Raw genomic sequence first — 56,037 nt, forward strand, 5'->3', positions numbered from 1 at the left:
CCCGCCGGAACAGCACCCACAACTCGTCCGGCACCAACCGCTCAACCAGATCCGCCATGCGCAGCTCAACGAGCGATCACGCCATCAGAAACGGCGTCTTAGCGTCGCTGTGGCGGCTGGATGTGCCCAGGCGTCGTGCCGCCGCCCTCGACGAAAGGAGCCGGGTCGTGGTGGAGCACGTCCTCGAACCGGAGGCGCAGGAACTCGCGGATGCGAGCGCCACGCCGCCCTTCCTCTACGAGCTCGGTCCGGAAGGCGCCCGCAAGGTACTCGATGACATCCAGGCCGCTCCCGTCGAGAAGGTCGAAATCGGCGAGGACCGGTGGATCACGGTTCCGGCCCGGGTGGGAGACGTGCGCGTCCGGCTCGTCAAGCCGGTGGGCACCAGCGGGCCCCTGCCGGTGATCCTGTACATCCACGGTGGTGGATGGATCCTCGGCAACGCCGGCACACATGACAGGCTCATCCGAGAGCTGGCCGACGGCGCCCGGGCGGCCGTCGCGTTCGTCGAGTACGACCGCTCGCCGGAGGCGCAGTACCCCGTGGCCATCGAGCAGGCCTATGCGACCGCGCAGTGGATCACCAAGAACGCGACGAGCGAGGGTCTCGACGCCAAGCGGATGGCCGTTGCGGGCGACTCGGTCGGCGGCAACATGAGCGCGGCGGTCACGCTCATGGCCAAGCAGCGCGGGGACGTGCGCTTTGTGCACCAATCGCTTTACTACCCGGTGACCGATGCCGGTCAGGACACCGACAGCTACCGGGAGTTCGCTGACGGACCGTTCCTCACGGCCCGGGCGATGGCCTGGTTCTGGGACGCGTACATCCCGCCGACCTCCCCGGCGAAACGAGCCGAGATCACGGCATCGCCGCTACGCGCCACCCTTGACGACCTCGCAGGGCTGCCTCCAGCCTTCGTGATCGTCGATGAGAACGACGTATTGCGCGACGAGGGCGAGGCCTACGCCGCCAAGCTCACTCAGGCAGGCGTCCCGACCACAAGTGTGCGCTACAACGGCATCCTCCACGATTTCATGATGCTCAATGCCGTCCGCTCCACCAGGGCATCAACCGCCGCCATCGAACAGGCCGTTCACGTCCTGCGGAAGGCACTCGGCACCCTCTGAATCAGGGGTTGACGTGGGGGACAGTGCATCACTCCATGCAATCTGCCAGAGAATCTCTGAACAGGGTAACCAGTGTCCTGAGTCGTTAATTCGTTGGCAGTATGCGGTGAGGATCTCTCACGCGAGCGTTGACTGTTTCGGGTCGTGCTGCATTCGGCGCTACCTCCTGCGCAGCCACTATCATTCTGTCGTTCCGCGGAAGCCTCAGCCGTGCGCTTCTCCGACTGTCACACGTGGCTGACACTAGGGCCGGTCCGCCCGTTCAGGCACCGGGTGGACGGCCGCTCGCAGTCCGCTGACGGCGAGGACGATGAGGAGAACAAAGGCTGCGATGGCGGTGAGGGTGCGTATGTCGTTGAACAGTTCCCAGCGCCGCAGGATCTCCGCGTGATCGGCCGGGGCCGCGGTGAGCGCCCACTGCTTGATCCGTCCGTTGATGGGCACGTTGCCGAACCGGGTTGTCAGGAAGGACGCGAGGGCCAGTAGACCTGCCGCCCCCGCGAGCAGCCGGGCGCGGCCCGCTGTCAGGACGGCGAGGGTCAGGCAACTCAGGATCGACGCACCCATCGCCGCCTGCATGGTGATGCCGTTCATCTTCATCAGTTCGGCGTGGAATGACAGCCGCATCTCCAGCGGTACGGCGTTGAAGGTGGGCACGAGATTGGCTGCGCCATACCCGAACGCGCCGGCGAGGAGGCCGGTGCACAGCAGGGCGATTCCGTGGACGAGTTTGAGGCGCATGTTCGTTGGCTCCGGTGCATGGGATGGGGGCGGATGAGCTGCCCGTGGGGTCGGCTCTGATAGGCGATGAGCCGGGAGCCGAGGCTGGTTCCAAGGGTGGCCGGGTCTCCGCCAGAAGTCCAAAATCCTTCACTTCTGGCATCCAGAACCATCGCTTCTGAACCATCGCTTCTGAACCATCGGCAGCTGCGGTAATTCCCCACTGTGGACCAGCTCTTCCCCGTCGGTCCGCCGTGCCGTGCCGGTGCACTGCCGCTGACCTGCCGCTGAACACCTGCGGACTTGGTGCCCTTCTTGAAGGAAGCGCCACCGCGCCGACAGTGCGGGTTCCTGTGGGCTGCGCCGTCCGTGGCCCGAGCGCCGTAATCCCTTTGAGGACGTACTGACTTCGCTTGAGAATTCCCTCATGCAGAATGTTCTGACATCTGACCAGGTAGAGCGCTTTGTCACCGATGGCTTTGTCCATCTTGAAGGTGCTTTTCCGCGGTCGCTGGCCGACGAGTGCCGCGCTTTCCTGTGGCGCGAGACCGGATGCAACCCGGACGATCCCGCCACCTGGACCCGGCCCGTGGTCAGGCTGTCGGGTTACGGGGACGAGCCGTTCCGCCGGGCCGCCACCACACCGCGTCTGCACGGTGCCTTCGACCAACTGGTCGGCCCGGGGCGATGGCTGCCACGCACCGGGCTCGGCACCTTCCCCATCCGGTTCCCGCACCCGGACGACTCGGGCGACACCGGGTGGCACATGGACGCCAGCTACGTGCCTGTGGGGGAGAGCGGCTACTGGCTCAACCTCCGCTCCCGCGAGCGGGCGTTGCTGATGCTCTTCCTGTTCTCCGACGTCGACGCCGATCACGGGCCGACCCGGATCAAGGTCGGTTCGCACCTGGACGTCCCGCACTTCCTCGCCCCGGCGGGTGAGCGCGGCCTCGGCTTCATGGAACTCTGCAGGACCATGAACGCAGCGGGCAGGCTCGACGCCCCCGACCGCCCAATGGCGCTCGCCACCGGGCAGGCCGGTGACGTCTATCTGTGTCACCCGTTCCTGATCCATGCCGCCCAGCCCAACTGCGGCACCCGGCCCAGGTTCATGGCGCAGCCTCCCCTGGTGGCGGCCGCTCCGCTCGACCTCGACCGCGCCGACGGCGCCTACTCGCCGCTGGAGCGCGCGGTGCGGCTCGGCCTGGGCCGGTCCGGCTGAGGGCACCCGGGGCCAGTCCGGTCGGGCGCCCGCGCCGGGCGTTGACGTACGGCGTCAGGCCGGACGCTTCCTCGCGGCGATCCGCTGCCGGGAAGCCTCGTACAGCACGGCGGTTGCGGCGTTCGCGGCGTTCAGTGAGCTCGCCGAGCCGGTCATCGGAATGCTGACCGTGTGGTCGCACAGATCCCGCCAGGCGCTGCTCAGTCCGGACGTCTCGTTGCCGATCAGAAGCAACGCCGGCTGGGTGAAGTCGAAGTCGAAGACATCACAGTCCCCCTTCTCGTCGGTGCCGACCAGGACGATCGACTGCCCTCCGGCCCGCTGCGCCTCGACCCACGCCATCACATCGTTGGGCCTTGGGACGCGTACCGCAGGCAAGGCGAACAGGGAACCGGTGCTCGCCCGCACCGACTTGGGGTCGTACACGTCGGCCGCGTGTCCCGACACGATGAGCCCGTGCGCCCCGAAGGCGTCCGCTGACCGGATGATGCTGCCGATGTTCCCAGGGCTGGTCGGCCGGTCGAACAGGACACCGAGGAAGTTGTCGCCGGCGCTGAACCGGCCGAAGTCGTCGGCCGGCATCTCGATGACGGCGACGAGCTCCGGGGCGTGCTCGTTCTTCTCCCCGAGGTCCGCCAGCATGTCCGGCGCCATGGCGATCCGCTCGGCGTCGACTGTCCGCAGCAGGTCCTCCGCCCACTGCGACAGCGCCCGGTTGCCGTCGTATAGCAGCGCCTTGACGGGCCAGCCGTACCGGACTGCCATCGAGATGGGACGAACACCCTGCACCAGGAACTCGCGTACTCGCGTTCGCTTGTTGCGGTTGTTCAGCAGCGACTCCCACTGCTGAAAGCGGGCGTTGCGTGAGGTGATGCGCTGAACCGGCGGCACATGTTCTCCAAGCTGAGCCAGTAATGATGCTGTGTTCAGGCCAGCCTAAGAGGGTTTACGGAGGTGTCGGACATAGCCGCGGCTCTTGGCGCGGATCGTGCGGGGTCTGGGAGGGGATGAGGTGTGGCGCCGGACCGCGCCTCCCCCGGGCGGTCGCCCGATGACGGACTGCTTGCGGTGAGGCGGGATTGCCCGGTTGGACAGGGGACGTTGTGCCGCACCAGCAGCGGCTACGCAAGGATCACCCTGGTCAAGTTGCAGGCGCCCACCGGGAGATGAGCAACAGACCGCCCCTGCTATCGTGCGCCGATGTCATCGATCAAGCAGTTCCAAGTCACCTTCGACTGCGCAGAACCTGAGCGTGTCGCTCGCTTTTGGTGCGAGGTGTTGGGGTACGTCGTATCGCCGCCTCCGAAGGGGTTCGCCACTTGGGACGATTTCGACCGCTCGCGGCCGCCTGAGGATCGGGGTTCATGGTTCGCCTGCAGTGACCCCTCGGGTGTGGGGCCGCGACTGTTCTTTCAGCGCGTTCCCGAAGGCAAGGTCGTCAAGAATCGGGTACATCTTTGCGTGCGGGTCGGCACCGGACTCGTGGGTGAAGAGCGCCTGGCCGCGCTCGAAGCCGAATGCGAGCGACTGGTCCCGCTCGGCGCGGTACGCGTGCGACTCCTGTATGACGGCAACGATTCGTGCATCGTGATGCAGGACATCGAGGGCAACGAGTTCTGCCTCGACTGAGCATCTCTGAGACGGCGAGGTGGGGAGCCGAGCCGTCTCCATGGGGCCTCATGAAGGCCGCCGGAGGAACAGGGAGCCGCCCTCGGTTGCCGGCACCGTGAGAGCCAGAAGGTTACGGTCGTGGTAGCGGGGTGCTCGCCCCAACCGGCCGACAGACCCAGGCGCTTGCGCTTCAACTCTTTTAAGGGAAAACGAGGTGGCGAGATGTGGTCAGGCCGACACGACGATTACTTCGAACAGACCGCACGGATGATTGCCGAGCAGTTACAGCGGAATCACTCCAGAGAGCGCGCCCGGGCCGTCAAATTCAGCAGAGCGCAAGTGGAACAGAGCCGCAAGATCGCGCACGACGTCCACGCCGTGGAACTGGAGCGTCTTGCGACCCTCGGGCAGATCCCGCAGGCCGAATACAAGGCCCGCATCGCCGCTTTGGAAGACGACGCCGACGAAGGCACCCGACATGGCAATCAGTACCAGGGGTGGCCGGGGCGGTGGACCGGCCCGAGTGGCAACGAGCCGGTGACGTGACGCGTTTGCGTGGTGAACCCAGCCAGAGGGTCCGTGCGCTCGCGTTGCGGGTCGGTAGCCGACTGGGCCGTCAGACATCGGGCGGGGACCACTCCACCGGCTCCACCGGCTCCACCGGCTCGACCGGTGCCACCGGTATGGTCCCCGCCGCCGGTCCTCAGTCGGGGCACTTCTCCTTGATCTTGTATGTCATGGCCTTGGGGTAGTCATGGCGGGCGAGCCTGATCTGGGCCAGGGTCGGTCCGGTGTTGAGGGTGTCCTCCGGGTTGGTGATGCGGTCCAACAGGGTTGCCAGCTGGCCGTGGTTGTGGATCTGCTCGCCGGTCATCGGGGTCTTCTCGGATCCGAACACCTCGGCCAGGCGGTCGTAGTTCCAGGGGTGGAGGACGTTGTAGAAGTCGGCGCCGTCGGACGTCCGGCCCTTGTAATAGCAGGGGTTGACCAGCATCTGCTCGATGCCGTAGAAGCCTTCGTTGTCCAGCACGAAGATCACGGGATTGAGCAACTGGCGGACGTGGGTGGAGAGTTCCTGGCAGGTCTCCTGGAACGATCCGTCGCCGACGAACACCAGTGGGCGCTTGTTCCGCCGCTTCCTGGCGAGGGCGATGCCGGTGGTGGCACCGACCGAGTAGCCGATGGACAGCCAGCTGTTCTGTGCGATGTACGAGGCACGTTCGGGCATGCGCAGGTTCATCGAGCCGATCAGGGCGAACGCGGCGTCCGAGATCACGGTGTACGGGGTGGTGGCGCCGGTGCCCGAGCCCGTGGTCTGCTCCTGGAGGAACGCGCTGATGTGCTCGAAGAAGCTGTCGTAGGTCACCGGCAGGTCCGCCGGCTGGTCCGAGGAGCTGAGGCCGGACAGGTAGGCGTCCGTGCTCGCGGGTACGGCCAGGCCCTGGTCATGGGCGAGCGCGAAGGCGTCGGCGGCCAGACCGCGGTGGCCGAAGCGTTCCCTCAGGGCCTTCTCCAGCTCCTCGATGAAGTGCGGGAGCTGGACGCTGGGGAAGTACCTGGCGCCGACGCTGACGCCGTCGCGTACGGCAACCGCCCAGTCGTCGCCGAGCGCCTGCTCGCCGCCGAGGTTCTTCGACGTCGACCAGGTGCCCAGGCCGATTCGGCAGCCGTGTGCCTTGAAGGTCTCGCGCACCTTGGGATCGCTGGCCTTGCCGTTGTAGACGCCGGAGAAGCCCGGGGTGTTCTCGGAGACGACGGACTTGGCGCCGATGGTGGTGCAGAACGGGATCCCGGTGTTCTCCACCAGGGAGGTGAATTTTCCTTCCAGCCGCTGCCGTTCGATCTCCTCACCGGCCCACAGGATGGGGTTGCGGTGGCGGTCGATCAGTTCCACGGTGGCCTTGACCGCGGCCCGGCACATCTCGTCGTTGCGGGTGGTGGACGGCCGCACCCGGGGTTCGATCGTGCCCGTTGGTTCGGGACAGGGCGCTTTCCAGACATCGTCCATGATCTCCAGGTAGACCGGCCGGCGCTCGGACAGGCACGCGGTGAGCGCGGTGTCGATCTGGACGGGAGCCAGCGCGGCGTTGGAGATCACCTGGGCGTCGACGGTGACCTGGCGGTAGACGTCCAGGTTGCTCTCGCGGCGCTGGCTCATGTGGGAGGTGAGCAGGCCGATCGCCTGGTAGTTGAGCCACTGCTCGTAGGACGGGGCCGCGTTGATGGCGACCAGCGGTACCTCTTCGACGTAGGCGCCGCCGATGGGGTTGAGGAGGTTGAAGGAGCCCACGCTGTAGGTGACGGCGACCGCGCCGATGGCCACCTCGCCCTTGTCCGGGTCCGCGTCGGCGGCTTTGGCCCGGGCGTAGGCGTCGGCGGCGAAGCCGGCTCCCACCTCGGTGGGGGTGCCGACCCACCGCACGTCGGTGGTTTCCTGCATGATCGACAGGAAGGGCCCCAGATGGTCGCCGGGCACCCCGAACAGGTGGGTGACGCCGAGCTGTTGGAGGCGGGTGGCGAGGTAGCGGCCCACGTTCCATGCGCCGGTGTGGGTGGTCGTCATGACGTCAGAGCCTCCTGCGGACGGGCGGCTGTTGCGGGTTCCATGGCGGCGAGGTCGGCCGGCCGCGGCGTCTCGTGGACCGCGATGGCGGCGGCCACGGCGGTCTCCACCGCGCCCTCGATCCAGGCGTGCTTGAGGGAGATGTGCTCGCCGGCGAAGTGGATCGGGCCCTCCGGCAGCATGGCGTCCAGATGGAAGCTGGTCATCTGGTGCGGGGTGTAGACGGCCGCCTCGCCGAAGGCGTATGGATCGCGCAGCCAGCTCTGGGTCCGGCCGTGGAAGGTGTAGAACGCCTCGATGCGACGGCCGTGGAGGGTCTGGAGGTTGCGCAGGGCGTAGATGTAGCGCTCGTCGTCGTCCATGGAGTCCCAGCGCGCCGCGTCGTCCGACCAGCTGTAACTGGCCAGGACCACGCCGCCGTCGCTGCCCGGGACGGGATGGGAGGGGTAGTACATGAAGCGGTTGGGGTTGTCGGTGGTGGAGCCGCCACCGAAGACATGGCTGGCTTCCCGGACCGGTGCCTGCTGGAGCGACCAGTTGCGGTAGTGCTTCAGCTGTGCCTCACTGACCTCGGTGTCCGCCACCCCGCTGAGGAGGCCGAGCGGCCCGTGCGGGGCGTTGCGCAGGTGCTCCGGCATGGCCCGTGCGGCCTCGGCCTCGTCCTCGCCCATCTGCTGGTACCACCGGTACAGGTCTTCGCCGAGCTCCCGTTTCCAGTCCTCCTCGGTGAACTCCCACCAGCGGCGGGAGAATTCGAGCAGCACCTTGGTGGCCTGGTCGTAGTGGGTCTCGATGATGGCGCGGCGCTTCTTGTACGAGAACGGCGGGTTCACGCGGGTGAACCGGAGGCTGGAGAAGGGCACGGTGACGATGGCCAGGTCGCCTTCCCAGATCCTCGGCGGGGCCTGGGGGTCCTGCTCGCTCACCGTTTCGATCTCCACCCGGTGCCCGGCCGACCGGGTGACCCGGCTGGTGGCGCCGTCGCTCCAGGGGTCCAGGTATTCCAGGCGGGTCATCCGCTGGCCCATCTGGATGTTGTCCTTGAGGCCGTCCGCGAGCCGGTAGGGGAGTTTCCAGCTGCCGCCGTCGATCTCCCAGTAGGTGGCGTTGGGGTTGATGTCGCTGCGTCCCAGGAAGGTGTGGAAGAAGGCCAGGTGGAGGCGGGAGGTCATGTTCTCGATGGTGCCGATGGCCTCGATCGCCTCGTCGCTGAAGCCCGCGTACTCCCGGAGGAAGCGGCCCATCGAGTAGCCGTCGAAGTCCCGGATGACCCTGGCCCAGCCGTCCAGCCACTCCTCGAACGGTTTGTTCTCGCGCTCGCCGTTGGACTTGAGCACGGAGTAGTAGTCCCGGACCGGGTCCAGGGCCTGGTTGACCAGTTGGGACACCTGCGTGCACGCCTCGCTGCCGGAGAGGTTGAAGCCCTCGTTGACGGGACGCGGATTGAGGGCGTAGTCCCTCCTGCGTGCCTGGACGCGGTTGGTGCGGATCCAGGTGCGGTTGGCCTTGGTCGGGGCCTTGAATTCGGGGCTCTCGCTCCCGTACTGCCACTTCTCGTTGTTCTTGAAGGAGCGGTAGACAACCGGGGGGACGGGTACGTGCTCGTTGCCGGTGCCCGGTTCGATGTCGACGTTGTAGAACAGCCTTCGGGTCAGGCCGAGTTTGTCGATAAGGGCCAGGGTGAGCGGGTGGAAGTCCGGAATCCGCATCGCCCCGGCCTCGGCGTACTGCTTCTCGTCCCAGAACGCGGGATTCTTCGGGTCCTCGGTACGGAAGGTCTTCAGCCTGCCACCCACCCGGTTGGCGTTGGCTTCCAGGATGGTCACCTCGTGGCCGGCGTTCTTCAGCAGGTGACCGGCGACCAGACCGGCGATGCCGGCGCCGACGATCAGGACGCGCTTGCGCTCGGCGGCGGTGGTCGGGGGCAGACCGTTGTCGATCAGCGTCTTGAGGTAGCGCAGTTTGAGGTCTTCGTCGTTCGGGCCGATCAGCAGCAGGGCACGGGCGAGCTGCCGGTGGAGTTCCGAGGGAGGTTCGGGTTCGGGACCGTGGCCGTTGCTGGATGGGGGGACGGTGGGGAGGGTGAGGGGGCTGTTGTCCATGCGTCGCTTCCTATGTCAGAGGTGGGGGAATGCCGGACGAACCGCAGGGAGGGGCCCGTCAGTGCCTGGGCAGGGATCGCCCGTGGCGAGGAGGCGGGGCGTGAGGGCGAAGGGGTGAAGGCGTAGGCCATGCCCTGGGTGGTGACGAACCGCGGCGTGTTCGTGAGGCCGTCCTTCGGGCCGCGGTCGACGTCGCTCCGGCTCCCGCCCTCCGGGCCGGTGCCCTTGACGGTGCGGTCGGGTGCGGTCGGGTCGCCGGGAACGCATCCCTTGGCGTGGGACCAGCCGGCCTGGACGAACTCGAACTGTCCGTCCATGGCGGGCGCCGACTCAGGGCGCACCCTGGGGGTGGTCATGCTGGAACTCCTCGTGGACGGGACACCGGGTGGATCACGGCGGAGGGCGTGGCGCTACAGAACGTAGCCAGGGGAAGGCGGGTATACCCAGGCGTGCATACCCGTTTCGAATATTCCGGTCATACCGGAAACTCACAAACGGCCGTGCGCCAGTCGAGGGGTCGCGGCGCTCGCTCGGGCCGCCCGCTCCGACCCGGCGGCCGAAGAAAGCCGCCGTCAGTCCCAGTGTGACCGCGCCTCCGGTCAGTTGGGCGGCGCGGAACGGCGCGACGGACCCGGGGGCGATTCCGGCGAAGGTGTCCGTGAAGGCCCGCAGCGGTTCCTCGTGGGCCCGGTGTGTCAGCCGGTCAGGGCGGCGAGGGTGGCCTCAAGGTCGGTGGTCCTGGGCCGGTTGTGGGGGAGTTTGGCGAGGATCTTGGCCAGGCCGCAGGTGTTGGTGAGGGCAGAGAAGACCAGGCCGCCGGCTACGCCCGCGGACAGCAGTCGGGCCCGGGGCCGGCGCCGTGCGGCGAGCAGCCCGGTCAGTACGAGGGTGCCGGCGGCGAGGCGGACCTGGCGGTCCATGGCCCAGGGGGTGCGGGTGCCGGCGGGGCGGTGGGTGTCGTGGCCGAGCTGTGTCCAGGCGGTGGTGCCGCCGGTGAGTGTGGCGGCGCTGATGTCGTGTTCGGACAGGCGCATGCAGGCGGTGGCGGAGCGGGTGCCGGAGGCGCAGACGACGAGAAGGGCGCCGCGGTCGGCGGCCGTCTTCAAGGCGGGCAGGGCCTGGTCGAGGTGGTCGAGGGGGAGGTTGTGGGCGCCGGGCAGGTGGCCGGAGGCGTACTCGCCGGGGGTGCGCACGTCGATGACGGTCAGCTCGTGCAGGCGAGCCCTGGCCTGGTCGGCGGTGAGGGCGGTGGGGCGTGCCACGGGGATTTTCCTTCGCTGGGTTCGGCGTTGCCCCTTGGCTAGGATACCCAAGGGGGTATCCGCGAAGGAGTGTGGGTTGTGGAACTGGCGATGGCGGCTGAGGAACTGAAGACGGTGGTCAACCGGCTGCGCAGGGCGCAGGGGCAGATCGCCGGTGTGATCAGGATGATCGAGGAGGGGCGGGACTGCGAGGAGGTGGTCACGCAGCTCGCGGCGGCCTCCCGGGCTCTGGACAAAGCGGGTTTCGCGATCATCGCCACCGGTCTGCAGCACTGCCTGACCGATGCGGACATGGCCGCCTCGGGGGACCGGGAGCAGATGCGTGCCCGGCTGGAGAAGCTGTTCCTTTCACTGGCTTGAGCACACGCCACTGGCTTGAGCACACGGCGGCTTGTACACGCGCCGGGCGCTGCGGCGCGCGACGGTCAGGTGAGGGCGTCGACGAGCATGAGGGCGGCCACGGCCAGCAGCACGACGGCGAAGGTCCGCTGCAGCAGGGTGCCGGTGACTTTGGTGGCCAGGCGTTTGCCGTCCCAGGCGCCCAGGATCGCGGCGCCGGCGAAGGGGCCGATCACCGACCAGTTGACGCCGGCGGTGGTGGCGCCGCGGGTGGCCAGGGAGGCGAGTGAGTTCGCCGAGATGACCAGCAGGCTGGTGCCGACGGCGGCTTGCATCTCGAAGGCGAGCACGGTGACCAGAGCTGGGACGGCGAGGAAGCCCCCGCCGACCCCGAGCAGTCCGGTCAGCGCCCCCAGCCCTGCACCGGTCCCGGCAGCCTTGGCCGGCCGCACCGCCGGCGGCTCTCCGGAGCTCATCTGTCCGGAGCTCGCCTGGCCGGTGCTCGCCTGGCCGGTGCTCGCCTGGCCGGTGCGCAGCATTTTGACGGCGGCGAGTGCGGCGATGGCGGCGAACGTGGCGGTCAGGACCGGCTGGGGCAGTCGGGAGGCGGCCGCCCCGGCCGCGGCGGCGGGCAGGAGTCCGGCCGTGGCGAAGAGGGTGCCGGCCTTCCAGCGCACGTTGCCGGTGCGGGCGTGGGCATACAGGGCGGTGAGCGAGGTGGCGGTGACGATGATCAGGCTGGCGGTGGTGGCGGCCGCCGGGGTGAAGCCGAGCAGGTAGATCAGCGCGGGCACCGCCAGTCCACTGCCGCCCCCGCCGAGCGCGCCGAGCGCGAGCCCGACCACGCCTCCGGCGGCCAGGGCCAGGATCAGCGCGCTCACGCTATGACACCGCTGCCGCCGCTCCGGTCGGTGACCGGCAGGCCCGCTCGGGCCCAGGCGGTCATGCCGCCGACGACATCCGCCGCCGGAACGCCGCGGCCGGCCAGCAGCTCGGCGGCCTGCCGGAAGCGGTGCCCGGTGCGGCAGACGGCCACCACCGGTGTGCCCCGCGCGGCGGCCGGGAGAGCAGCGCCGGCCATCAGGCGGGAAAGCGGCAGGTGCAGTGCGCCCGGCGCGTGACCGGCGTTCCACTCCGGCGTTTCCCGGACGTCGACGAGGACGGCCTGGCCGTCGGTGGCCTGCTGGTGGGCCTGCGCGGGGGAGAGGCGGCCGGGGCCACGGCGAAGAAGCGAGAACATGAGGCGATCTTTCGGTGTTCGTGGTGCGGTACAGCGATCACTCGGTGCTGTCGGGACGGGTGAGGGTGAGACCAGCGTCGGCGGCGGCCTCGAAGGCGTCGTCGACGGCGACCACCTCGCGCCCGGCGGCGTGCAGCAGGGATGCGGCGATCGCCGCGCGCATCCCGCCGGCGCAGTGCACCCAGACCACACCGTTCGGCACCTCGCCGAGGCGGCCGGGCAGCTCGTGGATCGGGAGGTGCACCGAGCCGTCGATGAACCCGTCCGCACGCTCGGCATCCCGGCGCACGTCCAGCACCACCACCTGCTCGCCGCGCTCGCGTACCGTCGCCAGGTCGGCGAAGCGGGCGCGGGGGAACGAGGCCGGCTGCTCGCCCTCACGGACCCATGCGTGCGGGTCGCCGGTGGCGGCGGCGGCAGGGCGGTCGATGCCCACCCGGGCCAGCTCACGCTGTGCGGCGGCGATCTGTTCGGGCGTCTCGGCCAGCAGGGTGACCGGCTTGCCCCACGGGATCAGCCAGGCCAGGTAGGTGGCGAGCTTGCCCGCGCCCTCGAAGTTGAACGATCCGGCCACGTGCCCCTCGGCGAAGGCGACGCGGTTGCGCAGGTCCACCACCCACTCCCCGGCCGCCAGCCGCTCGGCGATCTCCTCGGCGTTCGCCGGCCGCGGCGGGGTCAGGTCGATGGGAACGGGACCGGCGGCGTTGGCCGGGCCCATGTGCGCGTAGTAGGCGGGCACATCGTCCAGTCCGGCGAGCAGCTCGGCGACGAAGGTGTCCACGTCCTTGGTCAGCGCGTTGTTGGTCTTGCGCTCCTTGCCGATCGTGCTCGTGTCGCCCTCCGCCTGGGAGGAGGAGCAGAAGCTGCCGAACCCGTGGGTGGGCAGCACCGGAACGCCGTCGTCCAGCTCGTCGGCCAGGCGATGGGCGGAGGCGTGCTGAGCACGGGCCAACTGCTCGGTGAGCCGCGGCTCCACCAGGTCCGGCCGCCCGACGGTGCCGATCAGCAGCGATCCGCCGGTGAACGCCGCCACCGCCTCGCCTTCCTCTTCCGCGACGTAGGAGGTGTGGTGCGGGGTGTGACCGGGCGTGGCCACGGCACGCAGCACCAAGCCCTCGTCCACCGTCAACGTGTCACCATCGGCGACCGGAGTACGGCTGAAGGCGACCGACGCCCCGGCCGGCACCAGATAGCGGGCACCGGTGACGCGGGCCAGCTCCAGACCGCCGCTTATGTAGTCGTTGTGCACGTGGGTCTCGACCACACAGGCGATGCGAACCCCGCGGCGGGCCGCCGCGGCGATGACCTGCTCGATGTCCCGGGGCGGGTCCACCGCCACCGCGGCACCACGCCCGCCGGCCAGGTAGCTGCGGTTGCCCAGGCCCTCGAATTCCAAGGTGTCGACGAAGAACACGACTGCGACTCCTCACTGAAGCGGTGTACCCCCGGGGTATCTGCATGCACTCTAACAGGGGTACCCCCGGGGGTATTCCTGAAGATGCAATACCTGCTCTCCGAGCGTCGCCTCCGGGTACCCGGAGGGATAGTGCGGAATCAGTTGTTCCGCCCCGTCCCGGAGTTTTCGTGCCCTACGAACACCACGCCGCCCTCGTCATTCGCTGATCCGGCACGAAGACCAACCTGGGGCCCCACCACGCCTTCCGTGTCCCAGCAGTTGCTGTGCCGGAGGCTGGTGGAAATGAAGCAGCCTGCCCGACTCCCGACAGATGAACGTGCGGCCGCCGCATCGTGCCGGGAGAAGATCTGACGGTGAACTCATCTGTGGCGGAGGCTGTCTCCGTCTTCCTGCTCCTGGCGGTGCTGGCGTGCGCGGTCATCCGACCGTTCGGGTGGCCGGAGGCGGTCGTGGCCGTCCCGGCCGCGGGCGTGGTGATCGCGACCGGGGCGATCTCGTGGGGGCACGCCCGCGAGGAGGCGGAGCGGCTGGGGCCGGTGATCGGATTCCTCGCGGCGGTCCTGGTCCTTGCCCAATTGTGCGATGACGAGGGGCTGTTCCATGCGTGCGGGGTCTGGATGGCCCGGAGTGCGGCGGGTCGCCCGCACCTGCTGCTGGTGCAGGTGTTCGCGGCCGCATCGGTGATCACTGCGGTGCTCAGTCTGGACGCCACCATCGTGCTCCTCACGCCGGTGGTGTTCGCCACCGCAGCCCGGCTCGGCGCCCGGCCCAAACCGCATGTCTACGCCTGCACTCACCTGTCCAACACCGCGTCGCTGCTGTTGCCGGTCTCCAACCTGACGAACCTTCTGGCGTTCGCCGCCAGCGGGCTGAGCTTCACCCGGTTCGCCGCGCTGATGGCCTTGCCGTGGCTGGTGGCGATCGCCTGCGAGTACGTGGTCTTCCGCCGGTTCTTCGCCACCGACCTCGATGCCGGGGCTCAGGCCCCGCCGGCCGCCGAGCCGCGCGAGGTGCCGGTGTTCGCCCTGGTCACGGTGGTGTGCACGCTGGCCGGTTTCGTGCTGACCTCCGCGGTGGGGATCGATCCGGCCTGGGCGGCCTTCGCGGGTGCCGTCGTGCTCGCCGGGCGGGCCCTGGTGCAGCGCCGCACCACGCCCACGGCCGTCGTGCGCGCCGCCGCGGTACCGTTCCTCGCCTTCGTACTGGCCTTGGGCGTGGTGGTCCGTGCGGTCGTCGACAACGGGCTGGCCACCGGGCTGGGGCACCTGGTCCCCGGTGGCACGGGCCTCGCGGCTCTGCTCGGCACCGCGGCTCTGGCCGCGGTGCTGGCCAATGCCATCAACAACCTGCCCGCCGTGCTGGTGCTGCTGCCGCTGACCGCCCCGTCCGGGCCCGGCGCGGTCCTGGCGGTGCTGCTGGGCGTGAACATCGGCCCGAACCTCACCTATGCCGGATCCCTGGCCACGCTGCTGTGGCGGCGCATCGTGCACGAACACGACAGTGACGTCGCACTCGGCGAGTTCACCCGGCTCGGTGTGCTCACCGTGCCTGCCGCGCTGGTGCTGTCGGTGCTGGCACTGTGGACCTCGCTGACCCTCATCGGAGGCTGACCGCCATGAAAGTCATCGCCTGGATCACCGAAGGCACCTGGCCCGCCGGCATCGACGCCACGCGTACCCACGCCCCCGACGGTGCCGCGATCGTGCTGCTCCACGTCACTCCGGCCGACGTCCCGGGTGCGGCGCACGGCGCGTTCGCCGGTCTGCTCGGCCGCGGCCACCCCGAACGAGACCCCGGCACCAGACTGGAGCACCTGGCCGCCGCCTCCGCCGACCAACTCCTCGCTCAGGCCGAGCAGCGCCTGGGCCGCCCGTGCACCCGGGTCGAGCGCACCGGCCGCGTCGAGCGGGAGGTCGTCGCCGCGGCGGAGGGCGCGGACCTGCTCGTTCTCGCCCGCGACGGCGACCGTACGCACCTCGGGCCGCGGAGCCTGGGGCCGGCCAGCCGCTTCATCGTCGACCATGCCCCCTGCCCCGTCCTGCTGGTGTGGCCCGAGCCCGCACCGGGCATCGCCACCATGCCGCCCCCGTGAAGGCCCGGCGGGGCATCGCGAGCCGCTACGTCAAGACGCTCGAGAGCCACCTCGCCGGCCGCCACCTCCGCGCCTACCGAAAGCCGAGGTGCGGATCGGCGCCGACCAGCTCACTGCTGACGGCCCACAGGTGAGCGGCGACGGCCGGGTCGGCCATATGCGAGGGGGTGGGCTCACGCCGCGGTTTGCCCCGCAGGCCGAAGACCCTCGGCCCCCACAGCTGCCCTCCCCGCACCTCCGGGTCGAGGACGGCACGGACGACGGGCCATGCTCCGGCGTCCTTGCCCTGCACCAAGAGCGCGGAGGGCAAGGCGCGCAGCCGCTCGCCGGCGGTGGTGGTGACGCCTACCGGCGGGCGGGACGGGGTGAGCGAGTCCAGAGCGCCGCCGGGGTGGGCCACCACACTGAGCACCGTGCTGCCGACGGCACGCAGGCGGCGATCGAGTTCGAAGCCGAAGCACATCTGGGCCAGCTTCGACCGGCCGTAGGTGCGCTTGGGCCGGTAGTCCTGGGTCGACTGGAGATCGCCGAGGTCCAGTCGCTCGGACCGCGCCGCGAAGCTTCCCACCGTCACGATGCGGCCCCCCGGCGCCGCGGACAGCAGGGGGGCCAGCCACTGGGTCAGCGCGAAGTGGCCGAGGTGGTTGGTGCCGAACATCAGCTCGTGGCCGTCCTCGGTCTCTCGACGCGGCGGGTCGTCGAGCGCGACCCCGGCGTTGTGGACCACCGCGTCGAGATGATCGAGGTCCAGCCTGTCTGCGGCGGTCTTCAGGGACGACAGGTCGGCAAGGTCCATGTGAAGGTGCCGCACCTGCGCGCCGGGGACGCGCGAGCGGATCGAGGCCATGGCGGCGTCGGCCTTCGCGCGGTCCCGGCTGCCGAGTATGACGACGGCGCCGGTGGCGGCGAGCTGCTCCGCGGCAAAGTAGCCGATCCCCGCGTTACCCCCGGTGACCAGGAAGATCCTGCCCTCGGCAGACGGCAGCCGGTGAACGTCCCACGGTCGGCTCTGGGATGCGGACGACACGATGACAGGCTCCTTGCGCTCTGGGCAGCGTGCTCATGGGGAGCACCAATCCGCCCACGGTCGCAACCTCCACCGACATACCGCCGACAGATCACGCTCACCCCCCGACGGATTTCCGATGCCCTCCAGAAAACTGCACGGAGCAAGAAGGCCACTACGCCATGACCGGCGCAGAACTGAGCGGTGGCCCGGAGGCCGTGCGTCGTGGCTTCGCGATGGCTTTCAGAGGGCGTTGAGTGTCGCTCCGGATGAGCGTGGCGGGTGGGTGGTCACTGTGCTGTGGTCGCCGCGGGGATGTCGACCCGGGCGGCTCTGCGGGCCGGCCAGAGCGAGGCGAGCAGTGCGCCGGCCAGGGCGATGAGTACGCCGAGGGCGAGGCGGCCCCAGGGGAGGACCAACTCGTAGCCCACCACGCTCTCTTGGAGGGTGCGACCGAGGGCCCAGCCCAGGAAGACGCCCATGACCGTGCCGAGGGTCGCGCCAAGTGCGCCGAGGAGCAGGGCCTCCAGGCGGATCATGCGGGTCACTCCCGCGCGGTCCAGACCGAGGGCGCGCAACGTGCCGATCTCCTTGCGGCGTTCGAGGACGGACATCGCGAGGGTGTTGGCGATGCCCAGTGCGGCGATCGCCAGGGCCATGCTCAACAGGGCGTAGAAGACGTTGAGTTGCTCGCCGATGCCGCTGCTGTCCTGGGCCCGGATGCCGTCCTGGTCGAGGACGGCCAGCGCGGGGTTGTCGCCGAGGGCGTGGGTGACGGCCGCGAGCGCGGTCCGGGTGGATCCGCCGTGGGTGGCGACGAGGACCGCGTGGGTGCTCGGGGCGGAGTCGTAACGGGCGACGAGGGAGTCGGGTGCGGTGATGCTGGGCATCAGATCGCTCTGCTCGTCCGCCCGGTAGACGGCGCCGATGGTGACGCTGCCGCGCTTGTCGTTCTGCCGCTGGAGGGGGAGGGTCTGACCGACGTGCCAGCCTGCCTGCTCGGCCTTGAAGTCGGCCACGGCGATCTGGCCCTTGGCGAGGTTGTCGAGGGAACCCTCGATGACGTCGTACCGCAGCAGTTGGCCGATGCTGGTGGGGTCGACGCCGGTCAGGACGGAGGAGACACCGCCCAGGCGGTATTCGGTGGACTGGTTGAGCGGGCTGTAGGTGGCGCCGGGCAGCTTCTTCAGGGGCTCGGTGGTGACGGCGGTCATCTGCTGGCCACCCGCGGGCTTGACCACGTAGTCGGCGCTGAGGTCGTGGGTGGTCGCGCGCTCGAGGTACTGGGAGGCGGAGGCCCCCAGGACGGACAGGCCCGAGGCGAGGGTGAGGGCGATGGCGAGCGCGGTGGCCGTGGCGCCGGTGCGACGCGGGTCGCGCACGGTGTTGCGGGCGGCGAGGTCACCGTGGACCGGGGCCAGGCGGGTCAGCAGCGGCTTGAACAGGGTGACGACCGGCCGGGAGAGCAACGGGATGAGGCCGATCACCCCCGTCAGCGTGAGGGCCGCGCCGATGCCGATGACGGTCCGGGCGTCCTTGGCCGTGGTGAGGGCGCCGTACACCACGGTGGCGGTGCCGGTGACCGCGAGTGCGGCGCTCAGGCCGGTGCGCAGCGAGCCGGCGCGCGCGGGCGCTGTCTGCTCGGCCGTGCTGAGTGCGGCGACGGGCGGGATGGCCATCGCCCGGCGGATCGGCAGCCACGCGGCGACCATGGGCAGGAGGGTGCCGACAAGGAGGGCGGTGATCACGGTGCCCGGCGTGAGAACCAGCGGGGCAGCCGGGGTGTCGGCCGGGGCGAAGAGCGCCTGGAGCAGCCCGGCGCCCCCGGTGCCGACGGCGAGACCGGCCACCGAGGCGATCGCGCCGACGAGCAGGGACTCGGCGAGGAGGATGCGGCGCACCTGCTTGCGTGTGGCGCCGACGGCCCGCATCAGGGCCAGCTCCCGGGTGCGCCGGGCGACCAGCATGGTGAAGGTGTTGGAGATGAGGAAGGTGGCGACGAACAGGGCGACCGCGGCGAAGCCCACCAGGATCTGGCTCATGGTGTCGCTGTCGTGGGTGGCGAGGTTCGCCTTGATCTGAGCGAGCCCGGCGCCGGTCACCGCGCTGGTGCCCTTGGGCAGCACGGATTCGACGCGGCCGAGGAGCCGGGTGACGTCGGTGCCGGGTGTGGCCGTGAGCTCGACGTGCTGGAAGTGGCCTGCCTGGAGGAAGAGTTCCTGTGCGGTCGCCCTGGTGAAGAGCGTCAGGCTTCCTCCGGAGGGAAGCTTGGTCCCGTCGGTGCGGAAGATGCCGTTGAGGGTGTAGGAGGCGGCACCCTTGTTCGTGCCGACGCGCACGGTGTCACCGACGTGGTATCCGCCCTTCGCGGCGGTGGTCCCGTCGAGGGCGATCGTGTCCTTGCCGGTCGGGCCGGAACCCTCGGTGAAGCGGTAGGCGGGGTCCTTGCCGTCCGCTGCCGGGGCGAAGTTGCCGCCCTGGGAGGACGTGCCGTCACCGATCAGCTTGCCGTCACGGTCGGCGACGGCGGCGAAGCCGTCGAACCGGCCCGCGGCGGCGGCGACGCCGGGAAGCTTGGCAAGGGTGCGCACGGTGCGGGCATCGATACCGGCCGGCCCGCCGTCTCGGGGGCCGTCGGGGGCGACATCGACGGCGATGCGCTCATAGCCGGAGGTCGCCTCGGCGGTGGCGGCCCGGTGGAGACTGTCGCCGTAGACGAGGCTGCCGGTGATGAAGGTGACGCCGAGCATGACCGCGAACGCGGTCATCAGTAGGCGGGCCTTGTACGCGAACACGTTGCGCAGGGCGGTACGGAACATGGGATGCGGATCCTGTGAGGCGGGCTCGGCGGATGCGAGCGGGGGGTGAGTGGGTCGGTGAGTGGGCGCCGGGGGCGGGTGGTTCAGCTGGTGTGCGAGAGAGTGCCCAGGCTCTTCATCAGGTCCAGGACCCGGTCCGGGGTGGGATGTGCCATTTCGTCGACCAGGCAGCCGTCGGAGAGGAAGACCACACGGTCGGCGTAGCCGGCGGCGACCGGGTCGTGGGTGACCATGACCACGGTCTGGCCGAGTTCGCGTACCGAGTCACGCAGGAAGCCGAGGACTTCGGTCCCGGCGCGGGAGTCGAGGTTGCCGGTGGGCTCGTCGCCGAAGATGATCGCGGGCCGCGAGGCCAGGGCGCGGGCGATCGCGACGCGTTGCTGCTGCCCGCCGGACAGCTGCGCGGGCCGGTGGCCGAGGCGCTGGGAGAGGCCGACCATGGCGATCACGCGGTCCAGCCACTGCTGGTCGGGGCGGCGTCCGGCGATGGTCAGCGGGAGCGTGATGTTCTCCAGCGCGGTCAGCGTCGGCAGCAGGTTGAACGCCTGGAAGATGAACCCGATCCGGTCGCGGCGCAGTTGGGTGAGCTGCCGGTCGTTGAGCGTGCTCAGTTCGGTGGTGCCGACGCGCACGGAGCCGGAGCTGGGGGAGTCGAGCCCGGCGGCGCAGTGCATCAGGGTGGATTTGCCGCATCCGGAGGGACCCATGATCGCGGTGAGCTCGCCTTCCCGGAAGTCGATGCTGACCCGGTCCAGGGCGACGACCCGGGTGTCGCCGCTGCCGTAGACCTTCGACAGGTCGGTGGCGGCGGCCGCGATCCCGGGCGCCGCGTGCAGCGCGTGCGAGGCAAAGGGGGTGACGGGCACGGGGACTCCTCTTCGGGTGCGAATGGTGCACTTCGAAGGGTGTCGGGGGAACGTATCGGGACCTGGGCCGCGGTGTATCGGCGGCAGCGCCGCTTCGTAACAGTCCTGTAGGGGCCTGTGGTCAGGCCGGCAGGTGCAGGGTGGCGACGGCGCCGCCGTCCGGGGCGTTGTCCAGGCGCAGTTCGGCCCCGAGCAGCCGGGCTTGGCCCAGGGCGATGGTCAGGCCCAGGCCGTGTCCCGTGCCGCGCTCCTTCGCGCCCGTCTGAAACCGTCGCGGACCGTGGAGCAGTAGCTCCTTCGGGAAGCCGGTGCCGTGGTCGCGCACGACGACCGTACGGCCCTCGACGGTGACCTTCACCGGGGCCCCTCCGTGCCGATGGGCGTTGACGACGAGGTTGCTGACGATCCGCTCCAGGCGGCGCGGGTCGGTCTCCACGGTCTGAGCGGCTTCCGCCTCAGCAACGGTGATCCCGGTGTCGAGGCCGGTGCGTGCCACGGCCTCGGTGACGACGGCGCCGAGCGGCACCCGGGCGCGGACCGGCTGCTCGGCCCCGGCGTCCAGCCGGGAGATCTCCAGCAGGTCCTCGACCAGGCCGCGCAGATCGCGCACCCGGGCACGGAGCAGATCCTCCGTCTCACCGGCCGGCAGCAGATCGGCGGCGGCCAGCAGACCGCCGATGGGGGTGCGCAGCTCGTGGGCCACGTCCGCGGTGAACCGGCGCTCGGTGTGGAGCAGGTGGCCGAGGCTGTCGGCCATGCGGTCGACGGTGGTGGCGATGTCGGCCACCTCGTCGCGGCCCTTGGTGGGCCCGGTCCGGGCATCGAGGTCCCCGGCGGAGATGCGACCCACGGTCTCGGCGACCTGCCGCAGCCGGCGGGCGAGCAGCCCGGCCCCGTAGACCGTCAGCGGCACGGCCGCCGCGAGCGCGACCAGCGAGGCCACCGCCATGGTCACGTCGAGCCGGCGCAGGTCGTAGAGCTCCGAGCTCATGTTGATCTGGACGGCAAGGACCGGGCTGTCCGGGCCGCCGGTCCGCTGGGCGGCCCAGATGCTCGGCCCAAGATTCCCGTCGACGCGCCCGTCGTAGGCCGTGTGCCGGTCGCCGTCGGCGGGGTGGCGCAGGGCGGCTGGCAGCTCGGCCGGATCCAGATCGGCGTTGTCCACCAGCGTTCCGGTACGCCGGTAGACGTCCATGGCCGAGTACACGGCGTTGAATGCCTGTTCTTCGGCCCGGTAGCGGATGTCCCGCGCGGTCCACATGTGCACCAGCACACCCACCGCCGCCACGACCAGGCACGCCGTGGCCGCGGCCAGCGCGGCGATCTTCCAGCGCAGGGACGAGAGGTCCGGCCGCAGCCGGTGGAACGGACGCACCGGCCTCAGCGCCTGAGCTTGTAGCCGAAGCCGCGGACCGTTTCGATCCGTTCCCGGCCCAGCTTCCTGCGCAGCCGCTGCACACACAGGTCGACGACCCGGCTGTCGCCGTCCCAGCCGTAGTCCCACACGTTGCGCAGCAGGGTGTGCCGCTCCAGCACGATGCCCGGGTGGGCGGCGAATTCCAGCAGCAGCTTCAGCTCGGTCGGGGTGAGCGCCACCGGGCTTCCGGAGATGAACACCTCCATGCCGCCGGTGTCGATGCTCAGCTCCCCGAACACCAGCACCTCCCCCTCGGGTGGCGGCCCCCCGTCCGCGGCGTGCTCGGGCCCCGGGGCGGGCGCGTAGGCCGCCCGCCGCAGCAGCGAACGGATGCGGGCCACGAGCACGTAGGTGTCCACGGGTTTGACGACGTAGTCGTCCGCTCCGGCCTCCAGGCCGGCGACGACATCCAGCCCGTCGCCACGAGCGGACATCATCAAAACGGGCACCAAGCTGGTCTCCCGGACTCTGCGGCAGAGGCCGATCCCGTCCAGGCCGGGCAGCATCACGTCCAGAATCAGCAGGTCGAAGCTTCCGTCGCGGAACAGCTCCAGCCCCGCCAACCCGTCGGCCGCCGCGTCCACCTCGTAGCCGTAGCGCTCCAGGGCGACGGTGAAGGACCTGCGCATCAGCTCGTCGTCCTCCACCAGCAACACACGAACAGGGCGCGGCGAGGCTCCACTGGGGGCGGACGAGGACACGGCGGATGACTCCTGCTCGGACGTTCGGACGGGTCAGGTGGGACGATGATCCCGGCTGTGCTCACGACTCACGCGGTCGGAGATCCGGAATGAACGATACGGCAGACACCAGCCGCGTCGACGGCATGACCCAGTGGCCTCACACCACACCCTTCGGGGCCTCCTCCACCCGCAAACCAGCAGGTCAGATTAGGTGGAGCTGGTTGGGAGACCTGCCGGCTCCATGGCACTCCGTCGCCCTTTGGACCTCGATCACCGTGGTCCTGGCGCACTGATCCGATGGACAACCAAGCGCTTCCTGATACGCACCGGATACAAAACCCGCCCAGCCAGGGTGCGGCGTCCCCGGAATCACGGCGCCTGGCCGGAACCAGGGGCGACACCGACGCCGGAGTCAGCCCCGTAGGACTTCCGAAGCGCACTGCTTCAGATCCTCGATCCGCCGGCTGCCGGCCAGGGCGCGCTCCCTCGGTGTGGCCGACGCTGAACGGTTACAGCACTCGTAGGGGCCAGGTCCGTCCCGCTCATTTTCCGTTGCCGCGTGCGACTGGTGATGGTGGAGTGAGCGGATGGATCGGGACACAGTGCTGGCGATCTTCGATCGTGAGCTGCGGCAGGGTATCCGGGCCGATGGGCCCGGAGCCCGGGTTGACCGGGTGGGCGGCGTCGTACGCCATGTGGGCGCGGACGCCGAGGGCTGGAACGGGGTCGTCTGGTCGGAGCTGGACGACGGCACGGCGGACGCCGCGATCGCGGAACAGGTGGAGTACTTCACCTCGCTGAGGCGCGGGTTCGAGTGGAAGCTCTACGGGTACGACCGGCCGGCCGACCTGCCCGGTCGGCTGCGGGCCGCGGGTTTTGCCCCCGAGCCCGAGGAGACTCTGATGGTCGCCGACATCAAAGACCTGCCCACGAGCGTCGAGCTGCCGGAGGGTGTCCGCCTGCTCCCGGTGACCGACGCCGCCGGGGTCGAGCTCGCGGTGGCCGCTCAGGAGCGGGCGTTCGGCGAGGCGCGGCCGTACCACCGGCAGGTGCTGCTCGATCAGCTGACCGCGGGCATGCCTCCCGCGGTCGTCGCCATGGCCGGTGACGTGCCGGTGAGTGCGGCGCGGATGGAGCTGCACCCGGGGACGTCCTTCGCGAGCCTGTGGGGCGGGGGCACTGTGCCGGAGTGGCGCGGCCGGGGCGTCTACCGGGCCCTGGTCGCCTTCCGCGCCCGCATCGCCGTCGAACACGGCTACCGCTACCTTCAGGTCGACGCGTCCGACCAGAGCCGTCCGATCCTGCAGCGGCTCGGGTTCGTACCGCTTGCCACCACCACCCCGTACGTCCACACGCCCGACTGACATCGCTCGGCACCAGGAGCCGGCCGGCGGCACCAGGAGCCGGCCGGCGGGACTCGGCGCCGGTCGGTGACGACGAAGCCGCCGGGAGCGGTGCCACGGCGAGCGCCGATTACCGAGGAGGCCGTTACCTTCGGCAGGATGGGTGCCATGACCGAGATCCGCACCCCCCGCCTCCTGCTCCGTCGCTGGCATGACGACGACCTCGCGCCCATGGCCGACATCAACGCGGACCCGCGGGTCATGCGTTGGATCGATGACGGCTCGGTGCGTGACCTGGACGACACGGCGGAGGCCATCGAACGGTGGGAGGAGGAGTGGGACGAGGAGGGCTTCGGCCTCTTCGCCGTCGAACTGCTGGCCTCGGGTGAACTGGTCGGTTTCACGGGGCTGTCCGTATCTGAGTCCCTACCAGAGCTTGGTCACGCCGTGGCGATCAGCTGGCGGCTCGGCTCACAGTTCTGGGGTCAGGGATACGGGTCCGAAGCCGCCCAAGCCACGCTGGAGTTCGCGCTCCAGGACCGTGGCCTCGACCGCGTCATCAGCATCAGCCGGGTGGGTGACGTTGCCTCCGAGAACGTCATCCGCAAGCTCGGCATGGTGCTGGAGCGTGAGACGACACACCCGGTGTATGGCCTTCCGCTGCGCGTTCACACCATCGACCTCACCGAGTACCAGGCGTGAACAGCCCAGCCACCGGATCATCACGGGACAGCCGAATGCTGTTCAGCCGTCCTCGATCGACTGCGTTGATCGCCGGGTAAGCCGGGTTACGCGACCGAGGCGTTGACGTCACAAACCCGGAGAGATTCGGCAAGTGCATGAGCCGCCCCGTGGCCTCACGCCCTCTCCTCACCGGCCGGTCCGTGAATGGTGACCTTCGCAGACGGCACGGTGGTGCATGAGCTCATCGTCTCGCTCGACGATGCCGCCCGGCGTATCGCCTACTCGGTGGTGGGCGGGCCCTTGAACCCCGTCCACCACCACGCCTCCCTGCAGGTGTGCGCCGAAGCCGGCGGTCGCAGCCGCTTCGTCTGGATCACCGACGTACAGCCGCACAACCTGGCGGAGCCCATCGCCGCGATGGTCGACCAGGGGATCCGGGTGATCGCATGAGGACCCTGCTCGGGCGGCGTCAGTTCTGGCAGCCGCAGCCCGACGCCGTCTTGGCCTCTGTGACGGTGAGGGCTGGGCCGACGGGGGTCTCCCGGGACGTGCAGCAGCTGTTGACCCCGCAGCACGGCTCGGCCGACTCCCTTGCCTCCGGAGGAGCGTCGGTAGCCACGGGCTTGGTGGCCCGGACGATCGCGGAGTGCATGCCGTCGGCAACCGGATGGGTCGGGGTGATCGCGACGTCGGTGAAGCCGGCGGCCTCCAGACCTGAGCGGTATTCGGTGAACGACAGGGCCCCGGCGATGCAGCCGACGTAGTCGCCGCGCTCGGCGCGCTGGTCGGCGGTGAGGTGATCGTCAGCGACGACGTCGGAGACGCCGATCCGACCGCCGGGCCTGAGCACGCGGAAGGTCTCGGCGAACACGGCAGGCTTGTCCGTGGACAAGTTGATCACGCAGTTGGAGATGACGACGTCGATGGTGTCGGCGGGCAGCGGGATGGCCTCGATGGTGCCCTTGAGGAATGCGACGTTCGCCGCGCCTGCCTTGGCCGCGTTGGTCAGGGCGAGTTCGAGCATCTCGTCGGTCATGTCCAGCCCGTACGCCGTGCCGGTGGGTCCGACGCGGCGGGCGGACAGGAGCACGTCGATGCCGCCGCCGGAGCCGAGGTCGAGCACGCGCTCGCCTTCGCGCAGCTCGGCGACGGCGGTGGGGTTACCGCACCCGAGGGAGGCGGCCACCGCTTCGGCGGGCAGGGCGTCGCGCTCGTCGGCGGCGTAGAGGGTGGAGCCGAAGTTCTCGTCGACCTCGACGGGCTGTGGCCCGCAACAAGTGGTGCCGCCCTCGGTGACCTTCACGGCCGCCGCCGCGTACCGCCGGCGGACGGTTTCCCTCAGGTCGGTGGACTGCTCGCTCATGACTCGCTCCCAGGTAACGGGCCGCAGCGCGGACCCGGACGGCCTGTATTGACGTTCATTGATGCAACCTTGCGCCTTGAATCGAAAAACGTCAACATAGAGGGATGTCGAAACAAAAGCTTGAGGTGATCGGCCAGGACGCCGCCTGCTGCCCGGGCCTGTCCGCCGCACCGCTGGACGAGGACCAGGCAGCCGACCTCGCGAAGGTCTTCAAGGCCCTGGGCGACCCGGTCCGGCTGCGCCTGATGTCGATGATCGCCTCACGGGGTGAGGGCGGCGAGGTCTGCGTGTGCGAGCTGACCCCGGCCTTCGAGCTGTCCCAGCCGACGATCTCCCACCACCTCAAGCTGCTGCGCCAGGCCGGCCTCATCGACTGTGAGCGCCGCGGCACCTGGGTCTACTACTGGGTGCTGCCCGGCGTCCTGGGCAAGCTCGCCGCGTTCCTGACCACCCAGCAGCCCGCCGGAGCCACCGCGTGAACGCCTCCCGCGGCCGCCGCGCCGCAGCCGAGGCGATCGGCACCGGGCTGCTCGTGGCCGTGGTCGTCGGTTCCGGAATCCAGGCCACCGAGCTGTCGCATGACGTCGGCGTCCAACTGCTCGCCAACTCCCTGGCCACCGTCTTCGGCCTCGGCGTCCTGATCGCTCTGCTCGGGCCGGTCTCCGGCGCCCACTTCAACCCCGCCGTCACCCTCGCCGCCTGGTTCACCAGTCGCCGTGATCCCGACGGCCTCACCCTGCGCGACGTCGCCGCCTACCTGCCCGCCCAGATCGCGGGTGCGGTGGGCGGGGCGATCCTGGCCGACGCGATGTTCGCCAGGCCGCTGGTGAAGTTCTCCACCCACGACCGGTTCGCCGGCCACCTGTGGCTGGGCGAGGTCGTCGCCACGGCCGGACTGATCCTGCTGATCTTCGGCCTCGACCGGATCGGCCGCGCCTCACTTGCCCCGGCTGCGGTGGCCTCCTACATCGGGGCCGCCTACTGGTTCACCTCCTCCACCTCGTTCGCGAACCCGGCGGTGACGATCGGCCGTACCTTCACCGACACGTTCGCCGGGATCGCGCCCGCCTCGGTCGCCCCGTTCATCGCTGCCCAGCTGCTCGGCGCGGCGCTCGGACTGGCCGTCGTCACCGCGGTCTACGGGCCGAACACCGCCCAGGCCCGCCGCGCGGTCGACCTCCGGCACAGCGCACCCGAACCCGCCGCCCCGTGATCCCACCCGCCCCGAGAAAGGCACCCACCATGAGCCCTTCCGCTGAGCGCCCTTCCGTGCTGTTCGTCTGCGTCCACAACGCCGGCCGCTCCCAGATGGGCGCCGCCTTCCTCACGCACCTCGCCGGCGACCGGGTCGAGGTCCGCTCGGCGGGCTCCGCACCCGCCGACTCCGTCAACCCGGCGGTCGTAGAGGCGATGAAGGAGGTCGGCATCGACATCTCCGCCCAGACCCCGAAGCTCCTGACCGCGGAGTCGGTGCAGTCCTCGGACGTGGTCATCACCATGGGTTGCGGCGACGTCTGCCCCGTCTTCCCCGGCAAGCGCTACCTGGACTGGCAGCTCGACGACCCGGCCGGCCAGGGCGTCGAGGCCGTACGGCCGATCCGTGACGCCATCGAACAGCGGGTCCGCGGCCTCCTCGGCGAGCTGGGTATCCCAGCCTCCGCCTGACGCCCGCGCGGCACGCGATCAGGTGCCGAAGGGCGGGACCTGCTGCACGGCGAGGTCTCGCGCAGCCGCGGGAAGCGCAGGTGGTGGTATTGCAGCCCCCGCGCGAGCTCGCGCCGTATGACGGTGGGCAAGAGGGTGGCATCACTCGACCGGAGTTCGACGCGTACATGAGTGGCGCGACCCAGGCCGGTGGGCCACCCTCGAAGAACCGCGGCCTTTCGAGGAGCCGGTGCCGCTCACCGCTCTCCGGGCCGCGGGGACCTTCCAGGGCTGACTATCTGTCGGATGCGCCCAAGGCGGTCAGGATGTCGTGGAGGGTGTGCTCGAAGAGCGGCTCGGGGTCGGTGAGGGCGAAGTCGAGGTGGCCGAAGACCTCTACGGCCACGGCTCCGTACAGGCGGGCCCAGCAGGAGACGAAGACGTAGAGGATCTCCAGCGGCACGGGTTCACCGGCCAGGTGTTCGCGCACCTCCTCCAGTTGGACGATCCATGACGGGTCCAGGTCGTTGGGCGGCTCGATGCTGCCGTGGTGCCACAGCTGGACCATCAGGTCCAGCAGGACGGTGCCGAAGCGCCAGCTGGGGTCGTGCGCGGCCGAACCGGGCGCGGTGTCGGCGTCGGTGACCGGTTTGGCGAACAGCAGCCCGAACTCGCGGGGGTGGGCCAGTGCCCAGCGGCGCAGTTCCCGGCATACCTCCCGCAGCTGCCGCCCTGGCTCCTCAGCGGGACGGCGTTCGCGTGCCTCGGCCAGGGCCGCGGCCAGTTCGTCGTAAAGGTGTGAGGTCAGCGCCTGGATCAGGTCGCGGTGGCTGGCGTAGTAGCGGTAGAGGCCGGGCGCGGTCATGCCCATCTCCCGGGCGATCGCGCGCAGCGTGACGGCGGACGGTCCCTCGTCCACGAGCAGCCTGCGGCCGGTACGGAGGATCTCGGCCAGCGCCTCTTCGCGGACGCGGTGACGACGCCCCCCGGCAGCGGTTTCCGACGCGCTCGGCACGGCCGTGCACCCACCTTCCACTTGACAAAGTTAACGCCTATAACTTTAGCTCACCCCTGAAAGTTAACGGTGTTAGCAAATCTCTTGGGGGATCCTGATGACCTACGGCATCGTGCTCACGTACACGGTCACGCCGCGCTGGCTGGCGCTGTCGCGCGAGCAGCGCAACGCGATGCGCGCCGCCCACCTGGAGCCGGTCTTCGCCGCCTATGCCGACCGGGTCACGGCCCGGTTCTTCGACGCCGAGGCGTTCCACGGCCGCATCTCGGACTTCGCCGTGCTGGAGACGGAGGACCTGGGCGCGTACTACTTCCTCATCGAGGCGCTGCGGGACACCCCGGTCATCGCCGAGGGCTACCTGACGTTCGGTGAGGTCTTCCTGGGCGTCGAGGACGGCTTCGCCGCGTACGAGCGGGCCCTCGCATCCGGGGCCGACACCCGATGACCGGGAGCGGTGGGGCGGGGCCGGTTCGTCGGTGGCCGGTGCGGATGTTGCGGATGGTCGCGGTGCTGGTGCTGCCCCCCGAATACGGGGGCGACACGGCCTCATTGTGTTGGACAGCGCCCTCGGCCCAGGTGGGGGCGGAAGGTCGCGATGCGCTGCCCTGCTCGGCCATATGGATGAATTGCCGTCAAGCCCGTTGCAGGCATTGTCACTCCGGTGGGTTACTGGAGGTGAAACCGGCGGGCTGCCCATCCCTCTCCGGAGGCGGGCAGCCTGTGGCATGCGAGCGTGCGTGCGTGCGCCGGGGGTGTGCCCTTTTCGGGAAGAGGGAGCCTTGAGGTCGGGTTCCGTGTGGTGTCACGGCGGAACCACGGGTGGCCCCACTAGTCCTGAGCCAAGGCAGGCGAGGACCAGTCCCTCCCAGGGCTCGTTGAACCTGCCCGCGCTGCCCCCGCCATTCCCTCCGGCCCTGGCCCCGGGCCGGAAGGAGCGGCACACCCCCAACCCAGATGTTTATGACGGCGCTAATTTCAGACCCCCGAACCTGACGGACACGGACCCATGCAGGGGGCGAGACGCCTTGGCAGGACGGCTCGCGCGTACGTCGGGATCGGCCGCGCCGAAAGGACAGGAGGACCGTGAACCTCGCAGGATTTCTGCTTTCCCTGGGTGCCACCTGCCGCATTACTCGTTTCATCACCAAGGACAAACTCGCGGCCGGCTTCAGGATATGGATGGCGGACCGCTTCGGTGACGAATCCAAGGTCACCTACCTGATCAACTGCTGCTGGTGCACCAGCACTTGGGTCGGAGCCTCGGTAGCCGCTTTCGCTCAACGGTGGGAAGACTCTTCATGGTTCCACCTCACGACGACCGCCTTGTGTCTCTCCTATGCCGCAGGAGTCGCTTCACGCTGGCTTGATTGAACGCTGACAGACAGAGCGGTGAGCACGAGCAAGCGCGGAGCTTGGGCCACTCACCGGAACGCCCTCCCGGAACGACAGGACCATGCAGTACCAGCGAACCAACACGTCGACGAAGCTACGGAAGGGATCGCGATCATGGCATGCAATTGCGGCGGGACAACACCGCAGACAGCTATCTACCGACTCCACCTCCCGGATGGTACGGTCCGCGATTACGTCACTTATCAGGAAGCCGACGCGGCGAACAAACGGGCTGGCGGGATCGGGACCATCTCCGTGGCCACTCGGTAAGTCAAGTCTGCCGGGTGACGCTGGCCTTTCCAGCGCCACCCGGCGAGTTGGGTGTCTGTTGGACGTTCTTTGAGGCGGCACCAAGGGCTGTCCCGTAATGACTGATCTTGGTGTCATGATCTGTCATGCCTGGCCTTGTCACGGCGTCGGAGCCGTCCTGGACAGCCCCGTTCGCTGGGCTGAGCTCGCGGCAGTCCGGCAAGCTGGTTGTACTGTCCCGGCGAGGCAGCCGTCCAGGCGGGAAGCCGGGCGCGTGCGAGGGCTGGCCGGCGGGTGGATCCGCGGTCTCAGGCCCATGCCGATCACGGCGGAGGGGGCCAGTGGGTGGCTGGTGGGGATCTCGCGGCGGCACCGTCGCTCGGGCGGGATCCGATGCCCGGAGCGGCTCTTCCGCCGTAGCGCGACAACGGCCTGCCCAGTTCGCCGCGTACACGCCTCCATTGAGGCAGGTGATGAGGCATCAAACAGGCGAAACGCGTGAATTGTCCTGTCCTTGTGTCGAATCGACGGACGGACGACGGATCAGTCGTGTGGACGGTTTTGCCCATTACAGCTGTGCGGCTAGGGTGCCTCAAATGTTCCGCGCGGCCATACCCCTCGAACGTACTGTGGACCCGGCGCCCGAGGGGCGGCAGGATCCCGCCCCACCCATCGAGCCCAAGTCCGGTGGGAGAGATCCGTTCTTCGACAACGCGAAGTACCTGGCGGTCGTCCTCGTCGCCATGGGGCATACGTGGGAGCCGCTCACCCACGGCGGCCGGGCGGCGATGGCGCTGTACATGACCGTCTACACCTTCCACATACCGGCGTTCGTCCTCATCTCCGGCTATTTCTCCCGCGGGTTCGACCTCAGCCCGGCCAAGATCAAGCGGCTCGTCACCAGTGTCGCCGTGCCGTATGTGGTGTTCGAGGTCCTCTACGCCTACTTCCAGCGCTGGGTTCACGACACCCCCAACGAGCCGATCAGCCTCACCAGCCCGTACTACCTGGACTGGTTCCTGGCAGCTCTCTTCATCTGGCGGTTGACCACCCCTATCTGGGAGCTCGTGCGTTGGCCCGTCCCCCTGGCGCTGACGATCGCCGTGCTCACGGCGGCCTCACCTCAGGTCGGCAACGACTTCGCCATGCGGCGGGTACTGCAGTTCCTGCCGTTCTTCGTCCTCGGACTGCACCTGAAGCCGGCCCACTTCGACCTGCTGCGGCAGCGCGCGATCCGCGTCGCGGCAGCGCCGGTGGTGCTGGGCGCCGTTGTCTTCGCGTACTGGGCGGCGCCGCGCATGGACCCCGCATGGCTCCGGCAGAACAACGCCGTACAGGACCTGGGCATGCCGGAGTGGTTCTCCCCGGTCATGGAACTCGCGCTGTTCGGCTGCGCCTTGGTGCTCACCGTGTGCTTCCTGGCCCTGGTGCCGCGACGGAAGACCTGGTTCACGAAGCTGGGCGCGGGCACGCTGTACGGCTATCTGCTGCACGGCTTCGCGATCAAGATGGCACGCTGGTCCGGTTGGTACGACACTCTCCCCTGGGTGCGCACGCCGGTCGGCGAGGTCGTGGTGACCGTGCTGGCCGCCACTCTGATCACGCTGCTGTGCACGCGGCCGGTACGGCGGGTGTTCCGATACGTGATGGAGCCGAAGATGTCCTGGGCGTTCCAGGGCGATGCGGACGCGTTGGCGCGGGCGCGGGCGGGCACGGCTGACGCCGTTTCCGCACGCTCCCTGAGCGGTCAGACACGTAAGTCCGACGTCGAACTCGCGGACCAACAGACGGGACGGCCCGTCTGGTGATCCGACGTTGGCGTATCCGGCGTACGTGCCGGTCAACTACGAAGCCGGGCAACAGCCGGCCGTCGGCCGTGCCCCGAACCCGGGGCATGGCCGGCTGACTTCCTCGTGAGGTCAGGGCGTCACCGCGGCAGGGCCGGCTCGGGCGGCCGCCTGACCGGCGGGACGTGGCGCTCGGCCGACGATGGCAAGACCCTCACCCATGCCCGCGGCTCGACATGGACCACGTCGTGCCGTTGGCCGAGGCGTGGGACTCCGGCCACCCAGGTCAGCCCGACTTCGGCGGCTTCTGCGCGTCGAAGGCGAAGAGAGTGTTCTTGGCCGCGGCCACGATCACCGCACGCCCCGCAAGAGTCACACGCGGGCTTGCGTCCACCCCGCCCGTCAACCCATCGGCCTGCGGATCTGTTGTCCACAGGGGTTTGCCATCGTCCGGCGACAGTGCGACCACCCGGCCGGTGGCCGAGCTGAAATACAGTGCGCCGGCTCCCGCAACGGGACCCGACGCGCCCTCCACGCCAGTCTGCCGCGACCACCTCTTCCGGCCGGTCGCGGGGTCGAGTGCGGTGACGAGACCGGTCTGCCCGCTCACGTAGAGGGTGCTGCCCGCCATGCCGGGCGTCCCCGTGTAGGTCTTGGCCAGTCGGGAGTACGTGACCTTCTGCGAGGCCGTGTCGACCCGTGCCACCCCGTTGTAGCGGTCCAGCTCCGTTCCCCCCAGGCGTACTTGCAGGAGTACGAGCCTGCCGTTGGCGATGCCCATCGGCACGGCGGGGCCGTTGACCGCGATGGGCCTGCCCAGCGTCCCCGAGGCGCGGTCGACCGGGTACAGGGTGGGGTGGCGCACCGCAAAGGCATCCACCTCCACATCCTTCGCGCACATCGCGACGAGCTGTGGGCCTACCGGGACGGGAGCGCACTGCGTACCCGCTGGGAATGGCGACGTCCATGTGACCTGACCGCTGTGCGCGTCGCGGGCCTCGAAGCGGGAGTTGGAGGCGTCGACCGTCACGACATCGGAGCCGACCACAATGGCGTCCTGCGTCCGACCGGTGACGGCCGTCGACTGGGCGCCGGACGGCACGGACCACAGCTCCCGTCCGTTGTTCGCGTCGATGGCCACCACCTCGCTGCGAGGGCCCTGCGGGGCGTCCCGGGCGGCGAAGCGGTAACCGAGCACCGTGTCGTCGGTGGCGCCCACCAAGTGCATGCCGCTGACGGGGACGCCGGGGCTCTTCGCTGTCCACACCCGCGAGCCGTCCCTGGCCCTGATACGGGTCGCGACAACACCGCCGCCCCCGCAGAACAGCGCATCGCCGCGCGCGACGCAACGCAGCTCGTCGGGGATGTCCGGGCGACCACCGGGCACGGTCCTGTGCCACGGCTCGAAGCCCTCCGGAAGCGCGGCACCCTCCAGCGCAAGGCCGTTGCCCTTGTCGCCGCCGCTGTTCCCCCTGAAGCCGCCCGCCGTCAGTACGGCGACTCCTCCACCGATCGCTGCCACCGTGACCGCGACCGCAGCCGCGAGCACGGGACGCCATCGGCGACGCGGTCGGCGGCCGAGGGGAGTGTCGGCGCTCCCCGTGTCGGGACCGGCCGGGGTGGTGGTCGGGGTTGCCGGCGCCGGGGTGGCCGGCGTCGCGAAGTGGCGCTGGGTGATCATGTCGCGGGTGCGGCCCGCGTCAACTCCCCACGCGTCGGTCTGGCCGAGGTCGGCCGGCAGGTCCCGTAGCAGCACGAGGAGTTCGTCCGTCGAGGGGCGCCCGTTGGGATCCTTGGCCAGGCATGACTCGACGACCGTGCGCAAGGCCACCGGCACATCTTCCAGCGACGGCTCCCCGTGCACCACCTGATACGCAACTATGTATGGGCTGTCCGCGTCGAAGGGCCCGTGGCCCGTCGCTGCGTACGCGACCAGCGTCCCCAGCGAGAAGACATCGGACTGCGGCCCCACATCGCGCGGCGCCTGCAACTGCTCCGGCGACATGAAGGGCGGCGTACCGATGACCCGCCCTGTGATCGTCAGCGTCTGCTGGTCCACGGCGCGCGAAATGCCGAAGTCGATGACGCGTGGGCCCTCTGGCGAGAGCACGACGTTCGAGGGCTTCAGGTCACGGTGGACGACCCCCACTCGGTGGATGTCCCGCAGCGCCTCCGCCAGCCCGATGGCGAGCCTCCTCAGCTCCGCTCCGTCCAGCGGGCCCTTCGTGGCGATGCGCCGGGAGAGCGTGGGCCCCTGGATATAGGTCGTCGCCATCCACGGCTGCTCGGCCTCAGGGGCAGCGTCGACCACGGCGGCGGTGAACGCGCCGCTCACCCGCCTCGCCGCCGCCACCTCCCGCCGGAAGCGGATGCGGAACTCGTCGTCCGCCGCGAACTGCGGGTGGATCAGTTTGATCGCGACAGGACGCCCCGAACTCGTCCGGGCCAGAAAGACCGTGCCCATGCCACCCGAGCCGAGCCGGGCCTCAAGTGGATAACCACCGATCTCGGCTGGATCACCTTCGCGCAGCGACACTCTTCCCGACCTCCCGTCCCCCGTGCACCTCTGCCACCACGGGCCTGCGTACCAGCCCTGCACACAAACTAGCCGCTCCAGCGCGTGTGCCTGACATTCCCCCGCTCCGTCAGTTTCTGCAGCAGATCTCTTCGGGCTGTGCCACTCGGCTCCATGCGGGCTGGCGTGTCGCGTACGAGGGGTCTGGTGTGGCTCTCGAACCTGAAGTGTGACGTGGAGGGGATTCACCAGTCGGCATCCGCCTGTGTGCGGCTCAGCCCCGGCGTCCTTGCGTGAGCCGGGTGGTGCCAGGCCAAGAGGCAAAGCGAGTTCACAGGTCTGGATGCTTGGTCGCCACTTGGTAGTAGCCCGAGTGGAACACCAGAGGGGTACCGCCGTCGGCTTCGTACTGTTCGACCTCGCCGAGGAAGATGATGTGGTCGCCGGCGTCGAGGCGTTGGACGGTGCGGCATTGGAAGCGGGCGACGGCGCCGTCCAGGAGGGGGGTGCCGGCGATGCCGGGGGTGGTGGGGGTACCGCGGAATTTGTCGTCGGCCGGGGTGGCGAACTGGCGGGAGAGGTGGTGCTGATCGGCGGCCAGTATGTGGACGGCGAAGTGCGAGGCGTCGGTGAAGTCCGGGAGGCTCGGGCTGTTTTTGCCGGGGCACCACAGGACGAGGGGCGGGTTCAACGAGACCGAGGTGAAGGAGTTCGCGGTCATGCCGACGTTGCGGCCGTCGGGGGCGCGGGCCGTCACCACGGTCACGCCGGTGGCGTACTGGCCCAGCGCGCGGCGAAGTTCGCGGCCGTCGAAGCGGGCGGCGTGCTGGGCGCGCTTCTCGGCGAGGAAGCGGTGTGCCTCGGCCTCCTCGAACCACCAGCGGTAGAGGGTGCGCGGGTCGTCGAATCCGGCGGCGAGGGCGCCGGCGACAGAGGGGATTTCGGCCGCCGCTGTCAGCAGGTCACGGTGGTGGGGACTCAGGTCGGTCAGGAGAGAGTTGGTCCAGCCGACGGCCCATTGAGCCCAGCCACGCCAGAAGTTGTCGAAGGTGCGCTGCATCCACTGCGGGGTGAATTCGGCGGTGCCGTGGCGGAGGATGCTGTCGAGGTAGTGGGTCGCGGCCTGGGCCGCGTTGTTCGAACCCTGGCCGGTGATCGGATCGTTGAGGACGACGGCGTCGGCCATGCCGAGAACGTGCCGGCCGGAGGCCAGGCGGGCGACGGGGTGCCGGACGGTCGGAGTGACCCTGCCGCGCAGCACGCCGCCGCTGTCGGTGAGTCGGGAGTGCTGGTAGTGCTCGTATTCGCCGGGGAAGAACCGGCGGAGGATCTCCAGTGAGCGGGTGAGGTGGCCTTCAGGCGTGCGGATGTCGTCCCAGCAGTCCATCGGGCCGCCGGGGACGCCTTCGAAGACCATGATGTCGCAGGGGCCGGTGGTGGTGAGGGCCGGGAAGGAGAAGTATTCGCCGACGCCGGGGACCAGGCGGTAGTGGACGGCGTCCGCTCCCTCCCGCGGTGCCGTTCCCGTGACATACGTCAGAGCCAGCGCACGGCGCGGCCGGTCGTAGGGGGAGAGTTCGGGGTTGCGCGGGAAGAGTTGGCTCAGCTCGCCCTTGCCCGTGGAGACCACGACGAGATCGTGCGTACGGGCGTACCATTCGAGGTCGTTGACACCCGCCTCGTGCAGCACGATCTCGCCGCGGCCGCCGTCCGCGAACTGCTCGATCCAGGCGGCACACTTGACCCGCTGGTCGACGGAGTGGGCCGGGCCCTCCAGCGGCGCGTGCCAGGAGACGTCCGGAGTGCCGTGCGGACCGATGAGAGAGAACGCGATGCCGGAGATGTCCGGGGCCTGGTCTCCCCAGTGGTGCAGGCCGAGTTCGCGTTCGCTCTGGAGCGCGGTGTCGAACATGCACTGGCTGGACATGACCGGACCGCGGCGTATCTCGTCGGGGTCACGGTCGGCGACCAAGGTGACGTCATAGCCGTGTGCCTGGAGTCCCAGGGCGAGTTGGGCACCGGCCTGCCCGGCTCCGACCACCGCGATCCTTCTCATGTCCTGCCGTTCTGCTCTCGTTACTTATCTACCGCTGAGGAAGCGTCAGCTGACGCGGATCTGTTCTTGACGGCCGTTCAGGCACCGCCGACCTCGGTCAGGTAGTCCTTCGCGGCGACCGGGTCCATGAACCAGCGGAACAAGTCGCGCGGGTCGTCGAAGCCATTGACGAAGCGGGCGGCGATACGGGGGTTGGCGCTCGCCGCACCAAAGATCTCCAGGACGTGCTGCGGCGGGGCGCCGAGCATCGCGTTGGTCCAGGCCGTGGCAGCCTGCGCGTTGTCCCAGAAGCGGCCGAAGGCCAGCTCCATGAACGCGGCGTCGTACGGGCGCTCGCCGTGGTCCAGGATGGTGGCGAGGTAGGAGGCCGCGCACTTCGAGGCGTTGTTGGACCCCTGGCCGGTGATCGGGTCGTTGAGGACGACGACGTCGGCGAGGCCGAGCACCTGCGCGCCGGAGGGCAGTGTGGCGACGGGCTTGCGGACGGTCGGCGCGAAGCGGCCTGCGAGGGTGCCGTTCAAGTCGGTGAGCGTGACATCGGTGCAGCGCTCGGCCTCCCACGGAACGTACGTCCGCAGCAGCTCCTGGAACTTCGCCAGCTGCTGGTGGGGGGTGAGCCCGTCGAAGCAGTCGAGCGGGCCACCCGGGATGCCCTCGAAGAACATGATGTCGCAGGGGCCGCTGGTGGTGAGGCTGGGCATGGTGAAGTACTCACCCACACCGGGGATGACGTTGAAGCTGACGCCGGGGCGGTCGGGCAGCGCTGCCATGCCGGTGACGTACGCCAGGGCCAGCGCGCGCTGCGGAGCGTCGTACGGGGAACGCATGTCGTCCCGCTCGAACAGCCCCGCGATCTCGCCCTTGCCGGCCGCGACGATCACCAGGTCGGACTCGGCGGCGTAGCGCTCCAGGTCCTCGATGCCGGCCTCGCAGAGTTCCAGACGGCCGCCGCGGCGTGCGAACTCGCCCATCCAGAGTGGCATTTTGACGCGCTGGTCGATGGAACGGGCGGTGGCATCGAGGCGGGCATCGAAGGAGAGCGCCCGGCCACCCTGCCCGTCGGCGATGCTCACGCCGAGACCGTCGATCGACGGGCAGGCGTCGCCCCAGAAGTCGAGGCCGAGGTTGCGTTCGTGGGCCAGCGCGGTGCCGAACATGGCCTGGCTGGACATCACCCGGCCCTCGCGGATCTGGTCTCCGGTGCGGTTGGACACGACGGTGACGTCGAAACCGTGGCCGATCAGGCCGATGCCGAGCTGGAGACCGGCCTGGCCGGCTCCCACGATGGTGATCTTGCGCATGAGGGGGTTCTCCGGGGGTTTGGGTGTGCGGGTTTTGAGCGGTGCCGTGCAGTGGCGTGCTCTGGAAGGCGTTTAGGCCCGTGGCGGCGTCAACGGATGGCGGCGGTTGGGTGGGATGCGGCTGCCCGCCGGAGGGGGGCCGGCGGACAGCCGCAGGAGGCCGGGTCACCCGTAGGACCGGGGGGACGAGCCCCGGGTAACCCGGCCGGCTAGAGGGGCCCGGCCGAACCGGCGAGCCGGCGCAGCAGAGGCAAGGGTGCCGCGACGCGCGGGGGTACGGCCTTGGCCGCCCTCGCCGCGTCGGTCGCGCGTAAGGCGCGCAGCCCGCATGCGACGGGCTGTCCGCTGGGCGTGACTCCGCCTCTGACGAGCGCAGTCCGGCCCGGCACTCCCTGCATTGTTGGTTCCCAGGATTCTCTCGGGTCCGCGGCGGTCAGGAGTCAATCTTGGTGTGGCAAGATCACCTCCGCTATCCGGATCACGCGGGTTGCTGTACCGATTGCGCATCTCGGCGGTGGAGGTTTACATGCCCGCTGAAAATTCCCCCCTCGCAAATCACCAGCGGTTTCATACAGCGGACATTTGGGAGGCACGGGACGAGGTCGGCCGCGCCTTCTGTCCGCATGAGCTGCGCATCATGCGGCGCTCGGCGACGCTCGACGCTCGGCTGCACGGCGCACACTTTGATCGGACAGGTCTCTATTACCTCGATTACGGAACGGAAGTCCGGATCACACCGGGCGATCTGGAGAGCTTTTTCCTCGTCCAGATCCCGCTCGCCGGTCACGCCGAAATAACCTGCGGCCGTGAGGAGATCATTTCCTCCCCGGATCTCGCTTCTGTCCCCTCTCCGACCGGAAAGCTGGACATGCGCTGGGGTGAGGGCAATCCGCAGCTGATCGTGTGGTTCGACCGATCGTCGCTGGAATCGCACCTGGGCAGTTTGCTCGGCCGCACCGTGCGCCGCCCGATCTTCTTCTCGCTCGGCATGAACCTCACCACGCCGGGCTCCCGTTCCTGGCTCAACATCGTCGACCTCATGCGCCGGGAAGCGGAGGGGTCCGGTGGGATGACAAGCCAGCCCCTCGTGACGAAACAGCTTGAATCACTCCTCATGACCCAGCTGTTGATGGCCCAGCCCCACAACTACACGTCGGCACTGCTCGGCGAGCAGCCGCGCGTCGCACCGCCCGCGGTCCGCCGAGCCATGGAGGTCATCGAGGGACACGCCGCCGAGCCGCTCACGGTCGCGGAGATCGCGGAATGCGTCGGCGTCGGCGTACGGGCCCTTCAGGACGGCTTCCGCCGGCACCTCGACACGACACCGCTCGCGTACCTGCGCGAGGTCCGCCTGGACCGGGTACGCAAGGAACTCCTGGCCTCCGACCCGGGTACCGTGACCGTGACCGCCGTCGCCTCCCGCTGGGGCTTCCTGCACCCGGGCCGCTTCTCAGTCGCTTACCGCCAACAGTTCGGGGAGTCGCCTTCGGAGACGTTGCGGTCATAGGGGAAATTCGGTCTTCCGCCCACCCTGTCGATCAGCGGGCCGCAGGAGATGCAGGCCGTCGAGTCTGTCCTCGGTCCTGCCAGTGCCGCTCGGCCTCGACCAGGTAGGGCCACCACGCTGGGGCGGGTCGGCGGAGTACCAGATCCGGTCGTGCTCGCTGTCCCCATATCTCCATGAGTTCTTCGAGGCCCCAAGGCTGCCGTACGACATCGGCTTTGATCCAGCTGGCAAGCGGTGGCGTCGCCGCAGGCAGCGTGAAATCCGGGAGCCGGGTGAACGCCGGCTCCTTTCGTGCCGGTGCGCACGCGCCGACCTGGTGGTCACGGCGTCAAGTCGAGAAATTCCCAGTGCGCTTGGGGCTGCGCGCCGCTGAGCCACTTCCCGCAGTTCTGCAGGACCGTGGGACTTGAGGTGATGTGCTGGGTACCTGTGCCGAGATCACGCAGAAACCGGTCGATCGGCCCGCGCCGGATCGCCGCCGTCCCCGCCCATCGGTGCACCGTCTGACCCACGTCCTGCACAGTCCACGTCGCGTGGTTGAGCGCCAGCCTGAGCAGAGTGTCCTGCTCGGTACTCATCAACTCGCCCGCATCCAGGGTGTCTTCGATACCTCGCCATACCTCCATCGCCCATGCCCGTGCCGAACGAAGCTTGGCTTCGGCGGTCGCGTACTCCGCGTGGAACTGTGCGGTGTCGACGGCGGCGTTACGTGTGCCGGATTTTGTCGCGGCGACCAACTTCAGTTCATCGAGCAGGCGCCGCCCGACACCGAACGCCCAACCGGTGTGTCCAATTGCGGACATGTTGACCAATCCGAGGCGGTAGATCGCGCCGCCGTGGGTGGGGTCCGTCGTTGTGGCGAGATACGTGTGCGTCGTCGGGACCAGCACATCGGCGCAGCGGTAATCAATACTGTGCGTCGCACGTAGCCCGAGCACATCCCAGTTGTCGACGAGCTCCACCTGCGACTTCGGCATCGCCAGCACCCGCAGCTCCCCGGTGCCCTCGACCTGGATCGCACTGTGGATATGGGTGGCGTGCGCCATGCCGGAGGCGAACTGCCAACTGCCGCTCACCAGATAGCCGCCCTCCACCGGGACGGCCCGGCCGGGCCGGGTGCCGTGCCCAGCCAACAAGGCGTGGTCCCCACCCGCGACATCCGGGAACAAGTCGGCCACCGCAACGGCATCGAGATAGGCCGCAGTGGTGCCGGTCATCAACTGCAGCGCCATCATCGTCCAACCGGCCGCGGAATCGTGGTAGCTGATCCGCTCGACTGTCGCCATCAATTGGCGTGGGGAGAACTCGTAGCCGCCCAGGCTCTGCGGCAGTGCGGCCACCACGACCCCAGCATCCAGCAACGCCCGCGCGACGTCCTCGGTGAGTCTGCCGAGTTCCTCGGCCGCGTCCGCTTCCGCCTCAAGTACTCCGCTGAGGGCGTCAATCCGCTCGAGCGTGGCGGAAAATTCCGGGCTGACATGCAATCCGATCGAGACCGCCATGGATGGTTGCTCCTCGCTCTCAGTATTGAGTCAGCGTCACCATATGGGAGGAACCGCACGGTTCCTTGAGCTGCCCGAGGGGAATTGTCGGGCCAGTCTCAGGAGGGAGTGCGCTGCGGGAGCAGTTTCCGTGCGCGGAGAGGACTCCGAGAGGTTCGGGGCGTTCGTAGCTTCGGGGTGTGGCGAGCCGCGGGAACGCGGAAGGCGCCGATTCCTACCGTTGTGAGAGGACCCCTCATGTTTGACATCACCCAGGTGCAGGCCGCCCCGAGTGCGGATCTGCTCACGCCCGACAACTCGGTCATGCTCTTCGTGGACCACCAGCCGCAGAGGTTCTTCGGCACCGGGAGCGGCGACCGCGCCGCGATCATCAACAGCACGGTCTCCTGGCCACTGTCCCCGTCGGCGCGGTCCCCGGACGCGGTGGCGGGTGCTGCTGATGACCGTCACGTTGTTGGAATTGGTGTTGCCGACGTAGACATTGCGGTTCGGCGCCACCGCCACCGCCAGCGGGCTCGCGCCCGCCGGGATCGTCACCGTGGAGAACGCCGCACTGAAGGGCGCGACCGCAAGCCCCCGTACCGCGGCCACCTCGGATCCACCGGCCGGTGCAACCGGCCGAACCCCGCCGGCTACCGCCGGAGGTCCCCACCAACCCGTAATCGGTGCCATGGCAAACCTCTCTCAGCTGAGAGGGCCGCCCAAGAAATCCCACCGGGGCCCGCGTCGCACGGCGCCGGTATACGCGAACCGGATCACCGCTCGCACCGGGACAGGTCGTAGGGGTTCAGGGTGAGCTGTCCTCGGCGGGCGCGCGCGGGGGCGTCGGAGTCCTCCCACGCGCTGGCGGTTGCTGTGGTCATGGTGTCGGTTCCTGGCGCTCGGTGGCGCCGGTGCCGGGCGCTTTCCGGCGGACTCAGGGGTTGGGTGGTGTGGTAGATCCGCTGTAGGGCGCTCGGCGGTGCACCTGGATACTGATCGCATGCGTACTGACTTTGATCCCGCTGTCATGTCCCGCAACGACTTCTACCGGCTGCTGACCGCCACCGTGGGTCCGCGGCCGATCGCCTGGGTGTCAACCACCTCGGCGGACGGGGTACACAACATCGCCCCTGCGAAGTTCTGAGGAAAGTGGTATCGGTCCGGAAGACGCTAGTCCAGGTCAGCCTGCTCCGGCAATGGCTGGCGTCGGAGTTGAGCGCTGGCACCGTTCTTGACTTTGCTGCGGGCTCCTCTTGTCTTTGCCGCGACGGAGACTGGCCTGCCCATGCGCCCGTGGGACGCAAGTGATGGCCCAGTTGTGGTCGACTGCGCAGTCGTTCGCTCGTGTCAGCCCAGGCAACGCTGGGCCGTCGACTGCCTGACGCCGGGTACATGGGCCCTCCTGCGGCCACCTTCTTCGGGGCTCACCAGCAGGTTCTTCGTCTGCTGGTGTTACAGGCCGTGTAAGCCGTTGACCAGCACGAATGGCGGCGACATAGAAGGTCGGACGGAGGCTGGCCCGCATATGGTCCGGATCTTGGTCGCCGGTGTCATCACGAGGGCCCATCCCTGCTTTCGTGCCCGTGCTGGAGCAATTCCTGGGCAGTTCGGCCGGCCTGTCTCCGGCCACGGTCACGCGGCTGACCCAGCAGTGGCAGGCCGACCACGCCGCGGTCATGGACCGCGACTTCGCAGAGGTCGACTACGTATCTGGGTGGGCCGACGGCATCCACCTCAATGTCCGCCTGGAGGAAGCCAAAGCCTGCGTACTCGTCCTCGTCGGCGTATGGGCCGACGACAGCGAGGAACTGGTCGCGCTCAAGGACGGCTACCGCGAGTCGGGCGAGTCCTGGGCGGACCTGCTGCGCGACTGCGCCCGCCCGGGGATGCGTACCCCGGTCCTGGTTCGGTGACGGGGCTCTTGGTTTCTGGAAGGCCCTGGCCGAGGTCTTCCCCGCCACCCGGCATCAAAGGTGCTGGGTTCACAAGACGGCCAAGGTGCTCAACGCTCTGCCGAAGTCGGGCCAAGCCCGGCGCTCACAAGGCGCAACACGGCAACCAAGACCAATTCACGTGTCGGCAGTCTGCCGGTGCTCGTCCACGCTGATGATGTTGCGGTCCTCGGTCCCCTGGAAGGCGACCGCAGCGGCAGAAAGTAGATACGGGTGGTGCCCTTGCGGTTGTTTCGATCCTCGGTCGCCCAAAGGGGCGGCCGCCAGCAAGCCCGTGACCGCGATGCTCACCGCCACCTTCTGGTTGCGATCCTCGGCCACTCGGAAGGGTGACCGCCAACATGGCCCGGCCGATTTCGTGCGGCTGCAGCATGCGGTTGCGACCCTCGGTCGCCCCGGAGGGCGACCGGCAACGGCACGGTGAGCGCCAACCGCCCGCCTTGGGGGGCTCCGCCACGAAAAGCCAAGCGCAAAACGCGTTCGCACGCCTCGCCGTTGCGATCCTCTGTCACATAGAGAGTGACCATCAAATCCTTGGCAGCCTTCGACGCCGCGTCGATTGCCACCTCGTTGCGATCCTCGGTCACTCCGAAGGGCGAACGCAAGCGCGATGGGCTGGGTCATGGCAGCCGTGGCCGCGGCGTTGCGATCCTCAGCTGTCCCGAGAGGACGACCGCCAGCTCGGTCTCGATGTCGTCGAGAGCGGAGGCCTCGTAGTTGCGATTCTGGACCACCCAGAAACGGCCGCCAAGCTGGCTTCGGCGGCCAGGACGTTGTCGAGCTGTCCTTGCGACTCTCGGCCGTCCGGGAGAGCGACCGCCGATGGTGCTCGAGCTCCTCCTCAACCCGTAAAGCAGGTTGTGACCCTCGGCCGCTCGAGAGAGCGACCGCCAGTTTGTCGTTCGTGAACGAGCGAATGCAGCGACGGCAGATGCGATCTACCGTCGCCCCGGAGAGCGACCGACACCGTCGATCTGGCCGACTGGACTGGCAAGCTGACGACGTTGCGATCCTCGTTGACCTTGAAGAGAGACTGCCGCACTGGGGGTTGGGGGGTGAGTTGGACCGTGGCCTTGTCGCTTCGACACCCCTGGGAGCGATCGTCAGGCGCCACGTCTGCCACCACTGCCAGGTCAGTTGGTTCGTTGCGATCCTCGGTCGCTTCCAAGAACGACCGCAGGGGGTCTGTTTCCAGGAGGGCGACCGCGAGGTCCGAGCGATCATGACGGAACCCTCGCGTCGGGTTGCGACCCTCGGCCGTACCCGAGGGTGACCGCCAGACCCGTTGAGGAACTCATCACCGATGACTTCCGGTACGTTGCGATCCACGGCCCCCCGGAGGGCGACCAGCAAGCCCCACTGGGGGCCCAGACCTGATTAGCGTCACGCTGCGATTCTCGGTCGCCCCGGAGGGCAACCGCCAGAGTAATGAGGGCATTGCCCAGGTCTTCCGCTTGTGTGCCGTTGCGATCCTCGGCCGCCCCGGAGGGCGACCGCAACTGCCGATGGAGCCGCGCCACGACTTGTCGTCGAGGTTGCGATCCTCTGTCACCCCGAAGGACAACCGCCACGCGTTCGCGCCGCTGATCACGCCGTACCCGTTGACGTTGAGATCCTAGTCAGTCCCGGAAGGCGACCGCCACGTCCAAGATGCAGGCTCGGGCGTGGGATCTGGAGACATTGCGATCCTTCGCCGTCATGGAGGACGACCGTCACGCCGATGTTCCGCGCCGTCGCGGACAAGCGCCCGGCGTTGCGATTCTCGGTCGCCCCGGAGGGCGACCGCCAGTCTAGCGCCCTGCCTGAGCTGCTGCCCGGTCGGCAGTTGTAATCCTCGGCCGCCCGGGAGGGCGACCGAGCAGCGACGCGGCCAGAGTCTCGCCCGCTGGTCCTAGCGGTGTTGCAATCCTCGGCTACCTCGGAGGGCGACCGCCCGCCTCCGCCAGGGTGTGACAGTGGCCGAACTCAGCGTTACGATCCGCGGTCACCCCAAAGAGCGACCGCGAGGCTAGAGATCATCTCGCCAAAGACACAACCCTTCCAGTTGCGATCCTCGGTCCCCCTGGAGGGCGACCAGTAGCCCGGTGTCCGGAGTACGTGATCCCGACTGATCCGTTGCGATCCTAGGCCGCCCTGGAGAGCGGCAGCCAGCAGTCCGGCCGACACCCGCGTTCGTAATGCCGATCATGTTGCGATTCTCGGTCGCCCCGAAGGGCGACCGCCGACCCTGCGCGCCCGTGCCGCCAACGATGTGTCCGGCGTTGAGACTCTCGGCCGCTTTTGGGACGGCCGAGTTTTCCACAAGTTGCCCGGCGCCGCGTACTTCGTGACGTCGATATTGCGATCCTCGGCCACCCCAGGGGGGCGACCGCCATCCCACGGTGACGATGCCGGCGACTGTGCGGGTATCGTCATTGCGATCCTCGGCTCGCCAGGTTACGACGAACCCGATTGACCCAGGCATCGGATGTCGATTTTCGGTCGTCCCGGAGGCGATCACCACCGGTTGCATGCTGAGCCAGTGTGGTGAGTTGAACGGGGTTGCGATCCTCGGCCGCCCCGAAGGGCGACCGCTAGAGGTATTGAGCACTCTCCCAGGTCTCATGTGGACGCGCTTGCGATCTGCAGCCGTCTTAGGGCGACCGTCAGAACGGGCCTAACGCCGAGTTCGGTCTTCTTGACGGCGTTGCGATCCTCGGTCGCCTTCAAGGGGGCGACCGCCACACGCAGATTCTGCCGAATCACCTGCGTGGACAGATGGCGTTGCGATCCTGGGCAGCCCAGAGAGCAAGTTCAGTCGATGAGCTGGGTCAGGGTCACCCCGGCGGGCACGTTGTCTTCGTCGATGGTGATGCGGTCGGTGTAGTCGTCCCAGGAGCGTGCCTCGCTGTGGCCGAGCGGCTTGATGCGGATCAGGTCAAAGAGCTTGTGTGCGGGAGCTCGTCCGTAGGCGTCGTCGTGGGAGAAGACGTACAGGCCGCGGATGGCCATTTCGCCGCGGGACGATGCCCTGTCGTGGTCGAACATCATGGTCAGGGCCTGCCAGTAGGCGGCGAGGTCTTCCGGGGTGACTCCGGCCTTGGCGCCGAGGGCTCCGGAGTAGAAGCCGTGGCCGCGGTAGAGCCCGTAGGGGACGTAGTGCTTGTTGCCCATCTCGGTGACCTTGCCCTTGGCCAGGTCCTCGGGCTTGTTCGGGGCGACACGGGTGATGCCAGCCTCGAGCGGCGTGACGGGGTCGATGGAACGGGAGAAGGTGAGCTGCATGGGCCCGCGAGCCCTTCCCGCGTGCTTCTTCTGGTCGCCCACGGACATGACGGCTCCGAACATGCGCACGTCGTAGAAGTTGTGGATCATCCACTCTTGCGCGGTGGCGGTCTCGCCTTCCTTGGCGCCCCCTTCGATGTAGGCGCGCTGGATCTGCGGGTTGAGGGCGACGCCCTGTTCGACGTACATCTCGAAGCCGGGCTTGCCCTGGTGGACGAGAGTTATGGTGTTGCGGATCTTGCGCTTGAGGGCGACGTCAGTGATGAGGCCCTGGCCGGTGATGGGGTCGGTCCGGGGCATGCCGCCGGCGTCGGGGTCACCGTTGGGGTTGCCGTCCTTGACATCGATGAGGAAGACGTAGTCGTGCTTGCGGGCGGGGTCCAGGTGCGCGTCGGTCATGGTTGTGGTCGGTGTCCTTCCGTGTCTGTGGCGTCGAGGTGAGCTGGCGATGGGGCGTTACCAGAGGGTGTTGTCCGATGCGTCGGCGTCCTCGGCGGAGGCTTCGGGGAGGGCGTCCGCTTGCTCTTCTGCGGCGAGTTCCTTGCCGGCCTCTCGTGCCTTGATGGCTTCTGCTGCAGCGCGTGCGGAGTGGGCTCGCTGGTGGTCGTAGCCGAGGATGAACAGGGCCTGCTGTTGGGTGTTCAGGTGGGCGGGGATGGTGTCGAGCAGGTCGAAGGCGTCCCGCAGTCTGCTGTCCATGGCCTTGGCCGCGGGTCCACTGGTGCGGGCGATGGTGCGCAAATGCGGTCGTGCTCCGATACGGAGGCGGGTGAGGACGGCTCGGGGGGAGACGACCGCGGTGCTCAGGTACTTGTCGGTGATGGTGGTGTTGACCTTGGGCATGGCTTTGCGCTGGATCGCTTCGAGCATGGCCATGATCCGTCCGCACACGTAGCCGGGCTCGGTCGACTGGGGATTCAGCTGGGGCACACAGAGCTCCTTGTGGCGAGTGGTCGTACGGATCAGGGCGAGGCGCAGCAGGGCGAGGCGGGGTCGGTCGAGGTGGTGGTCGGCGCGGATGCGCTGCAGGAGGACCGGCAGGAGATGGGCCGGTGGGGCGGCGCCGTGGAGTGCGGCTTTGGTGAGGTCGGCCTGGAGGTGCTTGGGGACGGTGGTGTCGACGTATTTGTTCTTGCGCTTGTCCCAGTGGGCGCAGGCGAGGGCGAGTCGCCAGACCGGCCAATAGGTGTAGGTGTTGTTCCAGCCGTCCCAGGTCTGTTGATCGGCGAACCAGGTCCCGAGTCTCCGTTTCAGTTCGGGGACGGGGACGGTGATCCAGTCGGCGACGATGACCCTGTTGGTGTTCACGCGCAGGGTGAGGGCGTGGAAGGCGTCCTCGTCGAGGACAACGAGTGCGTCTCGTCCCCGCCGGGGGTGGCGGATTCCGGCGATGAGCTGGGCTACCTCCTCGGGCTGGGGGTCGCGCAGAGTCCACATGGCTGTGTCGGTGTCGGGGTCACGGGTCCACCAGACGATGGCGGAGTCGTCGGCGAAGGCGCGGTGTTCGGGGTCGGCGAGCAGTGTGTTCAGGGCGGTGGCGGATTTGGTGCCGCAGTCGACGCAGATGGGGGTGGCACCGAGTTGCTTGGTGCCAGCCCGGAAGTGGGCGGGTTGGTTGAGGCAGACCAGCTGGGTGTTCATCCCGGAGTTGGGGATGCCCTTGATGGGAACCGGGAGCGTGGACAGCAAGGGCATAACGTGTCCGCACACGAGGCAGAGTCCCTGGTTCGCCTTGCCCGTCTTCCCGCTCTTCGCCTTCTTGACCTTGTGGGCCCACCAGCTCTTGGCTTCCGGTAGGTCGTGGGCCCACTCGCCGTCCACGCTGATGGCGACGAGGTGGTCCTTGTCCATCTCCAGCGGCCAGGCGGTCGGAGCGTGGCTGCTCAGCCATGCGGCCACCGCCTGCGCCTGGGGAAGGTGGGGGTGGTCGTTGCACCAGGACGTGACCAGTGCACGGTAGGCGGCGTGCCGGGTCCTCGCCTTGGTGACGTCGGCAGAGTTGGCCGAGAGGACCTTCTCCCCGTCCGGCCTTTTGACCAGGCCGGGATGGGCAAGCGCGAACTGCGCGGTGTCAGCAAACAGGATTGGTGCCGGCTTGGACCCGGAGCGTCCCGTGTACGGGGTGGTGATCTTCCGTTGTTCCTGACGGAGGTCGATGACCAGCGGTTCCGCGTTCTCTGTGCTGGATAGATCAATCTGCCACATGACCCGGCGCGTGAGGTAGTACTCAGGAGTGTCGCCCTGTCGGATGTCGGCTTGCCGGACGAGGCTCTGCATCAACACGTCAGGCCACCTCCTCCGCGGAGGCTCGTCCCTCGGCTCCGGGCGTGGCACTGACCTCGGCGGGGGTGAGCGGGCGGTCGGGCACGTGAAGAACGCCGTGCTCGAGGTTGGCCCGGAACCAGTGGTAGCGCTCTTTGCCCTTCGGGAGGTACTCGATGTGGTGGAGCATCAGCCCGAGCTCGTCGATGGGCGGAATGCCTGCCTGGTCGGCGGCGGTGACCACGCCGGCCCCCTCCGCCGATCCGCGAGGCCCGAAGAAGGCTGCGAACTCGCGGCAGCCGAAATGAGGCTGCTCGTAGCAGGCACCACGTGCGAGCCGTCGGTCGAACTGGTCGCGGTACTTCGGCAGGGGGGCGGTGCACCGGTCGGTGGCGCGGATCGTCGCGTGGATTCGGTAGGCGACGTCGCTCAGGGCGACGGTGACCCGCTGGCCGCGGTCTTCGGCGACGTCGTAGCGGTAGCCGTTGTTGGCCCGCAGGCTCTCGTAGGCGTTCTTGGTGATGATCGAGTTGTTGACCTCGTTGCGCCGGAAGCGGGTCCACCTCACCGGCTTGAGCTGCTCGATCCGCTCGACCCAGTAGGTCATCTCCGGCTTCCAGAAGATGGCCTCCAGCAGCCCCCTCGCCGCGGAGGGGGTCATGGTCGGATACGAGACCCGCTCTACCTTGAGCTCCGGACGCGTGAAGCAGGCCAACGGTCCCCACGCCTCCACCTCAACGCGTAGCGGCCGGTCCGCGCGCTCACCGCGCCGCCGGGTCTGCTCTCTGGTCATACAAACTTCCCCCTCCATATGCGGCTCGGCCGGTTGTCAGTGGTGCCCGTTACCGTCACGACACTGGCGATCGACCCGGATTTCCTGCAGCCACCCAAACGTTGCGATGGCCTCGGGTCGGCAGCTGACCGATCCGCGACCCATGTGTCCCAGGGTGGCCCGGTAACGAAATGTGGTGGTCTGGTGGATTCTCAGCGCATAAGTGATGAGATGTCAAACGGCCTTGCGGACAAGGCAGTTGATCCAGTAGGTGACTCAATGTCAGTCCCGGAAGGCAGACTCGTGGCCCACTCGCCGGGCCGCCAAGGGGCCTGGCACTGGTACGAAGACCACGCCCGCGGTACGGGCGAGCTGGCCCGTAGGTTCGCAGAGCCGTGGGGAGGCGGTGACATCGCCTACCGGCTTGGACGCGACCACGACACGGGCAAAGGGGCCTGTGCGTGGCAGGAAGGGCTGATCGAGGAGGCCGCCACCGGCCGCAAGATCAGACGGCCCTCGCACAACGACGCCGGGGCCCTCCTGTTCGCCCGGGCGACCGAACCTTTCCCTGCTCTGCTGCCCTGCGCCGGTGTGATCGAAGGTCACCACACCGGTCTGTCCGCGTGGTCAGAAGTCAGGCTCCGGTTGAAGGCTCTGATGGCCGACTCCAGCGAGGTGGACGAAGCGATCCACCGAGTCGCCGCGGTCATGCCGGAAATCCTGGACGGCTCATGCCCGGCCGCCCCGGACTGGCTCGACCCACGTGACAAGATCGCTGTGGAGATGCTGGTCCGCATGACTTACTCGGCCGTGGTCGATGCCGACCGTCTCGACACCGCCGCCCATTTCAGGCCCGGCGCGCACATCCGGCCGCATTTCGGCATGGCGGAACTGTGGGAGCGGTACGAGACCCGCCGCCAGGAGGCCCTCGCCGAACGCCAGCGCTCCAAGGGCGCCTCCTGGCTGGACAAGCTCCGCGAGAACCTCTACCAGGAGGCACTCGAAGCCGCCGTCGGCAAGCCGGGCGTGTACCGGCTGCACCTTCCGACCGGCGCCGGAAAGACGTTCACCGGCGGAGGCTTCGCCCTCCGCCACGCCTCCCTGCACGGACTGCGGCGTGTCATCGTTGCGGTCCCTTTCATCTCGATCACCGAGCAGAACGCAGCGGAGTACCGAAGCCTCCTGGACCCGGAGCAAGGACCGCCGGTGGTGCTGGAACACCACTCAGCCGTGAACGTCGAAGCACAGCAGCAACGCGCGCCGCAGTCCGCCCGCCCCTCGACGAACGTGCGCCACGGCCCGAAAGGGGGCCGGCCCAACTTGTGGACGAAACTGGCCACCGAGAACTGGGACGCACCCTTCATCGTCACTACCACTGTCCGCCTGATCGAAACGATCTTCGGAAGCACCCCCTGGGCGACCCGCCGACTCCACCGGCTCGCCAACTCCGTGATCGTCCTCGACGAGGTCCAGGCTCTCCCTGACAGGCTCCTGACCCCGATCCTCTCGGGCCTGCGGGAACTCGTGGAGCACTACGGCGTGACCCTCGTACTCTCATCGGCGACCCAGCCAGAACTCGCCGCACTGAACCCCTGGCGCGCCGGTCTCGCTCAACGTGACGTCGTCGCTGACCCCGCACCCCTCTTCAAGCAGCTGCGCCGCGTCAGATACGAGTGGCGGACCGGCCCGGAAGTGACCCTCGCAAGCATCGCCGCCGAGGCGGCCGATCACGACCAAGCCCTCGTCGTGGTCAACGGGACCAAGGACGCCAGTCAGGTGCATCGCATCTGGCTCGGCACGAACTGCGACGAGGACCCAGGCGTCCTGCACCTGTCGACCCGCATGACCGGCGGCCATCGCCGAGAATCCATCCAAGTGACAAAGCAACGCCTGGAGCAGGGCCTGGACATCCTCCTCGTGTCCACCTCGCTCATCGAAGCCGGCGTCAACCTTGACTTCCCCCGCGGATACCGCGCCAGATCAACACCGGAGTCCGAACAGCAGGCCGCCGGACGGGTCAATCGGGAGGGCAAGCGCCCCGCGAAGGACAGCGTCATGACCATCTTCGATCCCCGGGACGGCCTCAACCCGGAGATGGTCTACAACACGTGTGCCATCGCTGCGGCGTCCCGCCGCTTCGGCGACGGGCTGGCCGATCCCGACGATCTGGACGTCCTCCGCTCGTACTACCAGCACCGCTACCGCCTCCAGACAGGACAACACTCCAAGGACCCCAACGGAGCCACCGGAGAAGTCATCGAAGCGCTGCGAGCAAAGTTGCACTACCCGGAGGTCGCGCTCAGGATGCGGATCATCGACAACGAACACTCCGTGGCCGTGGTCGTCATCCGCCCCCAGCTCGAAGAAGAAACCCGACAGGCCGCCCAGAAGGGAGTCGACCAGCTCCGCCGCGGCCTGCCAACGCCGGTGACCTACCGCACCCTGCAGGAGCACATGGCATCCATCCCAGAGCGGGAACTGGAGCTGGCGATCAACGCCGGCTACGCCATCGAAGTCGCCGGTGACCTGCACCAGTGGGTCGGCCCCTACCACCCCCAACGAGGCATCGAACCCCCTGCATGACCATTCAGACCACCGAGCAACGCCGCACCAGTACGCTGGCGGAACTGGAACCGCCAGCCGGCTGCCGAAGTGTGGCGATCAGCTTGCAGCAGTGAAAATTCGAGTGCTTGGAAAACCAAACCCGTCGCGGTGGTCGCCCTCCGTGCGACCGAGGATCTCAACACGCTGGGCGAAGCTTGAGGCAGCGGCGGCTCGTGGGCCGGCGGTCGCCCTCCGGGGCGACCGAAGAATCGCAACATGAACGACGAACTGCGTGTCCTGACCCAGTTCCCCCTGGCGGTTGCCCTTCGGGGCACCGAGGATCGCAACGGGTTCTTGCACGGCCCGTCAACCCGGATGTACGGGTATGGCGGTCGCCTTCCGGCGCGACCGAGGATCGCAACACCGCCAACGGCGCGGCTAACCTCATCAAGGTGAGCTGGCGGTTGCCCTCCGGGGCGACCGAGGATCGCAACCACGAAGTCAACCTGCTGTTCGGGGACCTAATGTGAGTCTGCCGGTCACCCCCAAGGGGTGACCGGCTATCGCAAGCGTTACCAGCCGATCACCCCGTCCACGGCCGCGCAGTTGGCGGTCGCCCTCCGGGGCGACGGAGGATCGCAACCACGGCAGGCCCTGGCGTACTGCACAGAGGCCAGCAGTGGCGGTCCGTCTCAGGGCAACCGAGGATCACAACGTCTCAAAGTCCCACGCTCACGTCTGCATCTCGGACCTGGCGGTCGCCTCCCGGGACGACGGAGAATCGCAACATGGTGATCAGCGGGCGACCCTCCTCCACGGCGGGCGCTGGCGGTCGCCGTCCGGGGCAACCGAGGATCGCAACTGGGAAACGTCAAACGCCCCGCAGGACCTGCGGGCCCTGGCGGTCGTTTTTCGGAGGACCGAGGATCGCAACATCGCATAGTAGATGTCGATCATGTCGCCGGACGCGGCTGGCGGTCGCCCTCTGAGGCGACCGAGGATCGCAATGGCTACGGCCTGTGGCTACTCATCCTGACCGGAGTCGGTCGGCTGGCGGTCGACCTCCAAGCGACCAGAATCGCAACCACCCTGAGATCATGGGGGATGAATTCCTGGATTCACTGGCGGTCACCCTCTGGGGCAACCGAGGATCGCAACCAAATTCAACGCTGGATCGTAATTCCGCAAGGTCAGACTGGCGGTCGCCCCTTGGGGCGGCCGAGGATCGCAATCCCAAGGGTGGCGGCGGCAAGGTCATCCCCGTCACGTCTGGCGGCCGCCTTCTGCGGCGACCGAGAATCGAAACAACCAGCACAAGGACTACGCGCAACGGAATCGCCGGCGGTCGCCCTCCGGGGCGACCCGGATTCGCAACGGCGGCATAGTTGCCTCCTGGGGCAACGAAGGCACGCGGGGCCATCCCTACGATGGCCGAGGATCGCAACCCCGCAGTGCTCATGCCAGCGAAGGTCGTGCACGGCTGTGGCGGTCGTCCTCTGGGACAACTCGCAAGAGCATCGAGTCCACTGGGGTCGATGCGGCCCGCGGGGTGATGTTCTCCGGCGCAATTGGTCCGCTACTGGTCCGTGTGGAACTCCACCGGATGTCAGAGAGGACGAGAACCCAACACGTTACATTGGGTAGCTATCGCGCCGGGTTGCTGGAGCGCAACGATGCCTCCAGGTAACCGATTTCAGGCTCTAGAAGAACCCAAGTTTCTTCGGACTGTATGCAACAAGAACGTTCTTCGTCTGGGTCACGTCCGCTGGAGTGGTGTATCGACGGCCACTCGGTGATCTCGTTTTGCGGCTATGCGGTGAGTTCGGTGGGCAGGTCGGTCTCGTTGGTTTCTGACTCGATCGGGTGGAGGCGGGCCTTGGTGAGCAGGTCGAGTCCCATGTAGCGGCGTGCTTCGGTCCACTCGTCGTTCTGTTCGGCCAGCACGGCGCCGACCAGGCGGATGACGGCGGTGCGGTCGGGGAAGATGCCGACGACGTCGGTGCGGCGGCGGATCTCCTTGTTCAGCCGTTCCAGGGGGTTGTTCGACCAGATCTGCCGCCAGATCTCGCGCGGGAAGGCGGTGAAGGCCAGGAGGTCGTGCTGGGCGGCGTCCAAGTGGGCTGCGGCCTTGGGGAACTTTGCCTCCAGAGCGTGTAGGACGTGCTGCATCTGAGCCTTCACGGCGTCGGTGTCGGGTTGCTCGAAGACGGTCCGCAGCAGCGTGGCCACCCAGGGCTGGGCCGATTTCGGCACCTGGCTGAGCAGGTTGCGGGCGTAATGCGTGCGGCACCGCTGCCAGCTCGCGCCGGGCAGGACCGCGCCGATGGCGTCGACCAGGCCGGCGTGGGCGTCCGAGATGACCAGCTGGAGGCCGGACAGGCCGCGGGCGATCAGCGAGCGCAGGAAGGCCAGCCAGCGCCGTCCTCGGCGGTGGCGACGTCGATGCCGAGGATCTCGCGGTGCCCGTCGGCGTTGACGCCGACCGCGATCAGCGCGTGGACGTTGATGATCCGGCCGCCCTCGCGGACCTTTTGAGTCAGCGCATCGACCCAGACGAACGCGTAGGGGCCCTGGTCCAGGGGTCGGTTACGGAAGGCGGCGACCTGCTCGTCGAGGTGCCGGCCATCGCCGAGACCTGTGACTTGGACAGCGGGGTGACGCCGAGCGACTCGGCGAGCTTCTCGACACGGCGGGTGGACACACCCAGCAGGTAGGCGGTGGCGACCACCGAAATGAGGGCCTGTTCGGCCCGGCGACGCCGTTCGAGAAGCCAGTGCGGGAAGTAACTCCCGCTCCTGAGCTTGGGGATGGCGAGTTCGACGGTGCCGGCCCTCGTGTCCCACTCACGCGGGCGATATCCGTTGCGGTGGTTGACTCTCTCGTCGCTGACCTGCCCGTATTCGGCGTAGCAGAGTGCGTCCGCCTCCGCGGACATGAGTGCGTCGGCGAACGTCTTGACCATCGCGCGCAGCAGATCGGGACTCGCCGCAGCGAGGTTGTCCTCGGCGAGGACGTGCAGGGGCACACTGTCAGGTACGGTCATCGTGCTGATCTCCTTCGGGCTTCGACACCTCGAAGATCAGCCGGTGGCCGTTCATCTATGCGGGCATCATCCCGACGCCGGAGCAAACCCCCGGATCAGGTCGAACCCGTACACCACTTCCCTGGACGCAATCTTCGTCTGCTGGTGGTACACGGCTTGCATGGCGCTGACCAGCGCGAATGTGACGGCCGATGTGGATCTGGCGGTCTCTGGCCCGCATATGGTCCGGATCTTGGTTGTGGGTTGAGCGAGACCTCGACTGGGTTGGGTAGGGCCAACGGCACTGTTCGCAGTCGCAGAGTCTGGAGGGTTTGGCGAGGCGGTTTCTGATGGGCCGGCTCCTATTTGTCTGCGCCCGCAACGCCCATACCGTGGCTGTTGACACCCGGCGAGGGGAGCTGCGAGCGCTGTCTTGAATCCGCGTCGATCGTTTCGGACACGATGCGTCGGTGGATGCGTTGCCGGAATCAGGGAGACATGAGTAGCGTGTGCAGGCTTGTGCCGTCTTGGTCTGTGGTGATGTGAGGGGACCCTTGCCCGATTCCGTCGCTTTGAGGTCTGCCGGGAGTGGGCATGCCTGACACCGATCTTCTGCGTGCGAGCCGTGACGGCGATCAGTTCCACTATCACTGGGCGGCTCGGCAGGCGCTGAAGCTGTTGCTCCCTGGTGCAGATTTGACTGCGATCGCCATCGAGGGCGTGTCGCAGGATGACACGGCGGGGCGCGACGGTGAAGACGTCATTGACATCGCCGAGTACTACGGCGCGACCGGACTTCGCGAAGCGAACCGCGTGGTGTATCGCCAGCTGAAGCATTCGACTGCGCGGGCCACCGAGGAGTGGACCGTGTCGGGACTTGGCGGCACCGTCAGCGGGTTTGCAGAGAAGTACCGACGAATCAAGCTGGAGTCGCCGGGACTTGAGCGGAAGGTCATCTTCGAGTTCCTATCCAACCGGCCGGTCCGCGACTCCGTTCTGCGTGCGATCAGGGTTCTGGCAGTGGGCGGTGAGCTCGGCGACTACGCTCACGAGGTCAAATTTCTCAAACAATATGCGGGGTTCTCGGACGACGCAGACGGCGAAGCCGGTTTCTTCAATCAGCTGCAAGTGGATCCCACAGCGCCGGGCTTGCTGCGACTCGAAGGGCTGTTCCGGCTGGATCTAGCCGGATTTCTGCCCGGCGCTCCCGATGTGCAGCCCCTTCTGCTGAAAGAGATGATCGCGCGACGCGCGACCTCGCTGGAGACGAATCACGTCGTCGACCGCTCCACTGTGCTTAGAGGTTGTTTCAGTTGGTGAGTCGGCGGTAGCTGATGAGGGCTGCGGCGATGCCGACGAAGGCCAGGAAGTGCTCGGCCTTTCGCTCATAACGGC

Annotated in this window: 44 protein-coding genes and 7 pseudogenes; 25 read left to right on the forward strand and 26 right to left on the reverse strand. The window is 68.5% G+C overall.

Translation table 11 applies throughout. The features are described from left to right. Nucleotides 1–56 precede the first annotated feature (56 nt). The gene (locus IG62_RS0127055) at nt 57–1,127 is read left to right on the forward strand and encodes an alpha/beta hydrolase (protein WP_420711112.1); all 1,071 of its coding nucleotides are present in this window, start codon (nt 57–59) and stop codon (nt 1,125–1,127) included. Between the two features lie 243 nt (nt 1,128–1,370). Here IG62_RS0127055 and IG62_RS0127060 read toward each other — a convergent pair whose 3' ends face one another. Next, complete coding sequence (locus IG62_RS0127060) at nt 1,371–1,868, reverse strand: DUF1772 domain-containing protein (RefSeq protein WP_030808584.1); 498 nt, start codon at nt 1,866–1,868, stop codon at nt 1,371–1,373. A gap of 406 nt (nt 1,869–2,274) precedes the next feature. Between IG62_RS0127060 and IG62_RS0127065 the strand changes: the two genes are divergently transcribed. Further along, the gene (locus IG62_RS0127065; RefSeq protein ID WP_030808587.1) at nt 2,275–3,069 is read left to right on the forward strand and encodes a phytanoyl-CoA dioxygenase family protein; all 795 of its coding nucleotides are present in this window, start codon (nt 2,275–2,277) and stop codon (nt 3,067–3,069) included. 54 nt (nt 3,070–3,123) lie between these two features. Here the strand turns inward: IG62_RS0127065 and IG62_RS0127070 are convergent, their stop codons facing one another. Next, nucleotides 3,124–3,960 (reverse strand): RNA methyltransferase, encoded by an 837-nt coding sequence (locus IG62_RS0127070; RefSeq protein WP_030808590.1) that lies wholly within the window; start codon nt 3,958–3,960, stop codon nt 3,124–3,126. Between the two features lie 309 nt (nt 3,961–4,269). On the opposite strand from IG62_RS0127070, the gene IG62_RS0127075 reads away from it, so the two are divergent. Together IG62_RS0127075 and IG62_RS0127080 are read left to right on the forward strand one after the other, a co-directional pair. Then, on the forward strand, nt 4,270–4,698 hold the full coding sequence (locus IG62_RS0127075) for a VOC family protein (protein WP_030808593.1): 429 nt from the start codon (nt 4,270–4,272) through the stop codon (nt 4,696–4,698). A gap of 249 nt (nt 4,699–4,947) precedes the next feature. Then, entirely contained in the window at nt 4,948–5,226 is a 279-nt protein-coding gene (locus tag IG62_RS0127080; RefSeq protein ID WP_158795124.1) for a hypothetical protein, read from the forward strand. A gap of 157 nt (nt 5,227–5,383) precedes the next feature. Here the strand turns inward: IG62_RS0127080 and IG62_RS0127085 are convergent, their stop codons facing one another. The 3 genes from IG62_RS0127085 to IG62_RS0127095 form a co-directional block, all read right to left on the reverse strand. Beyond that, on the reverse strand, nt 5,384–7,243 hold the full coding sequence (locus IG62_RS0127085; protein WP_030808599.1) for an alpha-keto acid decarboxylase family protein: 1,860 nt from the start codon (nt 7,241–7,243) through the stop codon (nt 5,384–5,386). Next, a complete protein-coding gene (locus tag IG62_RS0127090) occupies nt 7,240–9,345 on the reverse strand; it encodes a flavin monoamine oxidase family protein (RefSeq protein ID WP_078872265.1) in 2,106 nt (701 codons plus the stop codon). The genes IG62_RS0127085 and IG62_RS0127090 overlap by 4 nt, the downstream gene beginning before the upstream one ends. A gap of 695 nt (nt 9,346–10,040) precedes the next feature. Next, nucleotides 10,041–10,607: a rhodanese-like domain-containing protein gene (locus IG62_RS0127095; protein ID WP_030808605.1), complete on the reverse strand. Its 567-nt coding sequence runs from the start codon at nt 10,605–10,607 to the stop codon at nt 10,041–10,043. Nucleotides 10,608–10,685: 78 nt separating this feature from the next. On the opposite strand from IG62_RS0127095, the gene IG62_RS0127100 reads away from it, so the two are divergent. After that, nucleotides 10,686–10,967, forward strand: coding sequence for a metal-sensitive transcriptional regulator (locus tag IG62_RS0127100; RefSeq protein WP_030808607.1), 282 nt, complete (start codon nt 10,686–10,688; stop codon nt 10,965–10,967). 65 nt (nt 10,968–11,032) lie between these two features. On the opposite strand, the gene IG62_RS0127105 is transcribed toward IG62_RS0127100, so the two are convergent. The 3 genes from IG62_RS0127105 to IG62_RS0127115 are packed head-to-tail and all read right to left on the reverse strand — an operon-like array spanning nt 11,033 to nt 13,600. Further along, complete coding sequence (locus IG62_RS0127105; RefSeq protein ID WP_030808610.1) at nt 11,033–11,827, reverse strand: sulfite exporter TauE/SafE family protein; 795 nt, start codon at nt 11,825–11,827, stop codon at nt 11,033–11,035. Continuing rightward, entirely contained in the window at nt 11,824–12,186 is a 363-nt protein-coding gene (locus tag IG62_RS0127110) for a rhodanese-like domain-containing protein (protein ID WP_030808613.1), read from the reverse strand. Before IG62_RS0127110 ends, IG62_RS0127105 begins: the two co-directional genes overlap by 4 nt. 37 nt (nt 12,187–12,223) lie before the next feature. Further along, entirely contained in the window at nt 12,224–13,600 is a 1,377-nt protein-coding gene (locus IG62_RS0127115) for an MBL fold metallo-hydrolase (RefSeq protein ID WP_030808616.1), read from the reverse strand. A 356-nt stretch (nt 13,601–13,956) separates the two neighbouring features. On the opposite strand from IG62_RS0127115, the gene IG62_RS0127120 reads away from it, so the two are divergent. Together IG62_RS0127120 and IG62_RS0127125 are read left to right on the forward strand one after the other, a co-directional pair. Further along, nucleotides 13,957–15,213, forward strand: coding sequence for an SLC13 family permease (locus IG62_RS0127120; RefSeq protein ID WP_030808618.1), 1,257 nt, complete (start codon nt 13,957–13,959; stop codon nt 15,211–15,213). Between the two features lie 5 nt (nt 15,214–15,218). Next, a complete protein-coding gene (locus IG62_RS0127125; RefSeq protein WP_030808621.1) occupies nt 15,219–15,695 on the forward strand; it encodes a universal stress protein in 477 nt (158 codons plus the stop codon). 73 nt (nt 15,696–15,768) lie between these two features. Here the strand turns inward: IG62_RS0127125 and IG62_RS0127130 are convergent, their stop codons facing one another. From IG62_RS0127130 to cseB, 5 genes are all read right to left on the reverse strand, one after another. Next, on the reverse strand, nt 15,769–16,722 hold the full coding sequence (locus tag IG62_RS0127130) for an SDR family NAD(P)-dependent oxidoreductase (RefSeq protein ID WP_030808624.1): 954 nt from the start codon (nt 16,720–16,722) through the stop codon (nt 15,769–15,771). 269 nt (nt 16,723–16,991) lie between these two features. Beyond that, complete coding sequence (locus tag IG62_RS0127135) at nt 16,992–19,520, reverse strand: ABC transporter permease (protein ID WP_030808627.1); 2,529 nt, start codon at nt 19,518–19,520, stop codon at nt 16,992–16,994. Between the two features lie 83 nt (nt 19,521–19,603). Continuing rightward, nucleotides 19,604–20,386: an ABC transporter ATP-binding protein gene (locus IG62_RS0127140; RefSeq protein WP_078872266.1), complete on the reverse strand. Its 783-nt coding sequence runs from the start codon at nt 20,384–20,386 to the stop codon at nt 19,604–19,606. Between the two features lie 121 nt (nt 20,387–20,507). Next, nucleotides 20,508–21,761 (reverse strand): sensor histidine kinase, encoded by a 1,254-nt coding sequence (locus IG62_RS0127145; protein ID WP_037839424.1) that lies wholly within the window; start codon nt 21,759–21,761, stop codon nt 20,508–20,510. A gap of 5 nt (nt 21,762–21,766) precedes the next feature. Continuing rightward, the gene (gene cseB, locus IG62_RS0127150) at nt 21,767–22,459 is read right to left on the reverse strand and encodes a two-component system response regulator CseB (protein WP_107053067.1); all 693 of its coding nucleotides are present in this window, start codon (nt 22,457–22,459) and stop codon (nt 21,767–21,769) included. A 614-nt stretch (nt 22,460–23,073) separates the two neighbouring features. On the opposite strand from cseB, the gene IG62_RS0127155 reads away from it, so the two are divergent. The 3 genes from IG62_RS0127155 to IG62_RS0127165 all read left to right on the forward strand — a co-directional run bounded on the left by IG62_RS0127155 (nt 23,074) and on the right by IG62_RS0127165 (nt 24,963). Further along, nucleotides 23,074–23,850 carry a GNAT family N-acetyltransferase gene (locus IG62_RS0127155; RefSeq protein ID WP_030808640.1) on the forward strand — a complete coding sequence of 259 codons (777 nt, stop codon included), beginning with the start codon at nt 23,074–23,076 and terminating at the stop codon, nt 23,848–23,850. A gap of 147 nt (nt 23,851–23,997) precedes the next feature. Further along, nucleotides 23,998–24,531 (forward strand): GNAT family N-acetyltransferase, encoded by a 534-nt coding sequence (locus tag IG62_RS0127160; RefSeq protein WP_030808642.1) that lies wholly within the window; start codon nt 23,998–24,000, stop codon nt 24,529–24,531. A gap of 186 nt (nt 24,532–24,717) precedes the next feature. Further along, nucleotides 24,718–24,963, forward strand: coding sequence for an SRPBCC family protein (locus tag IG62_RS0127165; RefSeq protein WP_030808644.1), 246 nt, complete (start codon nt 24,718–24,720; stop codon nt 24,961–24,963). 19 nt (nt 24,964–24,982) lie between these two features. On the opposite strand, the gene arsM is transcribed toward IG62_RS0127165, so the two are convergent. Beyond that, entirely contained in the window at nt 24,983–25,876 is an 894-nt protein-coding gene (arsM, locus tag IG62_RS0127170; RefSeq protein ID WP_030808646.1) for an arsenite methyltransferase, read from the reverse strand. A gap of 104 nt (nt 25,877–25,980) precedes the next feature. On the opposite strand from arsM, the gene IG62_RS0127175 reads away from it, so the two are divergent. Genes IG62_RS0127175 through IG62_RS0127185 form a run of 3 tightly spaced genes read left to right on the forward strand, consistent with a single transcriptional unit; the run spans nt 25,981 to nt 27,541 of the window. Then, a complete protein-coding gene (locus tag IG62_RS0127175) occupies nt 25,981–26,355 on the forward strand; it encodes an ArsR/SmtB family transcription factor (protein WP_030808649.1) in 375 nt (124 codons plus the stop codon). Continuing rightward, nucleotides 26,352–27,089 carry an aquaporin gene (locus IG62_RS0127180; RefSeq protein ID WP_030808652.1) on the forward strand — a complete coding sequence of 246 codons (738 nt, stop codon included), beginning with the start codon at nt 26,352–26,354 and terminating at the stop codon, nt 27,087–27,089. The genes IG62_RS0127175 and IG62_RS0127180 overlap by 4 nt, the downstream gene beginning before the upstream one ends. Before the next feature lie 29 nt (nt 27,090–27,118). Next, nucleotides 27,119–27,541: an arsenate reductase ArsC gene (locus IG62_RS0127185; RefSeq protein ID WP_030808654.1), complete on the forward strand. Its 423-nt coding sequence runs from the start codon at nt 27,119–27,121 to the stop codon at nt 27,539–27,541. Between the two features lie 274 nt (nt 27,542–27,815). Here the strand turns inward: IG62_RS0127185 and IG62_RS0127190 are convergent, their stop codons facing one another. Next, the gene (locus tag IG62_RS0127190) at nt 27,816–28,535 is read right to left on the reverse strand and encodes a TetR/AcrR family transcriptional regulator (protein WP_030808657.1); all 720 of its coding nucleotides are present in this window, start codon (nt 28,533–28,535) and stop codon (nt 27,816–27,818) included. A 97-nt stretch (nt 28,536–28,632) separates the two neighbouring features. On the opposite strand from IG62_RS0127190, the gene IG62_RS0127195 reads away from it, so the two are divergent. The 5 genes and pseudogenes from IG62_RS0127195 to IG62_RS0127200 all read left to right on the forward strand — a co-directional run bounded on the left by IG62_RS0127195 (nt 28,633) and on the right by IG62_RS0127200 (nt 31,984). Then, nucleotides 28,633–28,980: a darcynin family protein gene (locus tag IG62_RS0127195; protein ID WP_051798659.1), complete on the forward strand. Its 348-nt coding sequence runs from the start codon at nt 28,633–28,635 to the stop codon at nt 28,978–28,980. Between the two features lie 638 nt (nt 28,981–29,618). Further along, complete coding sequence (locus tag IG62_RS45255) at nt 29,619–29,906, forward strand: hypothetical protein (RefSeq protein ID WP_078872267.1); 288 nt, start codon at nt 29,619–29,621, stop codon at nt 29,904–29,906. Between the two features lie 135 nt (nt 29,907–30,041). Further along, entirely contained in the window at nt 30,042–30,197 is a 156-nt protein-coding gene (locus IG62_RS50280; RefSeq protein WP_420711114.1) for a DUF7196 family protein, read from the forward strand. A gap of 125 nt (nt 30,198–30,322) precedes the next feature. Beyond that, nucleotides 30,323–30,421 (forward strand): annotated as a pseudogene (locus IG62_RS49090) (IS5/IS1182 family transposase); the annotation flags it as partial. 351 nt (nt 30,422–30,772) lie between these two features. Further along, nucleotides 30,773–31,984, forward strand: a complete 1,212-nt coding sequence (locus IG62_RS0127200) for an acyltransferase family protein (protein WP_063755400.1) — start codon at nt 30,773–30,775, stop codon at nt 31,982–31,984. Nucleotides 31,985–32,249: 265 nt separating this feature from the next. Here IG62_RS0127200 and IG62_RS0127205 read toward each other — a convergent pair whose 3' ends face one another. From IG62_RS0127205 to IG62_RS0127215, 4 genes and pseudogenes are all read right to left on the reverse strand, one after another. After that, on the reverse strand, nt 32,250–34,499 hold the full coding sequence (locus tag IG62_RS0127205; protein ID WP_030808666.1) for a serine/threonine-protein kinase: 2,250 nt from the start codon (nt 34,497–34,499) through the stop codon (nt 32,250–32,252). A 310-nt stretch (nt 34,500–34,809) separates the two neighbouring features. Next, the gene (locus IG62_RS50285; RefSeq protein WP_420711115.1) at nt 34,810–35,265 is read right to left on the reverse strand and encodes a flavin reductase family protein; all 456 of its coding nucleotides are present in this window, start codon (nt 35,263–35,265) and stop codon (nt 34,810–34,812) included. Between the two features lie 54 nt (nt 35,266–35,319). Continuing rightward, a pseudogene (locus tag IG62_RS0127210) lies at nt 35,320–36,534 on the reverse strand (styrene monooxygenase/indole monooxygenase family protein); the annotation flags it as partial. 77 nt (nt 36,535–36,611) lie between these two features. Then, nucleotides 36,612–37,835, reverse strand: a complete 1,224-nt coding sequence (locus IG62_RS0127215) for a styrene monooxygenase/indole monooxygenase family protein (RefSeq protein ID WP_030808672.1) — start codon at nt 37,833–37,835, stop codon at nt 36,612–36,614. Between the two features lie 526 nt (nt 37,836–38,361). On the opposite strand from IG62_RS0127215, the gene IG62_RS0127220 reads away from it, so the two are divergent. Then, nucleotides 38,362–39,342: an AraC family transcriptional regulator gene (locus tag IG62_RS0127220; RefSeq protein ID WP_030808675.1), complete on the forward strand. Its 981-nt coding sequence runs from the start codon at nt 38,362–38,364 to the stop codon at nt 39,340–39,342. Between the two features lie 320 nt (nt 39,343–39,662). On the opposite strand, the gene IG62_RS0127225 is transcribed toward IG62_RS0127220, so the two are convergent. Further along, complete coding sequence (locus IG62_RS0127225; protein WP_030808678.1) at nt 39,663–40,844, reverse strand: acyl-CoA dehydrogenase; 1,182 nt, start codon at nt 40,842–40,844, stop codon at nt 39,663–39,665. 237 nt (nt 40,845–41,081) lie between these two features. On the opposite strand from IG62_RS0127225, the pseudogene IG62_RS49095 reads away from it, so the two are divergent. The 3 pseudogenes from IG62_RS49095 to IG62_RS42350 all read left to right on the forward strand — a co-directional run. Next, nucleotides 41,082–41,264: pseudogene (locus IG62_RS49095) on the forward strand (hydrolase); the annotation flags it as partial. Between the two features lie 562 nt (nt 41,265–41,826). Next, nucleotides 41,827–41,967 (forward strand): annotated as a pseudogene (locus IG62_RS45265) (flavin reductase family protein); the annotation flags it as partial. A 433-nt stretch (nt 41,968–42,400) separates the two neighbouring features. After that, a pseudogene (locus IG62_RS42350) lies at nt 42,401–42,848 on the forward strand (transposase); the annotation flags it as partial. Between the two features lie 47 nt (nt 42,849–42,895). Here the strand turns inward: IG62_RS42350 and IG62_RS47975 are convergent. From IG62_RS47975 to cas5c, 4 genes are all read right to left on the reverse strand, one after another. Beyond that, the gene (locus IG62_RS47975; protein WP_030808684.1) at nt 42,896–43,099 is read right to left on the reverse strand and encodes a hypothetical protein; all 204 of its coding nucleotides are present in this window, start codon (nt 43,097–43,099) and stop codon (nt 42,896–42,898) included. 2,472 nt (nt 43,100–45,571) lie between these two features. Then, nucleotides 45,572–46,441 (reverse strand): type I-C CRISPR-associated protein Cas7/Csd2, encoded by an 870-nt coding sequence (gene cas7c, locus IG62_RS0127255; protein ID WP_030808687.1) that lies wholly within the window; start codon nt 46,439–46,441, stop codon nt 45,572–45,574. A gap of 57 nt (nt 46,442–46,498) precedes the next feature. After that, nucleotides 46,499–48,319, reverse strand: coding sequence for a type I-C CRISPR-associated protein Cas8c/Csd1 (gene cas8c, locus IG62_RS0127260; protein WP_234326763.1), 1,821 nt, complete (start codon nt 48,317–48,319; stop codon nt 46,499–46,501). 7 nt (nt 48,320–48,326) lie between these two features. After that, nucleotides 48,327–49,097 (reverse strand): type I-C CRISPR-associated protein Cas5c, encoded by a 771-nt coding sequence (gene cas5c / locus IG62_RS0127265; RefSeq protein ID WP_051798661.1) that lies wholly within the window; start codon nt 49,095–49,097, stop codon nt 48,327–48,329. An 18-nt stretch (nt 49,098–49,115) separates the two neighbouring features. Here cas5c and IG62_RS0127270 point away from each other — a divergent pair, with 18 nt between their 5' ends. After that, nucleotides 49,116–51,659, forward strand: coding sequence for a CRISPR-associated endonuclease Cas3'' (locus tag IG62_RS0127270; protein WP_107053068.1), 2,544 nt, complete (start codon nt 49,116–49,118; stop codon nt 51,657–51,659). 1,770 nt (nt 51,660–53,429) lie between these two features. Here IG62_RS0127270 and IG62_RS42355 read toward each other — a convergent pair. Further along, nucleotides 53,430–54,663: pseudogene (locus tag IG62_RS42355) on the reverse strand (IS256 family transposase). Between the two features lies 1 nt (nt 54,664). Between IG62_RS42355 and IG62_RS0127280 the strand changes: the two are divergent. Then, the gene (locus tag IG62_RS0127280) at nt 54,665–54,910 is read left to right on the forward strand and encodes a hypothetical protein (RefSeq protein WP_030808699.1); all 246 of its coding nucleotides are present in this window, start codon (nt 54,665–54,667) and stop codon (nt 54,908–54,910) included. Between the two features lie 326 nt (nt 54,911–55,236). Next, on the forward strand, nt 55,237–55,962 hold the full coding sequence (locus IG62_RS0127285) for a hypothetical protein (RefSeq protein WP_030808702.1): 726 nt from the start codon (nt 55,237–55,239) through the stop codon (nt 55,960–55,962). Here the strand turns inward: IG62_RS0127285 and IG62_RS46640 are convergent. Next, nucleotides 55,952–56,037, reverse strand: a pseudogene (locus IG62_RS46640) (IS5/IS1182 family transposase); the annotation flags it as partial. The gene IG62_RS0127285 and the pseudogene IG62_RS46640 overlap by 11 nt on opposite strands.

The sequence above is a fragment of the Streptomyces sp. NRRL S-337 genome, from assembly GCF_000720175.1.
GTDB lineage: Bacteria > Actinomycetota > Actinomycetes > Streptomycetales > Streptomycetaceae > Streptomyces > Streptomyces siderophoricus.

What these genes read in the sequence shown, in the direction of transcription:
- IG62_RS0127055 (WP_420711112.1), top strand. Translation starts at nt 57, where the DNA reads ATGCGCAGCTCAACGAGCGATCACGCCATCAGAAACGGCGTCTTAGCG.
- IG62_RS0127060 (WP_030808584.1), bottom strand. Translation starts at nt 1,868, where the DNA reads ATGCGCCTCAAACTCGTCCACGGAATCGCCCTGCTGTGCACCGGCCTC.
- IG62_RS0127065 (WP_030808587.1), top strand. Translation starts at nt 2,275, where the DNA reads ATGCAGAATGTTCTGACATCTGACCAGGTAGAGCGCTTTGTCACCGAT.
- IG62_RS0127075 (WP_030808593.1), top strand. Translation starts at nt 4,270, where the DNA reads ATGTCATCGATCAAGCAGTTCCAAGTCACCTTCGACTGCGCAGAACCT.
- IG62_RS0127080 (WP_158795124.1), top strand. Translation starts at nt 4,948, where the DNA reads ATGATTGCCGAGCAGTTACAGCGGAATCACTCCAGAGAGCGCGCCCGG.
- IG62_RS0127085 (WP_030808599.1), bottom strand. Translation starts at nt 7,243, where the DNA reads ATGACGACCACCCACACCGGCGCATGGAACGTGGGCCGCTACCTCGCC.
- IG62_RS0127090 (WP_078872265.1), bottom strand. Translation starts at nt 9,345, where the DNA reads ATGGACAACAGCCCCCTCACCCTCCCCACCGTCCCCCCATCCAGCAAC.
- IG62_RS0127110 (WP_030808613.1), bottom strand. Translation starts at nt 12,186, where the DNA reads ATGTTCTCGCTTCTTCGCCGTGGCCCCGGCCGCCTCTCCCCCGCGCAG.
- IG62_RS0127125 (WP_030808621.1), top strand. Translation starts at nt 15,219, where the DNA reads ATGAAAGTCATCGCCTGGATCACCGAAGGCACCTGGCCCGCCGGCATC.
- IG62_RS0127135 (WP_030808627.1), bottom strand. Translation starts at nt 19,520, where the DNA reads ATGTTCCGTACCGCCCTGCGCAACGTGTTCGCGTACAAGGCCCGCCTA.
- IG62_RS0127155 (WP_030808640.1), top strand. Translation starts at nt 23,074, where the DNA reads ATGGATCGGGACACAGTGCTGGCGATCTTCGATCGTGAGCTGCGGCAG.
- IG62_RS0127160 (WP_030808642.1), top strand. Translation starts at nt 23,998, where the DNA reads ATGACCGAGATCCGCACCCCCCGCCTCCTGCTCCGTCGCTGGCATGAC.
- IG62_RS0127165 (WP_030808644.1), top strand. Translation starts at nt 24,718, where the DNA reads ATGGTGACCTTCGCAGACGGCACGGTGGTGCATGAGCTCATCGTCTCG.
- arsM (WP_030808646.1), bottom strand. Translation starts at nt 25,876, where the DNA reads ATGAGCGAGCAGTCCACCGACCTGAGGGAAACCGTCCGCCGGCGGTAC.
- IG62_RS0127175 (WP_030808649.1), top strand. Translation starts at nt 25,981, where the DNA reads ATGTCGAAACAAAAGCTTGAGGTGATCGGCCAGGACGCCGCCTGCTGC.
- IG62_RS0127185 (WP_030808654.1), top strand. Translation starts at nt 27,119, where the DNA reads ATGAGCCCTTCCGCTGAGCGCCCTTCCGTGCTGTTCGTCTGCGTCCAC.
- IG62_RS0127195 (WP_051798659.1), top strand. Translation starts at nt 28,633, where the DNA reads ATGACCTACGGCATCGTGCTCACGTACACGGTCACGCCGCGCTGGCTG.
- IG62_RS50280 (WP_420711114.1), top strand. Translation starts at nt 30,042, where the DNA reads ATGGCATGCAATTGCGGCGGGACAACACCGCAGACAGCTATCTACCGA.
- IG62_RS0127200 (WP_063755400.1), top strand. Translation starts at nt 30,773, where the DNA reads ATGTTCCGCGCGGCCATACCCCTCGAACGTACTGTGGACCCGGCGCCC.
- IG62_RS0127215 (WP_030808672.1), bottom strand. Translation starts at nt 37,835, where the DNA reads ATGCGCAAGATCACCATCGTGGGAGCCGGCCAGGCCGGTCTCCAGCTC.
- IG62_RS0127220 (WP_030808675.1), top strand. Translation starts at nt 38,362, where the DNA reads ATGCCCGCTGAAAATTCCCCCCTCGCAAATCACCAGCGGTTTCATACA.
- IG62_RS0127225 (WP_030808678.1), bottom strand. Translation starts at nt 40,844, where the DNA reads ATGGCGGTCTCGATCGGATTGCATGTCAGCCCGGAATTTTCCGCCACG.
- cas7c (WP_030808687.1), bottom strand. Translation starts at nt 46,441, where the DNA reads ATGACCGACGCGCACCTGGACCCCGCCCGCAAGCACGACTACGTCTTC.
- cas8c (WP_234326763.1), bottom strand. Translation starts at nt 48,319, where the DNA reads ATGCAGAGCCTCGTCCGGCAAGCCGACATCCGACAGGGCGACACTCCT.
- cas5c (WP_051798661.1), bottom strand. Translation starts at nt 49,097, where the DNA reads ATGACCAGAGAGCAGACCCGGCGGCGCGGTGAGCGCGCGGACCGGCCG.
- IG62_RS0127270 (WP_107053068.1), top strand. Translation starts at nt 49,116, where the DNA reads ATGCGGCTCGGCCGGTTGTCAGTGGTGCCCGTTACCGTCACGACACTG.
- IG62_RS0127285 (WP_030808702.1), top strand. Translation starts at nt 55,237, where the DNA reads ATGCCTGACACCGATCTTCTGCGTGCGAGCCGTGACGGCGATCAGTTC.